The organism is Nocardioides sp. T2.26MG-1, assembly GCF_950101795.1.
Classification (GTDB): domain Bacteria; phylum Actinomycetota; class Actinomycetes; order Propionibacteriales; family Nocardioidaceae; genus Nocardioides.
On the sequence record NZ_CATNLZ010000001.1, the window covers coordinates 405973 to 461271 of the forward strand.

Consider the following 55299-nt stretch of genomic DNA (forward strand, 5'->3'; position numbering starts at 1 on the left):
CACAGCCAGGGACCCTTGAATATGCGCTTCACAGGCTTCTCTCGACACGGCATTGCCGTCCCCCGGACGGCTTGCCGGGGAGACGCTCATCTGAACTGCCGACGGTACAGGCCACCGGCAATCGCCATTCTCTCAGGAACTCGCGGCTGTGGCGCAGTCGGCGTCCACGGCCGGGGCCTCCCGTCGCGTCGGGACTTGTGCACGTCGAGTCGTGACTTCTGCCAGTTGAGTCGGGACTTGTGCGCGGCATGGTCGCCGGAACCCCCGACTCAAGCGTCGAAACTCCCGACCCGACCGTCAGAAGTCCCGAATCAACGTCAGGAGTAGACGTGGGGGGCGAGCGTGCCGATGTCGCGCAGGTTGCGGTAGCGCTCCTTGTAGTCCAGGCCGTAGCCGACCACGAACTCGTTGGGGATGTCCCAGCCGACGTACTTCACCTCGACCGGCATCGTCAGGGCCTCGGGCTTGCGCAGCAGCGTGCAGATCTCGACGCTCGCAGGGCTGCGCGAGGAGAGGTTGGACGTCAGCCACGACAGCGTCAGACCGGTGTCGATGATCTCGTCGACCACGATCACGTGGCGTCCGGAGATGTCGGTGTCCAGGTCCTTGAGGATGCGCACGACGCCGCTGGACTTGGTGCCGGAGCCGTACGACGACACCGCCATCCAGTCCATCTCGAGGTGCCGGGTGAAGCTGCGGGCCAGGTCGGCCATCACCATCACCGCGCCGCGCAGGACGCCGACGATGAGGATGTCCTTGCCGGCATAGTCGGCCTCGATCTCCTGGGCCAGCTCGTAGAGCCGGTTCTGGATCTGCTCCTCGGTGAAGAGGACGTTGACGAGGTCGTTCTCCACGTGGGAAGCGTCCATGGCGGAGACTCTAAGTCAGCGACGCGGCTTGGTGACCGTCAGGGTGATGGTCGCGGACGACGAGCCCGTCACGGCCGTTGAGCCGAGGTAGACGGCCTTGAGGTGGTGCGTGCCCTTCGCGAGGCGGTGGAGGCCGATGGTGATCTCGCCCTTGTGACTGGCCTTGAGCCGGCCCCCGCCCACGACCGCGCGGCCCTCGCGGATCTCGACACTGCCGGTCGGCTTCGCGTCCTTCGGGCTCACGGTGACCTTGACGACGCCGTTCTGCTTGGTGGTGAGCTTCTTCTGCGCCAGGGTGGCGGTCGTCCTCGACTCGACCAGCTTCCTCTCCATCTCGGTCTCACCGAGGCTGAGCTTGTGCCGGGCCTTCGCGATCGTGAGGTCGCCGAGCACGAGCGGCTTGTAGCCGCGCCGCGTGAACGTGACGGTGTAGGTGCCGCGGCCGACCTCGAGGTAGAAGTAGCCGTGCTGCGGTCCGTTCTTGCGATCGCTGGCGTAGGTCAGCGCCGACGCGGCGGCCGTGCCGTCGGCCTTCGTGGCCTTGACCTCGACGTCGTCGACCGGCGTGCCGAACTGGTCGACGACCACGCCCTGGATGAGGGCCTGGCCCGCGCGAGCCGTGGCGGCGGGACCGGCGTGCGAGGCGGCGGACGCGGGGAGCGCCTGGGGCGCCACCAGCAGGGCGGCGATCCCCGCGGCGACGGCGGCGACGGTACGACGGGAGAGTGACATGGGGTTACCTCGAGCTCGGCGGGCACACGACCAGACGGCTGGTCACCGTGAGTGTGGACGGAAAATCGTCTGCCGGGGCCGGAACCTGAGGATTCTCAACCGTCCCGGTCGAGTCGGAGCCGGCCGTCGACGCGCCGGCAGCGCAGGTGGCCGGGGAGGTCCACCCACTTCTGTCCGTGCCAGTCGGTGAGCAACGCGTCCATGGCGAGCACGTGCTCGTGGAACAGCGCGGCGCCCGGGGCGCCGGCGGCGAGCGCGGCCAGCCGGAGCACGCGGCGCCGCAGCGGGGTCGGCTGGGCGAGCAGTCCGTCGACCGGGAGGTCGCGCAGCCCGGCGTACGCCGTCTCCGCGACGTCGTCGAGCAGATCCATGTCGTCGCGGAGCTGGTCGGCGGTGCGGGCGAGCGTCGCCGCGACCCCGGGGCCGAGCTGCTCCTCGAGGACGGGAAGCACGGTCCGGCGTACGCGCACCCGGGTGTAGCCGGGGTCGTCGTTGTGGGGGTCGTCCCAGAACGCGATGCCCTCGACCTGGCAGGCGGTCACGGTGTCGGCGCGGGAGACGTCGAGCAGTGGTCGCACGAACCGGTCGAACGCGCGCCGCATCCCGGCCAGGGAGCGGCCCCCGGAGCCGCGGGCCAGGCCGAGGAGCACGGTCTCGGCCTGGTCGTCGCGGGTGTGGCCGAGCAGCACCGCGGCGGCCCCGACGCGGCCGGCGATCTCGCCGAGCACGGCGTAGCGGGCCCGGCGGGCAGCGGCCTCCGGGCCCAGGCCGGCGGCCTCGACGTGCACGGTCGCGGCGAGCGTCTCGTCGGCGCCGAGAGCGGCCATCTGCTCGACGACGCGGGCGGCGTGGTCCGCGGAGCCGGGCTGCAGCCCGTGGTCGACGGTCGCACCCACCACCCGCCACCCGGCGCGCCGGGCCTCGAAGACCGTGGCGGCGAGCAGCGCGAGCGAGTCGGCGCCGCCGGAGCACGCGACGACCACGGTGCGGCCCGGGTCGACGTCGGCGAGCGCGCGGCGTACGGCGACCCGGACTGCCGCGACCGCGGGGTGCAGGGTCATCCGGGGCTCACAGGACGCGGGTGATCCAGGCCTGCGGGTCGGCGATCTCGGCCTTGGACGGGAGGTTGTCCGGGCGCTCCCAGACGGCGTTGAAGTCGGTCATGCCGGCCTTGTCGACCACCGCACGGACGAACTTCGCGCCGTCGCGGTACTGCGCCATCTTGGCGTCGAGGCCGAGCACCCGGCGCAGCACGCGGTCGAGCACGCCGACGCCCTGGCGGCGCCGGTTGAACTTCTTGCGGATGTGGGCGACCGACGGGATCACGCCGGGCCCGACACCGTCCATCACGACGTCGGCGTGGCCCTCGAGCAGCGACATCACGCCCGTGACCCGGTCGACGATCTCCTTCTGCTCCGGGGTGCTGATCATGTCGATCAGGCTGCCGCCGCCGTCGCGGGCGCTCTTGATCGCCCCGGTGATGCGGCTCAGGCCCTCGTCGAGCAGGCCGCTCGGCTCGAGGCTCTCGGCGAGCGAGTGCATCTCGCCGAGGAGGTGGTCCGCCAGCCACGGGGTGGCCGTGAACTGCACCCGGTGGGTCTCCTCGTGCAGGCACACCCAGAGCCGGAAGTCGTGGGGGTCGACGCCGAGCTCGCGCTCGACGTGCACGATGTTGGGCGCCACCAGCAGGAGCCGGCCGGTGGGCGCGTGGAACGGGTCGAACTGGCCGAGCACCTTGCCGGCGAGGAAGCCGAGCAGCGCACCGACCTCGGCGCCGGTGACGCGCGACCCGATCGCCAGCGTCAGGCCCGTCGGCGTGCCCTTGCGGGAGGAGAGCTTGTCGACGACCGGGGCGAGCACGGTGGCGAACCCGTCGGCGTTGGCGGCCACCCAGCCCGCACGTTCCACGACCAGGACCGGCGCGGTGCGCTCGGCGGCGACCATCCCGGTGTAGTCGCGGACCAGCCCGGTGGAGCGGTCGGCGTCCGCGCGCAGCTCGGCGACCACCGCGGCCGCGGTGTCACGGTCGACGGTCGGGCCGTCGCCGGCGATCCGGGACCCGAGGGAGACGGCCAGGTCCCAGTCGACCATCCCGCGGGGTGCCCCGCCATCGTGCGCGCTCATGCCGCGACGGTACCCGCGCCGACCACACGCTCAGCCGCACCGGCAGCCGGCGAGGGCGCTGGTGGCGGCGTCGAGGGCGGCGCGGGCGTCGAGGGTGTCGACCAGGTCGATGTCGTCGGCCAGCAGCGCGAAGACCATCGGCCGTCCCTCCCGGTCGGTCGCGATGCCGGCCAGGCTGCTGACCCCGGAGAGGGTGCCGGTCTTGGCCCGGACCAGACCGCGGCCCGCGTCGCCCTCCGCGAACCGCTCGACGAGCGAGCCCGAGAACCCGGCCACCGGGAGGCCCGTGAGCACCGCGCGCAGCTCGGGACGGTCCGGCGAGGCGGCGACCTCGAGGACCGCCGTGAGCGTGTCCGGGTCGAGCCGGTCCGCCCGCGAGAGCCCGCTGCCGTCGTACGTCGTGGCGCCCTGGGTCGGCACGCCGAGCCCGTCGAGCACCCGTAGGACGGCGCGCGCACCCCCGGCGAACGTCCCGGTGCCGCCGGTCGCGAGGTCGACCTGGCGGGCGAGCACCTCGGCCGCGTTGTTGTCGCTGGTCTGGAGGGTGTGCTCGACGATGCCGGCGAGCGGCTCGCTGTCCAGGGTCGCGAGCTCGGTGCCGTCCGCGGGGGCGCGCACCGGCGCGGGCTCGCCCACGACCCGGACGCCCGCGGCGTCGAGCGCGCGGGCGAGCACCGCGGCCGCCGCGGCGGCCGGGTCGGCGCCGTCCGCCTCCGTGCCCTCGTCCACCCAGAGCGCGGAGATCGGCGAGACCTCCTCGGGCACGTAGCCCGGCTCCCAGTGGCCGCTGACGGCCGGGCCGGAGAAGAGGTGGTCGTCGTAGCCGACCCGCACCGCGCCCTGGAGGCCGGCGGAGGTGGTGCGGGCGAGCGCCCTGACGTCCGCGGCCGACAGCAGCGGGTCGCCGCCGCCGACCAGGACCACGCGCCGCGGCCCGGCGGCGACGACCGAGGTCGGGAACGTGTGGTCGGGGCCGAGCGTCTCGAGCGCCGCGGTGGCGGTCAGCAGCTTGAGCGTCGAGGCGGGGACCGCCTCGCCGGTGCCGCTGGAGAACAGCAGGGTGCCGTCGAGGCCGGCCACCGTGGCGAGCACGTGCGGACCCAGGTCGGCGTCGCGGAGGGCCGGCGCGAGGGCCCGGCGTACCTTCGCGGCGTCGGGTACTCCGGTGGCCGCCGCGGCCACCGGCTCGGGCGTCGGGGGGGCCTCCAGGGCCAGCCCGGGAGGCGGCGGGATCGCCGCCGGCGGCTCGACCGGGTCGGGGCCGGCGGGGTCGAGGCGCCACGCGACGACGCCCGCGGCGAGCACCGCGAGCACGAGCGCGACCGGCAGCCAGGTGGCCAGGCGGGAGGCGCGCGCAGGGTGGGATCGATCACGTCCGCCCACGATCCACCTTCTCCCGGCTGCCCAAGTGGAGCCATTGTGCGCGAGACTGGCCCCCGGCCCGCCGTGCGGGCCCCTGATCTGACGATGAACCCTGACGATGGCGGAGGAAGACGTGCTCGAGTTCGACGTGCTGGTGGAGATCCCCAAGGGGCAGCGAAACAAGTACGAGGTCGACCACGAGTCCGGACGGATCCGTCTCGACCGGACCCTGTTCACCTCGACGCAGTACCCCGCCGACTACGGCTACATCGAGAACACCCTCGGCCTCGACGGCGACCCGCTCGACGCGATGGTGATCCTCCAGGAGCCGACATTCCCAGGCTGCCTGATCCGCTGCCGGGCGATCGGCATGTTCCGGATGACCGACGAGGCCGGCGGCGACGACAAGGTCCTCTGCGTCCCCGCGACCGACCCGCGCCTCGAGCACCTGCGCGACATCAGCCACGTCTCGAAGTTCGACCGCCTCGAGATCCAGCACTTCTTCGAGGTCTACAAGGACCTCGAGCCCGGCAAGTCCGTCGAGGGCGCCGAGTGGGTCGGCCGCACCGAGGCCGAGGCCGAGGTGCACGCGTCGTTCGCGCGGCTCAAGGAGTCCGGCGGGCACTGAGGCCGGGCGGCGCGCGAGTTTCGTCGGCCGGCCGACGAAACTCGTGCCTGGACGACGAAGCTTTGTCGTCCAGGGTCGAGATCTGTCGGCCGACCGACGAAACTCGGCGCTAGCCGACCAGGTCGGGTGAGCGCAGCATCTCGGGCGGGATCGCCCAGGCGTCGACGAGGTCGACGGCGAGCGGGCGGACCTTGCGGCACAGGCTGCCGATCTCGCGACTGATCGCCTTGGACCGCGGGACGGTGAGCCGGCCGTGCTCCATGAACCACGCCCGGTCGGCCTCGATGGTCGTGAGCGCGAACAGGTCGCACAGCAGGTTGAGCGCGACCTTGAGGTCGCCGTCGGGCTGGCTGCGGATCTTGTCCACGAACGCCTCGAGCACCAGCCGCTCCACGTGGGCGTTCGCGGCCGCGATCACGTGGTCCTGCACACGGGAGAACACCTCGCCCGGGTTCATCCCATTGTCCATGCCGCGCTTGAGCCGGCGGGCCACCCCGGCGAGCATGTGCTCCTCGCGGAACCGCAGCATCGCGAGCTGGTAGTCCGGGTCGAGCAGCCCCGCCTCCTGGTCCCACTGGTCCCCGCCGGGCAGCAGGTCGCGCACCCGCTCGAGCAGCTTGTGCACCGAGGTCTTCTCGATCACGGTCTCCACGGCCAGGCCGGTGACGAAGCGGACCATCCCGAGCTGGTCGAGGTCCTCGAACTCGCTGGCGTAGTCGGTGAGCAGCCCCTTGGCGACCAGCTGCAGCAGCACGTGGTTGTCGCCCTCGAACGTCGTGAAGATGTCGCTGTCGGCCTTGAGCGCGGCGAACCGGTTGACCGAGAGGTAGCCGGCGCCGCCGCACGCCTCGCGGCACTCCTGGATGGTGCGGGTCGCGTGCCAGGTGCCGAGCGCCTTGGTGCCGGCGGCCCGCGACTCGAGCTCGCGGCGGGCGTGCTCGTCGTCGGTCACCCCCGAGAAGACGTCGTGCAGCTGCGACGCCACGACCTCCTGCGCGAAGTGCAGCGCGTAGGTCCGCGCGATCAGCGGCAGCAGCCGGCGCTGGTGCATCCCGTAGTCGAGCAGCAGCTCCTCCTGCTCGTCCGAGGTCGCCTCGAACTGGCGGCGGCGTACGGCGTACTTGGTCGCGATCGCCAGCGCCACCTTGGCGGCGTTGATGCCCCCGCCGCCGACGCACACCCGGCCCTGGACGAGCGTGCCGAGCATCGTGAAGAAGCGCCGGTTGGGGTTGTCGATCGGGCTCTCGTAGACGCCCTCGGGCGTCACGTCGGCGAACCGGTTGAGCAAGGCGGTGCGCGGGACCCGCACGTGGTCGAACCAGAGGCGCCCGTTGTCGACGCCGTTGAGCCCCATCTTGCGGCCGTCGTCCTCGATCCGCACGCCGGGCGCCGGTGCGCCGTCGACCCGGATCGGCACCACGAACGCGTGCACACCCTGGGAGGCGCCGCCGACCTCGAGCTGGGCGAACACCACCGCGACGTCGGCGTGCTTGGCGGCGTTGCCGATGTAGTCCTTGCGGGCGTCCTCGGAGGTCGTGGTGATCACGAACTCCTGGGCGTCCGGGTCGTACGTCGCGACCGTGCCCAGCGCCTGCACGTTGGAGCCGTGGCCGGTCTCGGTCATCGCGAAGCAGCCCATCAGCCTGCCCGTGATCAGGTCCGCCAGGTAGGCGTCGTGGTGGGCCTCGGTGCCGAGCTGGAGGATCGCGCCCCCGAAGAGGCCGAACTGCACGCCGACCTTGACCAGCACCGAGAGGTCGCCGTACGCGAGGGTCTCGAACGCCGCGATCGAGGCGCCGATGTCGCCGCCCCCGCCGTACTCCTCGGGGAAGCCCATCCCGGTCTGCCCGGTCGCGGCCATCTCGACCACGACGTCCTTGACCCGCTCCCGGAAGTCGTCGACCGACATCTCCTCGGCGTCGGTGAGGATCGAGGCGTACTCGGCGAGGTTGGTGCGCACCAGGTCGCGGACCTCGGCGTACGTGCCGTCGAGGAGGGCGGTGAGGGCGGGTACGTCGATCTCGGGCTGCACGTAGCCGCTCGAGGCGGGCACGGCGGTGTCGGTGGCCATGGACGGACGCTACCCAGGCGGCACCGGGCTCAAGCGGTGATCTGGACCTCTGCCCCCGTCGATCCGGGGGATCAGGGCCGCGCGTAGAAGTTCGGCGGGATCCAGTAGTACATCGACTCCTGGGTGACGGGCCTGCCCGTGCGCGGCGCGTGCAGGATCGTGCCGCCGCCGACGTAGAGCGCCACGTGGTAGATCGAGCCCGGGTCGCTGGAGGACCCCCAGAACACCAGGTCGCCTGGTCGGAGCTGGCCGGGCGAGATCGGGGTGGACTGCTCGTACTGCGCGACCGAGTAGTGCGGGAGCGACCTGCCGCCGGCCGCCCAGGCCCCCATGGTCAGGCCGGAGCAGTCCCACGCGTTGGGACCGGCGGCACCCCACCGGTAGGGCTCGCCGATCTGGGCGCGGGCGAAGGCGATCGCGGCCGACGCTCCCGAGGCGGGCGCCGGCGGCGTGGGCTGCGTGGGCTGCGTGGGCTGCGGGGTCGGCTGGGGCGTGGGGTCCGGCGTCGGGTTTGGGTCGGGCGTCGGCTCGGGGTCCGGCGTCGGCTCGGGGTCCGGCGTCGGCTCGGGGTCCGCCGCGGGCGCGGGCGTCGGCTGCTGCTCCTCGGCCGCGGCCTGGGCGGCGGCGGCCGCGGCGGCTGCGGCCTGCTCCTCGAGCGCGGACTGGCGGCGCTGGGCGACCTGCACGCTGACGTGCTGGAGCTGGGCCAGCCGGGCGATCAGCGCGGTCTTCTCCGCGGCGATCGCCTGCGCCTGGGCGGCCGCGCCGTCGGCAGCGACCCGCGCGGCATCCTTCGCCGTCCGCGCGTCGGCGACCGCACGGGCGGCCGCGTCCTCGGCGTCCTGGGCCTGGCGGACCGAGACCTCGGCCAGCGTGGCGGCGGCGCGGAACCCGTCGTAGTTGGCGTCCAGCGCGCTCTCGGCGTTCTGCAGGGTCGTGGTCTGGTCGACGACCTCGCCGATCCCGTCGGACCCGGCGATCGCGGAGAGCGCCGTCAGCCCGGGGGACATCTCGTACGACGACACCAGCGCGTCGCCGTACGCCTGGCGCTGGCGCTCGACGTCGGCGGCGGCGACCTGCGCGCGCTGCCGGGCCGCAGCCGCCTCGTGGCGCGCCTGGGTGGCCCGCCACCGGGCGCCGTTGTAGGCCTCGGCCGCCTGGGCGGCCCGCACCCCGGCCTCCTGGAGGCGCTGGTTGGCGACCGCGAGCCGGGCCCGCACCGAGGCGACGTCGTCGGCACCGTCCCGTACGGCGGCCCGAGCCGCGCGCACGTCCTGGCGTGAGGGCGTGTTGTCGTCGGCGACCGCCACGCCGGTGAGCACGCCACCGGCGAGGAGGGTCGCGACGAGTGCCGCCATCAGGCTGCGAGCTCGCACGGTGCTGTCTCCCAGGTCGTGGATCGGAGTGCCGGCCCCTCGCGGCACTTGGAGCACGCTAGACAACTTTCGTCCCAAAAGGAACATTTTGTCCCACTTTTCTCAGACTCGTCGGCGTGTCGGCTTGACGAATTACATGAATGTCATTCTCGGATCGCCGGTCGGCAGGTCGGGCCGAAGGACCGTGGCGACGGCCCGCGACCGCTCCTAGCGTGGAGAGCGGCACGGGAGAGGAGGTGGGTCGTGGACACCGACCTGCTGCCGGAGGAGGTCGCCGGGGCCGAGCGCTGGGACGTGGCGCAGGTCGGCGCCCGCGACCGCGACGAGGCCTGGCGCTCGATCGTGTCCGGCACCCACCTGCCCTGGACGCTCGACCGGGTCCGCGAGAGCGGGCCGCCCACCGACGGCCGGATCCTGCGCCGCCGGCTCGGCGACATCCAGCTGCTCGACACCTGGTGTGGCCTGTGCGGTGGGCAGCGGCTGCGCTCGGACCTGCGCCGCACCGAGGGCGAGTACGTCGGGGTGCTGGTGGTCCGCGACGGCCGGGAGGTGCTGACGCAGGACGACGACCAGATCGCGGTCGGCGCCGGCGACGTGGTCGCCTGGCACTCCGCTCGGCCGATCCGCTTCGACGTGCTCGAGCCGCTGCGCAAGCAGACGCTGCTGGTGCCGGTGGCGCGGTTCCGCGACGTGGTGCCCAGCCCCGAGCTCACCACGGCCCGGCTGCTGCGCCCCAACTCGGCGCGACTGCTGCTGACGTCCTACCTCAGCTTCGTCACGACGCTGGAGCTCACGCCCGAGGCCGCGGCCGGCGCCGGCAACGCCGCGCTCGAGCTGCTCGGCGCCGCGCTCTCGACGCTGAGCACCCCGGCCAGCGGCACCGCCCGTCGCCACGAGCTGCGGCAGCGGGTGAAGGGCTACATCGAGGCCCGACTCGGCGACCCGACGCTCTCGCCGCGCGCCATCGCGCGCCACCACGCGGTCTCCGAGCGCCTGCTCTACGCGCTGTTCGAGGAGGAGGGCGACACCGTCCAGGCCTACGTGCGCCGACGCCGGCTCGCCCGCGCGCACGCCGACCTCACGCGTCCCGGCCGCGACCTCGCGATCCACCAGGTCGCCCGCCGCTGGGGCTTCACCGATCCCGCGCACTTCAGCCGCGCCTTCCGCGCCCACTACGGCTACCCGCCCAGCCAGGCCGCCTCGCCCCCCGTTCCGTCCGGCTGAACGTCGGGGTGGTGTGCAGGGAGCGGCCAGAGGCCTGCGGCCACAGCCATGGGCGACCCCCGCTCACCTTCCTAGCGTCGGAGGCAGAGGAAGGAGGCGCTCCCATGACCACACGCCTCACCGCCCCCGTCGTCGTGACGGGAGTCGGCTGCACACCGTTCGGCAACCTCCGCACCCGACCGGAGATCGCCGGACTCACGCTCCAGGAGCTCGCCGCCCGCGCCGCCCGCGAGGCACTCGAGGACTCCGGGATCCGCGGACCCGACGTGGACGCGGTCTACGTCGGCAACGTGATGACCCACTCCTCCCAGCTGCCGGCCACCTACAGCCAGCTGTCGAAGTGGATGGGCACCCAGCTCGCGATGGGCGTCCACATCGACGCCGCCTGCGCGACCACCGCCACCGGCCTCTGCCTGGCCGCCCAGGCCATCGCGTCCGGCGCGATCGACACCGCCCTCGTCGTCGGCGTCGAGGCCACCGGCAACCGCCCGCAGGGCACCAGCCCCTACGAGCGCGAGGACATCGACAACGAGACCATGTGGCTCTGGACCGACTACTGCGTCAACCAGGCGTACGGCGAGCCGCAGGGCTACGAGATCTTCTCGACGTACAACGGCATCATCGCGCAGGGCTACATGCGCAAGTACGGCGTCTCCTTCGAGGAGTACGACCGCGCGATGTTCGAGCTGTCGCGCACCCGCCGGATGCACGCGGCGCTGACCGACCGGGCGATGATCCGCGAGACGCTCGAGGACGAGGCGGCCCGGCTCGGGTACGCCGACGCCTGGAGCATGTGGACCTCCGAGGCCAACCCGTTCCTGTCCTGGCCGGCCCGGCTGCGCAGCCTCGTCAAGGCCGCCGACGGCGCCGCCGCGGTGGTGCTGATGCGCGCCGACCTCGCGAAAGGCCTGCCGTCCCAGCCGGTCGAGCTCAAGGGCTTCGGCCAGGCCGTGTCCGACCTGCCGTGGTACCACGAGGACCCCACCGACTGGGCCGTGGACCGGGCCGCGATCAAGAAGGCGTTCGAGATGTCGGGCGTCGGGCCGCACGACCTCGAATAGCTGCACACCCACGACTGCTCGCACATCATGTCGCTGGTGATGGCCGAGGAGATCGGCTACCTGGCGCACGGCGAGGGGCTGAAGGCGGCGTACGAGGGACGCACCCGCTTCGACGGCGACCGCCCGATGGCCACCCACGGCGGCCGGCACGCGTTCGGGCACGCGTGGGCCGCGTCGTCCGGCTCGGACATCCACGAGATCGTCACGCAGATGCGCGGTCTCGCCGGGTCCCGCCAGGTCCCGAAGCCACCCGAGACCGCCGCCCTGATGGTGCAGGGCTACGCGATCGTCTCCAACGTACTGATCTTCCAGGGGAGCTGAACGCCATGACCACATCGCTGGTGCGGGACTACTACGAGGCGCTCGCCGAGGGTCGCCTGGTGGCCCACCGCTGCAACGACTGCCGGGCGATCACGTTCCCGGCGACGACGTGCTGCCAGTCGTGCGGGTCGTACGCCGCGACCGACCTGGAGCTGTCCGGGCGGGGCACGCTGCTGTTCGCCTCGCACAACCTGGCCGCCTGCCACCCACGGTTCGTGCCGTACGCGCCGTACGCCTACGCGCACGTGATCCTCGAGGAGGGCGTGACCGTGCAGGGCATGCTGCAGGGCGTCGACGGGACGCCCGAGGCGATCGCCGAGCTCTACCCGCGGCTGCCGCTCCCCGTGGTCGCCGAGGTGCTGCCCACCGACGACCTGCCGGTGCTCACCTTCCGGCTGGCCTGAGCGGTAGTCCCTGACGGAAGAGCCCCGTGGGAACGTTCCCAAGGGGCCCGATCGTCAGGGACTACCCCCATCAGCGGTCGACCGGGACCGCCGAGGTGGTGGTCGTGGGGTGCGAGGCGAGGCCGTGCTTGTCGAACTTCTGGCCGCTGGCGATGCCGCCGACATAGAACGAGACGAGCGCGATCATCACGCCGGCCACGTCGTCGGCGATGTAGTGCCAGCCGAAGTAGAGGGTGGCGACGACGGTGACCCCGAAGTTGATCCAGAAGACCCATCGCAGCGCCTGGGAGCGGACGGTGTACTGGATCATCAGCGCCACCAGCAGGGTGATCGCCACGTGCAGGCTCGCGAAGCCGGCCACGGACTGCACCGCGTCCTGGACCACGCCCCAGTAGACCTTGTTGCGGCCGTAGGCCAGGGACTCCATCAGCTGGCTGGTCGGCGTGTTCGGCAGGCTGTCGTACAGCCAGGTGTACTCGAGGCCCGGTCCAAGGGTCGGCAGCGCGTAGTACGACGCGGTGCCCAGCGACCACGCGACGCACTGCGAGGTCACGAACCAGTAGCCGTAGGAGAGGTTGCGCGACCACACCAGCCACGCCGTGACCGCCAGCGGCACCAGCGGCAGGAACCACAGGTAGACGTAGGACAGCGGCCAGGCCATGAACCCCTCGCCGAGCAGCCCGTGCAGGACGTGCGCCGGGTCGTGGCCGAACAGCAGTGCGCGGTCGAGGTAGTGGAGCTCCCGGTCGTACATGCTGTCGCGCACGAACGGCAGGAAGGACTTCAGGTTGCGGTAGCTCACGTAGACGACGTAGAAGCAGATGACGCCGAGGGCGACCAGCGTGAGCCGCTCGCGGTTCCAGTGGGTGCGCCAGCGCTCGCGCACGATCGCGGGCATCAGCGTCGGGTTCATCTTCGAGAACCACAGCGTCCGCGGCACCATGTCGAGCGCCAGCGCGCCGAGCAGCAGCAGCGGCAGCCGCAGCCACGAGGGCCCGAGGAAGCTGCCCTCGGGGTCGATCAGCCGCTTGTCGTAGATGATCGCGACCACGATCGCCACCACGCCCATGACGACGGCGTTGCCCACCAGCAGGGCGTAGGCACGGCGATACACGGACGTCAGTGTAGAGACCTGGCGGGGTCAGTGCCCGGCAGGTGTCTCCGCCAGCCGGCCGGGGTCCACACCGAGCCGCACACCGTCGCCCGGGGCCGGGTGCGAGCCCAGCCGCGCGACCGCGTCGAGCTCGCCGATGCCCTCGACGTCGACCACCAGGCGGATCAGCTCGGGGGTCGCCCGCCCGGACACGACGCGCCCCCGCAACGGCCCGTCGGCGTCGACGACGAGCGCCGAGCGGCGTACGGCGACCGCCGGCGCCACGGGCAGCCCGGCCGCCCGGAGCAGGGTCGCCGCCGCGGCACCCTCGAGCACCCGGGCGTAGCCGAGGAACAGCGCGGTCTCGGGGTCGGCCGGGGCCCGCCACACCGCGCCGATCTCGCCCTGCTGGACGATCCGGCCGCCGCGCATCACCGCGAGCCGGTCGGCCACCGCGTAGGCCTCGTCCTGGTCGTGGGTGACCATCAGCGCGGTGGTGCCGGCCGACTGGAGGATCTCGCGCAGGTCGGTCGCGAGCCGCTCGCGCAGCCCGGCGTCCAGCGCCGACAGGGGTTCGTCGAGCAGCAGCAGCCGCGGTGAGACCGCGAGCGAGCGGGCCAGCGCCACCCGCTGCCGCTCGCCCCCGGAGAGCGTGGCGGGGAGGCGTTCGGCGTACCCCTCCAGCCCGACCAGCGCGAGCAGCTCCTCGACGCGCTCCGCGGCCCGGGGCGTACGCCGCAGCCGCAACGCGTAGCCGACGTTGCGGGCGACGGTGAGGTGGGCGAACAGCTGCCCGTCCTGGAACATCAGCGCGAAGCCGCGCTTGTGCGTCGGCACGCCGGCCAGGTCCTCGTCGTCCCAGCAGATCCGGCCGGACACCGGCGGCTCGAGACCCGCGACCGCCCGCAGCAGCGTCGACTTGCCCGACCCGCTCGGCCCGAGGACCGCGAGCACGTGCCCGTCCTCGAGCTCCAGGGAGGCGTCGACGACGGCCGGGGTGCCGTCGTACGCCACGGTGAGACGGTCGAGGGTCAGCATCAGAACGCCCCCACCGAGGACACCCGGAGCCGGTCGACGGCCAGCATCACGGCGGCGGTCGTAGCGGCGAGGACGACGGATGCGGCGAGGGCCATGCCGTAGTTCATCGCACCGGGGTGCCCGATGAGGCGGAAGATCACGATCGGCAGCGTGGGGTGGTCCTCGCGGGCCAGGAACGAGGTGGCGCCGAACTCCCCGAGCGACACCGCGAACGCGAACCCGGCCGCCGCGGTGAGCGGCCGCCACATGGCCGGCAGGTCGACGGTCGCGAACGTGCGCAGCGGGCCCGCACCCAGCGAGGCCGCGGCCTGACGCTGGCGGTCGTCGATGCCGCCGAGCACGGGCACCAGCGTGCGTACGACGAGCGGCAGCGCCACCAGCGCCTGGGCGATCGGCACCAGGAGCAGGGAGTCGCGCAGGTCCAGCGGCGGCCGGTCCAGGGTGATCAGGAAGCCGAAGCCGAGCGTGACCGCCGAGACCCCGAGCGGGAGCATGAACAGCCCGTCGAGCAGGCCGCGCACCCGCCGCTCGGTGCGTGAGCGCGACCGGCGGGTGACCACGACCGCGACCAGGACGCCCAGCGACAGCGACATCCAGGTGGCGTCGACCGCCGTGCGCAGCGAGGTGACCAACGCGTCGCCGACCGGCACCAGCAACGCCTGCTGGTCGCCCTCACCGCCCAGCGCCCGGTAGTTGGCGAGGCTCCACGTGTCGCCGACCCGCAGCGACCCGGTCACGAGGGCCGCCAGCGGTGTCCCGACCAGGAGCAGCACCAGCGCGGTCGTGACCACGCCCGGCCAGTCGCCGGGCGACGGCCGCGGCGGTCGGGCGGTCGACCGGCTCAGCGCCGGATCGGGTACGGCGCGCAGCCGGCCGGTCACGACCAGGAGGCCGGTGATCGCCAGCAGCTGGAGGATCGAGAGGGCCGCGGCGGCCTGCAGGTCGAGCAGGTTGGTGGTGAGCAGGTAGATCTCGGTCTCGACCGACGAGTAGCGCAGGCCCCCCAGCGTCAGCACCACCCCGAACGCCGTGGCGCAGAACAGGAACACCACGCTCGCGGCGCTGACGATCGCCGGCCGCAGCGCCGGGAGCGTCACCGTGCGCAGCACCTGGACCGGGCTCGCACCGAGCGCCGCCGCGGCCTCCGCCGGGCGCGGGTCCAGCGACTCCCACGCCGCGCCGACGGCGCGGATCACCACGGCCACGTTGAAGAACACCAGGCCGGCCACGATCGCGGCCGCCGACCCGTCCAGGCCCAGGAAGCCCAGCGGCCCCGCCTCGCCGATCAGCTCCCGGAACGCGACGCCGACCACCACCGTGGGCAGCACGAACGGCACCAGCAGCAGCGACCGCAGCACCCGCTGCCCGGGGAACCGCCGGCGGTGCAACAGGTGCGCGGCCGGCAGCCCGAGCAGGACGGCGACCAGGGTCGCGACCGTCGAGGACCACACGGTGAACCACAGCACCCGGTGCACGCGCGGGCGGCCGAGGACCTCGAGCACGCCGCCGGGGTCGAAGCGCCCGTCGACGACGAAGCCCTCCGACACCATGCCGCTGACCGGGAGCACGAAGAACACGCCCAGCACCGCCAGGGGTACGGCGGCCAGGCCGGCCAGCGTGAGCGCCCGACTCATCGGCGTGGTCATCGGCGTGGTCATGGGTGGGTCATCGGGAGGTGATGTCGCTCCACTCCCGCAGCCAGTCGTCGCGGTTCGCGCTGACCTCGGCCGGGTCGACCGCGTAGGGATCGGTCGGCTGCTCCGCGAACTTCGCCCACTCCTGCGGCAGCTCCACCGACGGGTCCACCGGGAACACGTACATGCTCTCCGGGAGCGCGGCCTGCACGTCGGGGCTCAGCAGGAAGTCGACCAGCTGCTCGGCGCCGTCGGGGTTCGCGGCGCCGGCCAGCACGCCGGCGTACTCCACCTGGCGGAAGCAGGTGTCCAGCAGCGCGCTGGTCGTGCTCCGGCCGCCGGACACCGTGAAGGCCGGCGAGGAGTCGTAGGACAGCACGATCGGGCGGTCGCCCTTGCCGCCGCCCTGGGTGAAGTCGACCTCGTAGGCGTCCGACCACCCGGCCGTGAGCTTGGCACCGTTGTCCATCAGCTTCGTCCAGTAGTCCTGCCACCCGTCCTCGCCGTACGCCGCGATCGTCGTCAGCAGGAACGCCATGCCCGGCGAGCTGGTCGCCGCGCCGGGCAGCACGAAGAGGTTCTTGTACGCCGGGTCGGCGAGGTCGTCGAGCGTCTCCGGCTCGGCCAGGTCGTGGTCGGCGAACCAGGTGTCGTCGACGTTGACGCACACGTTGCCGTTGTCGACCGGCGTCAGGGCGTGGTCGTCGTCGCCGGGGAGCCGGTAGTCCTCGGCGCCGGCGGGCAGGGGCGCGTCGTACGCCGCGAACACGCCCTCGTCGAGCGCCCGCGAGGCGAACGTGTTGTCGACCCCGAACGCCACGTCGCCGAGCGGGTCGTCCTTGGTCAGCACCAGCTTGTTGGTGAGGATCCCGGCGTCGCCGGTGGCACGGACCACGAGGTCGTAGCCCGACTCCTGCTCGAACTGCTTGATCAACGGCTTGGGCAGCACGAACGAGTCGTGGGTGACCAGCACGACCCGGCTCGGCTTGTCGGCCCCGGATGCGCCGTCGGTGGCGTCTCCGTCCGAGCCGCTGCCGATGGTCGAGCAGCCGCTGACCGCCAGGGCCACGACCGATGCTGCGATGACTGGTGCCAGGGCACGGGACATTCTCAACTCCGACTCCCTTCGCCGGTGCTAACCGGATCAGGTTCATAGGGTCTGCGGCGGATCCGCACTCTCAGCACGTCGTTGGCGTGCTCCCCTGCGTTGTGGTCGAACAGTACCGCTGCTGCCCGGATGGTGGTTTCGAGGCTCAGGCCTAGCGGCCTTCGCACCTCAACCACCGTCGTCGGTGGTTGAGGTGCGAGCGCGGTCGTCGGTGGTTGAGGTGCGAGCGCAGCGAGCCTCGAAACCACCCCCGCGCTCGGAGACCCACCGGTGGTTGAGGTGCGGGCGCGGTCGTCGGTGGTTGAGGTGCGAGCGCGGTCGCCGGTGGTTGAGGTGCGAGCGGAGCGAGCCTCGAAACCACCCCCGGGCTCGGAGACCCACCGGTGGTTGAGGTGCGAGCGCGGTCGCCGGTGGTTGAGGTGCGAGCGCAGCGAGCCTCGAAACCACCCCACGGCTCGACCACGGTCAGCGGGTGAGGGTCACCACCGCGTCGAGACGGGCCAGCTTGGCCGGGTTGCGCACGAGGTAGAGGCCGGTGACCAGGCCGTCCTCGACGACCATCGAGGCGACCGTGTCGAGCTCGCCGTCGACCACCAGGCGCAGCGCCGGCGCGCCGTTGACGACGACCACGTCGGCGACGGCGTCGACGCCCTCGGACACCGCCACGAGGAAGCGCAGCACCTTGTCGCGGCCCAGGATCGGCCGGAGCGCGGCCTTCTTGAAGCCGCCGCCGTCGGTCACCAGCACGACGTCGGGGGCGAGCACGTCCATCAGGCTCTGCACGTCGCCGGTCGCGGCCGCGGCCAGGAACATCTGCATCACCCGCTCGCGCTCCGAGGGCGTCGCGGCCACCCGGGGCTGGCGCTCGGCGACGTGACTGCGGGCCCGGTGCGCGATCTGGCGCACGGCCGCCGGGGTCTTGTCGACGGCGGCGGCGATCTCGTCGTAGCCGAAGTCGAAGACCTCGCGCAGCACGAAGACCGCGCGCTCGGTGGGGCCCAGGGTCTCCAGCAGGGTGAGCATCGCGAGCGAGACGCTGTCGGCGAGCTCGACGTCCTCGGCCACGTCGGGGGTGGTGAGCAGCGGCTCGGGCAGCCACGGCCCGACGTACGCCTCCCGCCGCCGCGCGTTGGCGCGCATCCGGTTGAGCGCCAGCCGGGTGGTGATGCGCACGAGATAGGCCCGGTCGTCGCGGACCTCGGCCCGATCCACGTCGACCCACCGCAGCCAGGTCTCCTGCAGGACGTCCTCGGCGTCGGCGGCCGAGCCGAGCATCTCGTAGGCGACCGTGAAGAGCAGGTTGCGGTGGGCGAGGAAGACGTCCGTCGAGTCGGGCGCGCTCATGACCCCATCACGTCAGCAGACGGTACGGCGAGCGGCAGCTCGCACACATCCGAATATCCCTGGCTCTGCAGCCCGGCGGCGGAGTTGAACCGCGAGCGCATGTTCTCCAGCGCGACCATCTGGGTGAGCTCGACGACCGCCTCGGTGCCGAGCTGGTCGATCAGCCGCGCGACCATCTCGTCGGTCACGGTCAGCGGCGTGGTGCTCATCGCCTCGGCGTACTCCAGGACCTCGCGCTCCAGCGGTGAGAACACGTCGGACTCGCGCCAGCGCGGCACCTCCCTGACCTTGGCGAGGTCCAGCCCCTCGTTGTGGGCGAGGAAGTAGCCGAAGTCGAGGCACCAGCTGCAGCCGATGACACCGGCGCTCGCCAGCTGTGCGTAGGACTTCAGCGTCGGGTCGAGGGCGCGCCACTTCGCTACCCGTTGCTCGAGCCTCAAGACCGCCTTCAGGACGTCGCGGTGGTGCCAGAGGACGTAGGCGTTGTCGGGGATCTGGCCGTAGGTGCGGCGGGCGTAGGCGGACATCACCTTCCCGTACAGACCGGTGACCTGGGCCTTCGGGATGCGGAACGTGCTCGGCATCGTCTTCTCCTTCGGTTCGTCGTCTCGAGGTGTCGCCCACCAGACACCGGCCGCGCCGGATCTGTGACAGCTCTCCTGTGGGAGGCTCGGAGCATGAGCCCGAGCCGCCGCCACGAGGCCCTCGCGTGGGCGGTCCCCCGGCTCCGGCGCTCGCGTGAGCTGGACAGCCCGGAGGCCGAGCGGGCGCGGATCGGGCAGTGGCACGCGACCCTGGGGCGCCGGCTGCCGACCCTGCTGGTGCCGCGTTTCGCGCAGCGGTTCTCGGTGGTCACCGAGGTGCTGACCGGGCCGGCCGGCGAGTTCGCGTCGTACGTCGTCACGCCGCGCGGCACCGACCCGCACCGCACCGTGCTCTACCTCCACGGCGGCGGGTACGTCGCGCCGATCGACCCGTTCCACGTCCGCTACGTGTGCCGCCTCGCCACCGACCTCGGCGCACGGATCGTGCTGCCCGACTACCCGCTCGCGCCGGAGCACACCTGGCGCGACTCGCACGACGCGATCGCGGCGCTCGCGGCCCGGTGGGCCGGGGACGCCGGCGGCGCAGGGGAGCTGGTGCTCGCCGGCGACTCGGCCGGCGGCGGCTACGCGCTCGCGATCGCGCTGACGCTGCGCGACCGGGGCGGCCCGCAGGCGTCCCGGCTGCTGCTGCACTCGCCGTGGGTCGACCTCACCGCGGGCACCCCCGAGACCGAGCGGTTCACGGTCCGCGACCCGTGGCTGTTCCTCGGCAAGCTGCAGGCGTACGCCGAGTGGTGGGCCGGGTCGCCCGAGGACCTGGGTCGTCCCGAGGTGAGCCCGGCGCTGGCCGACCTCGGCGGGCTGCCGCCGGCGCTGATGTTCTGCGGCACCCGCGACACCCTCGCCCCGGGGTGCCGGCTGCTCGCGCGCCGGGCCGCCGAGACCGACTGGGACCTCACCTACGTCGAGGCGCACGACCTCATCCACGTCTACCCGCTGCTCCCCCTCATCCCGGAGGCGCGGGCCGCCCACCGCCGCACCCTGGAGTTCCTCTCGTGAAGTGCATCGCCGTCCCGTTCGACCAGCTCGACCCGTTCGCCGTCTACGGCATCTGCAAGGCACGCCAGGACGTGTTCGTCGTCGAGCAGACCTGCCCCTACCCGGACCTGGACGGTCGTGACGTCGAGCCCGAGACGAGGCACGTGCTGCTGATGGACGACGACGCGCTGTTCGGCTATGCCCGGGTGCTCGACGACGGCGACTGCTGGCGGATCGGACGGGTGCTGCTGGCACCGGAGGCCCGCGGTCGTGGCCTGGCCGACGTCATCATGCATACGGCGCTCTCGGTCTCGAAGGGCCGCGACGTGGTGCTCGACGCCCAGTCGCCGCTGGCTCCGTGGTACGCGACGTTCGGGTTCGCGGTGTCGGGGCCGGAGTTCCTCGAGGACGGGATCCCGCACACCCCGATGCGGCTCACGCGCTAGTCGGCGCAGCCTGGAACAGCACGCCCGCCTCGGTCTCCTGGCGGGTCGCCTGACCCCGCGCGACCAGCAGCTCGAGGTGCGCCTTGGTCTCCATCGCGGCCAGGCCCTGGCTGAACAGGTCGAGCTCGTCGTACGCCTTCTCGTGCCGCGTCCACGCGAGCTGGTGGGCGACGTCGAACCCGGTCCCCGGCGCGTCGGCGATCGCGGCGAGGCTCAGCTCGAGCCGGCGGTCGTGGAACGCGAGCAGCTCGTCGACCCGGGCGTGCGACGACGGCGCGACCGGGCCGTGGGCCGGGAGCACCTGCAGGTCGGGCAGCGCGCGCACCTTGGTCAGCGAGCCCATGAAGTCGCCGAGCGGGTCGGGCGTCGGCGGCACGGTGAAGCCGATCGAGGGCGTGATCGTCGGCAGCACGTGGTCGCCGGCGAACAGCAGCCCAGCCTGCTTCTCGGCGAAGACGTAGTGGCCGGGCGTGTGGCCCGGGGTGTGCACGGCGTCGAGCACCCGGGTGCCGACCGGGATCTCGTGGTCGCCGTCGAGCCAGGTGTCCGGGAGGATCCACATCGACATGTCCGGGCGCTCGCCGCCGCCGGCGGCCCAGAGCTCCGCGATCTCGTGCGCGCCGGCGGTCCGCAGTACGTCGAGGAACGGGCTCTCGTCGAGCGTCGGGTCGTTCAGCAGCTCGAGGGCCGGCTTCTCGCCGAGGCCGAGCGCCACGTCCGCGCCGTACTCGTGCCCCAGGACGGTCGCCATCGTGAAGTGGTCGCGGTGCACGTGGGTGACCAGGAACCGGCGGATGTCCCCGAACCCGTAGCCCACCTGGCGCAGGCACCGCTCGAGCAGGTCGCGGGCGACCTCGATCGCCCAGCCGCCGTCGACCAGGGTGAGCCCGTCGGCGGTCTCGATCACGTAGACGTTGATCGCCTTGAGCCCGTCCATCGGCAGCGGCAGCGGGATCCGGTGGATGCCCTCGGCGACCCGCCAGGCCCCCTCCTTGCTCCAGTGCTCGCCGGAGTCGGGCGAGACGGCGTACGCCGTGGGGGTGGAGGTGGTCACGTCGCGGACCTTACGGGGCCACGTCGGGGAACCCGAGGTCGAGGGTGGGCTGCTGGATGCCGCCGTCGATCTCGAGCAGCTTGCCGGTGACGTACTGCCCGGCCTTCGAGGCGAGGTAGACGACGCCGGCCGCGATGTCCTCGGGCTCGCCGACCCGGCCGAGCGGGGTCTTGGTCTCGAGCTGGCTCATCAGGTCCGGCTGGCCTGCGACGTACTCCAGGGCGCTGGTCATGATCGAGCCGACGTAGATGCCGTTGACGCGGATCCGCGGGGCGAGGTCCTGGGCCGCCATCTTGGTCCAGTGCGCGAGCGCGGCCTTGGCGGTGCCGTAGGCGATGAACCCGCGGTCGGCGGTGCGGCCCATCATCGAGCTGATCGTGACGACGCTCTTCTGCTTGTCGGGGTCCTTGAGCATCAACGGCACCGCGGCGCGGGTGAGCGCGTGGGCGGTGGTGACGTTGAAGCTGAAGGCCTCGTTGAGGAACTCGTTGCTGGTCTTGAGGAACTCGGTCGGGAAGGTGCCGCCGACGTTGTTGACGACGGTGTCGAGCCGGCCGAGCTCGTCGTACGCCGCCTGCGCGAGGCCGGCGACCGCGTCGAGGTCGCTGAGGTCGGCGGCCACGACGACCGCACGGCGGCCGGTGGCCCGGATCTGCTCGGCGACCTTGGCCAGCTGGGCCTCGGTGCGCGCCGAGATCAGGACGTCGGCGCCGGCCTCCGCGAGTGCGACGGCGGTGGCGGCCCCGAGCCCCCGGCCGGCGCCGGTGACGATCGCGACCTGGCCGGCGACGGAGAAGCGGTCGAGGATGCTCATGACGTGCTCACCAGGCCCTTGCCCGTGACGAGCGGGAGGTCGAGGGCGGTGACGAGGCCGCCGGGCGCGGCCACGACCGCGGGGACGGCGTTCACGATCCGCTGGGCGGTGACGATCATCCCCGAGACGTTGTGGTCGCCGTGCTCGCCGTGGTGGACGAAGTCGAGCTGCATGAACGGCTCGCCGGTGATGACGACGCGGTAGCAGCCGTCGCCCTGCGACGGGGTCGGCCACTCGGGCACCTGGTCCGGCGCCGTACGGGTGACGTGGTCGAGGACCACACGCGGGACGCCGTCGACCTTGCCGATCACCTGGAAGCGGACCGCGCCCATCGTCCCGGCAGCGACGTCGCCGGAGACGCTGGGCGTGTCGACCTCGGCGGGCCGGCGGTCGACGTCCTCGGTGAGCGGCTCGTCGAGGACGATCCCGAGGCCGGCGGCGATCTGGCGGACCACGCTGCCCCACGCCATGGACAGGATGCCGGGCTCCCAGAGGAAGCCCCTCTCGTCCATCGGCTTGCCGAAGCCGAAGAGGTCGTTCATCACGACCGGCTGGTAGTAGGTGGAGTAGTCGCAGATCTCCATCACCCGCACCTCGTCGATGCGCTGGCTGAGGCTGGTCAGCACCAGCGGCAGCACGTCGTTGGCGAAGCCGGGGTCGATGCCGTTGACGTGCAGGCTGGCACCGGTGCGCTCGCCGGCCTTGGTGATCCGCTCCATGGTCTCCGGGGGCAGGATGTGCTCGGGCCACTGCAGCAGCACCGGGCCGCTGGAGGTCACGTTGATGCCGGCCTCGAGGAAGTCGACGAGGTCCTCGATCGCCTCGAAGACCCGGTCGTCGGTCATCGCCGTGTGCACGATCGCGTCCGGCTGCAGCGCCAGCAGCGCCTGCTTGTCCGCGGTCGCCCGGACACCGAGCTCGCGGCCCACCCCGGCCAGCTCGCCGGCGTCCTTGCCGTCCTTGTCGGGGTTGGACACCCACACGCCGACCAGCTCGAGGTCGGGGTGGGCGTCGATGCCCTTGATCGCGTGCCGCCCGATGGTCCCCGTGGACCAGACGACGACCTTCAGAGGTTCTGCCATGCCCGGCAATCTAGAACATGTTCTAGTTGGTGGGAAGTCCGAGGTTTCGGCTGCTGGCAGCCGAAACCCGCACGACACGCCGACGGGCTACGGCGTGTCGTGCGGGGATGGGCTGCCAGCAGCCGAACCCCGCAAGCCTCAGACCCGCGCCGGCGAAACAATCGGACACCGAGTGCCCGAATAAATGGTGGGCATGCAGCGGTTGCAGTGGATGCACACACCGGCGGCGGCGCGGCCGGACTGGAGGCGGTCGACGAGGTCGGGCTCGCGGAGAAGCGCGCGGCCCATCGCGACGAAGTCGAAGCCGTCGGCCATCGCCTGCTCCATCGTGGCGAGCTGGTTAATGCCGCCGAGCAGCATCAGCGGCATCGAGACCGCCGAGCGGAAGCGCAGCGCCTTGTCGCGGAAGTACGCCTCCTCGAACGGGTAGGCCTTGAGGAAGCCGCGTCCCATGGGCGTCTTCATGCCGAGGCGTACGACGAGGGGCATCGTGGCCGCGAACTCCTCGACCGGCGCCTCGCCGCGGAACAGGTACATGGGGTTCATCAGCGACGAGCCGCCGCTGAGCTGCAGCGCGTCGAGGGTGCCGTCGGCCTCGAGCAACTGCGCGTACTCGACCCCCTCGTCGGTCGTCACCCCGCCGCGGAACCCGTCGCCGACGCTGACCTTGGCGGTGATCGCGGCGTCCGAGCCGACCTCGTCGCGCACCGCCCGGGCGACCTGCCGGCCGAGCCGTGCGCGGTTCTCCAGCGACCCACCCCAGCCGTCCTTGCGGCGGTTGAGCCCGGGCGCGAGGAACGAGGAGATCAGGTAGCTGTGCGCCATGTGCAGCTCGAGTACGTCGAAGCCCGCCCGCACCAGCGTCCGCGCCGCCGAGACGTAGTCGCGGGTGATCCGGGTCAGGTCGGCCTCGGTGGCCGCCTTGATCATCTGCATCGACAGCGGGCTGGGCATCCGGCTGGCACTGAGCGCCTTGACCCCGTTGGAGCGGCCGTTGGCGACCGGTCCGGCGTGCCCGACCTGGCCGGCGATCGCCGCGCCGGTCTCGTGGACCGCCTCCGTGAGACGGGTCAGGCCGGACACCGTCCGCTCGCCCACCACGATCTGCTCGCGGTGGGTGCGCCCCTCGGGCGCGACCGCGAGGTAGGCGACGGTGGTGAGGCCGACCCCGCCACGGGTCACCGCGAGGTGGTAGTCGATCAGCTCGTCGGTGACCTGCCCGTGCGGTGCGCGACCCTCGAACGTGGCGGCCTTCACCGTCCGGTTCCGGAGCCGCACGGGGCCGAGCGTGGTCGGGGCGAAGACGTCGGCGGTCATGCAGGGCAATCTAGAACAGGTTTCAGTTCCTGGCGAGGTGCGTGCTCTTCTGGCGGCGCAGCCAGAGCAATCCCGCGATCGGCAGCACGGCGGGCACGAACCCGTAGCCGATGCCGTAGTCCGACCACACCGAGGCGTCCGGGAACCAGTCGCGCACCACGAGGCTCAGCGTCCCGACCGTGACCACGCCGGCGAGCTCGACCCAGAGCATCACGCTCGCGAATCGGGTGTCGCCGGCCGCGGCCGAGCGGATCGCGTACCACCCGAGCGCGTACGTCACCGCCGCCGCGAGGGACAGCCAGTAGGCGACCGGCGCGTCGTCGTACTGCGTGGTCAGCTGCACGATGGCGCGAGCGCCGGCGGCCAGCGTGAACAGCGCGTAGAACGCCAGCAGCACCTGGTGGGGGCCGCTGCGGCGCTCCGTCGCGACCGGGCTCACGCGGTCATCTCCAGGCGTACGGCGATCACACCGACCGCGACCGCGGCCACGGCGAGGACGGCCGAGGACCAGGTCGCCCGGTCGCCGTCCACGGACCTGATCGCGATCGGCAGCACGCACACCGCGGCGAACAGGTAGCCGACGTAGGTCGAGGTTGAGTCGGGGTGGTCGTCGCCGAGCAGCGGACCCAGGCCCGCCAGCGCGCGGACGACCAGCAGCAGCTGGAGCATCCACGCCATCTGGTCCAGCCAGCTCGGGCGCTCGAGGCCGCGGGCGGCGACCACGATCGCGAGCACGGCCACCAGGGCGGCGTACCCGACCACGATCCAGGTGATCTGGGTGCTGACGCTCGGCATGGCAGCATCATCGACCATGTCACCTGAGGCGCTGGTCGCCACCCTGCGCGCGGCCGGGTGCGTGTACGCCGAGGACGAGGCGCGGCTGCTGCTCGAGGCGGCGACCGACGAGGCCGAGCTGGCCCAGATGGTCGCCGACCGGGTCGGTGGCCGGCCGCTGGAGCAGGTGGTCGGGTTCGCCGAGTTCGACGGACTGCGACTGGCGGTCGCGCCCGGGGTCTTCGTGCCGCGGCTGCGCTCCACGGTGCTGGTGCGGGCGGCCGCCACGGGGCTGCGGCACGGCGACGTCGTCGTCGACCTGTGCTGCGGCACCGGGGCCCTGGGCGCTGCCCTGCGGGCGGCCGTCCCCGGCCTGGAGGTGTACGCCGCCGACCTCGACCCGGGCGCGGTCGCGTGCGCGCGCCGCAACCTGCCGGCGGACCGCGTCTTCGAGGGCGACCTCTACGACGCGCTGCCCGACGACCTGCGCGGTCGCATCGCGGCGCTGGTCGTGAACGCGCCGTACGTCCCGACCGACGCCATCGCCACGATGCCGCCCGAGGCCCGCGACCACGAGCACCGGGTGGCGCTCGACGGCGGCGCCGACGGGCTCGACGTGCAGCGCGGCGTGGTCGCCGGCGCACCGGGCTGGCTGGCGCCGGGCGGCCGCCTGCTCATCGAGACCAGCCGCCGTCAGGCGCCGGCGACCGTGGAGCTGATGGCGGCCGCCGGCCTGCGGGTCGAGGTGGTCACCGACGACGACGTCGACGGCACCGCCGTGGTCGGGTCGCGCTGACCTGGCCCGGGGTCACAGCCAGGTGCGGACCGTGTCGGCGAGCGGCACCGTCGGACGGCCGAGCAGCTTCGCCAGGTCGCCGGTCGTGGCGCCGACCAGTCCGGCGCCGATGTTCTGGTCGAGGGCGACCACGAACCCGGCCGTCCCCTCGTCGAGACCGAGCGAGAGCAGGAGCTCGCGGTGCGCCTCGGGGGTCAGTCGCTGGTAGGTCACCTCGCGCCCGAGGACCTCGCCGAACGTGCGGGCCAGCTCGTCGAAGTCCCACGCGGTGTCGCCGGAGAGCTCGTAGACCGCGCCCTCGTGGCCGTCCGCGGACAGCACGATCGCAGCCGCCTCGGCGAAGTCCGAGCGGGGTGCGCTCGCCACCCGGCCGTCACCGACACTGGCGGCGACCACGCCGCTCTCGCGCGCCTGCTCGAACGTGGGCAGGTAGTTCTCGGTGTACCAGCCGTTGCGCAGGAACGTGAACGGCAGCCCGCTGTCGCGGATCAGCCGCTCGGTCGCGGCGTGCTCGGGCGCCAGCACCAGGTCGGTGTCGTCCGCGGCCGGGGCGCTCGTGTAGGCGATGCGGCGTACGCCGGAGCGCACGGCCAGGTCGATGACCGCCTGGTGCTGGGGCACGCGGATGCCGGGCTCACTGCCCGAGACCAGCAGCAGCACGTCGCCGGCGCCGAGCCAGCCCACGGACTCCGGGACGTCGTCGAAGTCGAGACGCTCGACCCGGACGCCGCGCTCGGCGAGGTCGGCCAGCCGCTCGACCGCCCGACCGGTGGCGACGACGTCGGTCACCCCTCGCTCCAGCAGGGACTCGACGACGAGGCGGCCGAGGTGGCCGGTGGCTCCGGTGATGACGATCGACATGGTGATGCTTCCTCCACTGTGGTGCGGACTGGTGACGACGGCAGAACCACCCGGGGGCGGGGTACCTTCCCGATGGGGAGTACCGACTTTGAAGTGGGGTACCCACCTGCGGGTAAGGTTCTGGTGTGGTCACCGTCCGCGAGCTCCAGCTCGATACCGTCTGCCCCGACACCCGGCTGCTCGTCGAGCACGTCACCAGCAAGTGGGGGGTGCTGGTGCTGCTCACCCTCGACGACCGCACCCTGCGCTGGAGCGAGCTCAAACGCGAGATCGCGGGCGTGAGCGAGAAGATGCTGATCCAGACCCTGCAGACCCTCGAGGCCGACGGCCTGGTCCGGCGCGAGGCGCTCCCGGTGGTGCCGCCGCACGTGGAGTACTCCCTCACCGCCCACGGGCGCGTGGCCACCGGGCTGCTGGCCCCGCTCGTGCACTGGGCCCAGCGTCACGTCCAGGACGGGGCTGGGCTCAGCTCAGCACAAGGCGGGTGACCAGCGCGTCGTGGTCGCCGGTGAGCCCGTCCACGACCCACCGGCCCGCGAAGCGCACCCGCCCGGCCCGGTAGTCCGTGCGGTCGACGTACACGACGTCGACCCGTCGCCCGTGGGACCGGAACGTCGGCATCGCGGCGCTGCCGAGCACCTGGTACGCCGACGCCGCGGCGCCGGCCGGCACACGCCGCGGCCCGTCCGCGCGCGCGGCGAGGTCGTAGTCGGCGGTGCCGGCGACCCAGCGGTCGGGGCGGGCGAGGTCGCCGATCGGCTGGGGCACGTGAGCGTCGACCACGGTGAGCACCCGCCCGGTGTCGCGGTGGCGCAGGGTGACGACGGCGACCAGCCGGTTGCCGTAGGGGTAGCGGCCGTCACGCCAGGCCTCGTCGAGCGGCACCTGCCGGTGGCGCGCGGCGACCAGGTCGAACTCCGCCCGGCGCCACGACACCGCCAGCTGGGAGCTGCGCCGGCCGAAGGGGAAGGTGCGGGTCTCCCAGCCCGGCAGGGCCTCCAGCTCGGGGCCGAACCGGTCCGCCTCCTGCCAGCCGACGATGTCGACGGCCGCGCGCCGGGTGAGCGCCCGGGCGTCCTCGGCCGCCTGGGCGGGGGTCAGGCTGCGGTCCAGGTTGAGGCTCGCGAGACCGACGCGGACCGGACCGGTCGCCGCCGTCGGCCGGTCCTGCACCGGTGAGCGGGTCGGGTTCGGCGTCCGGGTGGGTGTCGGGGTGGACGCCGGGGTGGACGCCGGGGTCGAGGCCGGGGAGGGTGTCGCGGTGGGGCTGGTGTGCGCGACGGTGGCGGCCGTCGGTGCGGGCGCGGCCGGCTCGTCGACCATCGGCGCGACGACGAAGCCGGCCAGGGTCACCAGCAGCAGGAGCGGGGGTGGACCGGCCCACCTGCGGGCGCGCCGAGGAGCGCCCGGGCGAGCGAGCCGAATCCGTCGGACCACGCGGCTTCCCCTCCGTGGGTCGATGACTGGCTGTTCACGCTAGTCCCGCGAGCCCCATGGGTCCCGGAGGTCCCGGCCGTGTCGTCGGCGGATTCAGCCGCCGCTCCGGCTCGCGGCCACGGCGAGCCGGTCGACCAGGTCGTTCATCGGGTGGCCGGAGTGACCCTTGACCCAGGCGAACGCCACGTCGCCGCGGGTCTGCACGAGGTCGACCAGCGGCTCCCACAGGTCCCGGTTGGCGACCGGCGTACGCGCCGAGCTGACCCAGCCGCGGTCGAGCCAGCCGCGCCACCAGGTGTCGCGGAAGCAGTGCACGACGTACGTCGAGTCGCTCACCACCAGCAGCGGCCCGTCGAGCGCGCGGACCGCCTCGAGGGCCGCCCGGATCTCCATCCGCTGGTTGGTCGAGGGGGCCTCGTGGCCGGAGGAGTACACCGAGGTGTCGAGGGCCCAGGCCCAGCCGCCGGGGCCGGGGTTGCCGGAGCAGGCGCCGTCGGTGAAGACCTCGCGGGCGCCCACGGGGACGGGCATCGGCGGGCGGGGCGGGCGCTTGGTCTTCTGGCGGGGCGGCACCGGAGCACCCTCGCACAGCGCCGGTTGGCTACCGTCATCGGACATGGGCCCCGACCTGCTCCCCACCGATCTGTTGGGCACCTGGTCGCTGAGCCGGGTCGTCGACGACCGGCTCGCCGGGGAGCGGCGCGACGTGGTCGGCACCGCGACGCTCGAGCTGGAGTCGCCCGACCGGGTGCGGTGGAGCGAGGCGGGGACGATGACCTGGGCGGGCCGGTCGGCCCCGGTGAGCCGGACGCTGTACGTCGACCGGGTCGGCGAGGACTGGTGGGTGCGGTTCTCCGACGGGCGGGACTTCCACCCGTGGTCGGTCGGCACGCGGGTCGAGCACCCGTGCGGGCGGGACCACTACACGGGGCTGATCGAGGGCGGGCCGGAGGGCTGGACCGTGGAGTGGCGGGCGACAGGGCCGGAGAAGGACTACGTGATGACCACGACCCACTCCGACCGGCGCGACGCCCGCCACCCGTCCGGCTGACGTCCGCTCCGCAGGGCAGTCAGGCGGCGCGGCGGTAGGACGCCTGCCGGCCTCCGTCGACGGGGGTGACCGGAGCGCAGGCGGCGCGATGCTCGGCGGCGACCCGGACCAGCGCGGCGACCGCGGACGCGGAGGCGACGCCGGCGAGGGCGAAGAAGGCGATGAACGCGGCGGTGAAGTCGTACATGGCGGTGCTCCTGGTGATCGGTGTCCCGAGGCGGTCTGCCTCGGTGACCTCACCGTCCCGCGCACCTCTTGGGGGCCACTGGGACCCGACTCGGGGCCGACTTGGGGGGCTTGCGGGGTTCGGCTGCTGGCAGCCGAAACCCGCACGACACGCCGAGCCGGCACCCGCCCGGGTCAGCCCTGCCGCGCGGCCTTGGCGATCGTCTCCTCGACGATCGAGTTGAGGCGCGCGCCGTTGGGCCAGCCGGCGTAGTGGCACACGAAGATCACGATCTCGCGCAGCGCGGCGTCGTCCAGCTCGCCGTTCGCGTACGCCGCGGGCACCTGGATGCCGAGCACGTCGGCGGCGCCCTGGCCGGCGAGCATGCCGATCAGGATCAGCCGCCGGTCGCGGTCGGAGAGCCCGGGCCTGTTCCAGATGTCGGCGAACAGGTGGTCGGCGGTGTAGCGGAAGAAGTCGCCGGCGCCGTCGGTCATGTCGAAGCCGTAGACCTGCTCCATCTTCTCCAGGCCGCGTCGCCGCGTCTCCGGGAGTCCCTCGAAGTCACCCAAGGCCGAGCCCCTCTCTCAGTCGGTCCAGCGACAGCCGTGCGAGCGGTACCTCGACGTGCTGCTCGTCGGCGAGCGCGATCGCGAACGCCAGGTCCTTCTCCCCCAGCGCCGCGACGTGGCCGAAGACGCCGTGCCAGAAGTCGTCGGGCGCGATCGGCGCGGTGGTGTCGCGGTACATGATCGCCCCCGGACCGCCGGTGATCGCGTCCGTGTGCCGCACCACCTCGCCGAGCTGCACGAGGTCGAGGCCCGAGGCCTCGGCGAGGCGCTGCGCCTCGGTGACGGCGGTGAACGCGACGAAGTGGATCAGGTTGCGGGCGAGCTTCATCCGGGTGCCCGCGCCCAGCGGGCCCGCGTGCACGACCTTCGAGCCCATCGCCCGCAGCGCCGGCCGCGCCACGTCGAACGCGTCGCCGCAGCCGCCGACCATGATCGCGAGCGAGCCGTCGGCCGCGCCCATCGGGCCGCCCGACACCGGCGCGTCGAGCACCGTCAGCCCCTGCGCGGCCAGCTCACCCGGGGTGCCCGGCGCGACGGTGGAGTGGACGACGAGCACGGGGCCGGGCCCGACGTCGGCCGCCACGGCCCGCACCTGGTCGTCGTCACGCACCATCACGCACACCACGTCCGCCTCGATCGCGGCGACGTTGTCCGCGGCCCGGGCCCCGGCCTCGACCAGCTCGGCGACCGGGCCGGGCACGACGTCGTACACCGTGAGCTCGATGCCGTCGGCCGCAGCGAGCCGCAGCGCCATCGGCTTGCCGATGTTGCCGAGGCCGACGAAGCCGACCCGCAGGCCCCCGTCCAGGCTAGGCACGGAACGTCTGCCCGCCGTCGACCGCGATGATCTGCCCGGTCACCCAGGCGGACTCGCCCGAGAGCAGGAACAGGCAGGCACCCACCATGTCCTCGGGCTGGCCCATCCGCTTGAGCGCGAGGCCCTTGACGAGGTCCTGTGCGGCGTCGCCGGCCTGGGTGCGGGTCGCGGCGGTGTCGGTCGGACCGGGCGCGATCGCGTTGACCCGGATGCCCATCCCGCCGAGCTCGTGCGCCAGCTGCTGGGTCAGGCCGTTCACGCCGACCTTGGCCAGGCCGTAGAACCCGGAGTAGAGGTACGCCGCGGTGCTCGACTGGTTGACGATCGAGCCGCCGCCCCGCTTCTGCATCTCGCGGTAGACCGCGCGGGTCATCACCAGCGCGCCGTCCATGTTCACCGACATGAACTTGCGGTAGTAGTCCCAGTCGACGCTGATCAGCAGGTCGAACTGCATGTCGCCGTAGATCGCGGCGTTGTTGACCAGACCGTCGATGCCGCCGTACGCCGCGACCGTCGCCTCGACCAGCGCCGCCGCGGACTCGTGCGACGACACGTCCGTGCGCACGAACAGCCCGCCGATGTCGGCGGCGACCTTCTCGCCCGCGTCGGCGTTGAGGTCGGCCACGACGACCGATGCCCCCTCGGCCGCGAGCGCCCGCGCATACGCCTCGCCGATGCCCTGCGCCGCGCCCGTGACGACGACGACCTTGTCCTGGAATCTCATCTCGGCTCCCTGTGGAGAGTTTGGGGTAGTCCCTGACGATCGGGCCCCATGGGAACGTTCCCATGGGGCCCGATCGTCAGGGACTACCGCTGACGGCGGGCTCCGCGACGACCTTGGTCTCGAGGTACTCCTCGAAGCCGGCGACGCCCATCTCCCGGCCGATGCCGGACTGCTTGTAGCCGCCGAACGGCGCGTCGGGGCTGAACCACACCCCACCGTTGACGGCGATCGTGCCGGTGCGGATCCGCGCCGCGACCGCCTTGGCCCGCTCGAGCGAGCCGGACTCCACCGAGCCCGAGAGGCCGTACGCCGAGTCGTTGGCGATCCGCACCGCGTCGTCGTCCCCGTCGTGCGGGATCACCACGAGCACCGGCCCGAAGATCTCCTCCTGCGCCAGGCGGCTGGCGTTGTCCAGGCCTGCGACCACCGTCGGCTCGACCCAGTAGCCCGGCTGGTCGATCACGTGGCCACCGGTGGCGAACGTGCCGCCCTCCTCGACCGCGAGCCGCAGGTAGGACTCGACCCGGTCGCGCTGGGCCCGGGAGATCACCGGGCCGCAGATCGCGCCGGGGTCCGCGGGGTCCTTGGCCCCGATCGACTCCATCGTCGCGGCCGCGACCTGCACGGCCTCGTCGTACCGCTCGCGCGGCACGACGAGCCGGGTGGTGATCGCGCAGCCCTGCCCGGCGTGGATGCAGGCGGTGAACGCCGTAGCACCGGCCGCGGCGGCGACGTCGGCGTCGTCGAGCACGATCGCGGCGGACTTGCCGCCGAGCTCGAGGAAGACCTTCTTCAGCGTCGGCGCGGCCGCCGCCATGATCGCCCGCCCGGTCGCGGTCGACCCAGTGAACGACACCATGTCGACCCGCGGGTCGGTGGTCAGCATCGCGGCGACCTCGTTGGACGACGGCGTCACCACGTTGAACACCCCCGGCGGGATGTCGGTGTGCTCGGCGACCAGGCGGCCCAGCTCGCACGCCACCCAGGGGGTGTCCGGCGCCGGCTTGAGCACCACCGTGCAGCCGGCGGCGAGCGCCGGCCCGACCTTCGCGAGGTTGATCTGGGTCGGCACGTTCCACGGCGAGATCGCCGCGACCACGCCGACCGGCTCGCGGCGGACCGTCCGCCGCGACGGGATGCCCATCGGCGAGGCCACTCCGAGGTCGGTCTCGAACTCGTAGGACTCGAGCAGGTCGGTGACCCACCTCAGCCCCTCGACGGGGACGTCGAACCCGGCGGCACCCATCATGAACCCGGGCATCCCGACCTCGGCCGTGGTGAGCGCCGTGAACGGCTCGGCGTCCGCGAGCAGGGCGGCGTGCAGCTGGCGCAGGCAGCGCACCCGCAGCCCGACGTCCGTCGACCACCCGGTGTCGTCGAAGGCGCGGCGGGCGGCGGCGATCGCGGCGTCGAGGTCGGCCGCCGTCGAGTCGGGGGCGTGCCCGATCTCGGCGCCCGTGGCGGGGTTGAGGATCGGGTACGTCGACCCGTCACTCGCCCCGACGAGCTTGCCGTCGACCAGCGCCTGGGCCGGTGGGGGCATCAGCGTCACGAGAGGGACTCCTGGGTGACGTAGTCGCCGCGCTCGACGGGCGGCGGCCACACCGGCGAGGGCAGGTCCTGCAGCGTGTAGTGGCCGGGCTGGGTCTTGCCGTCGACCGACATCCGGTCGAGCAGCCCCTGCGGCGCCTTGCCGGACGCGGCGATGGCCAGGAACGTGTGCGCGGTCGACCCGAGGTCGAACCAGTCGCGCTGCCACGCGAACTTGAGCTCGCCACCAGCCTGGCGCTCGACACCGAACCAGGAGCCGCCGATGCCGAGGATCTCGTACTCCTCACCGGTCGCGTCGTCCGTGATGCCGGACTTCTGCTTCCAGAACCCCACCACCATCTGGTTCTTCTCGTCGATCAGCGTCGCCTGGTAGTCGTAGTGCCACCCGTCGAGGCCGGCCATCTCCTGCCCGATCGCGAGCTCGCGGATCTCCTCCCGCCCGACCGCCATGAAGTGCTCGTCGGGGGTGTACATCCAGCCGTACGTCGCGTCCTCGGCGTACCAGTCGGCCATGATCCTCCAGTCGCCGATGCGCTCGGCCTCCCGGTTGACCTCGAGCCAGGAGTCCCAGAACTCCTCGATCTCCGCGCGGGTGAGACTCACTGTTCCTCCTCGACTGGGCCCGACTCGATGGCGAGCGCCATCGCTGGGCAGTACCGGACCGCGGCCTCCACCTGGGGCCGCAGGGAATCGTCGGGGTGCTCGGCGAGCACCGTGACCTGGTCGGCGTCCTCGTCGAACCCGAACACGTCGGGCGCCTCGCCCTGGCACATCTGGTGCCCCTGGCACAGGTCGGTGTCGGCCACCACGCGCCAGCTCATCGCGCTGCTCCCGTGGGGGTGGTTTCGAGACGGTTGCTGCGCAACCTCCTCAACCACCGTGCTCCGGTGGTTGAGGAAGGCGCGCTAGCGCCTGTCTCAAGACCACCGCCCTGTGCGATCACTTCTGCCGCCGGCGGTAGCGCACCCGACAGGGCTGCTGGAGCTGGATGACCATCTTGGAGACGTCGTCTCGGTAGGTCTCGGACGGCTGCGCCATCTCGAACTCGTAGTCGCGCAGGATCACCGAGAAGATCGCCTTCATCTGCATCATCGCGAACGCGTTGCCGACGCAGCGGTGCTTACCGGCGCCGAAGGGGATCCAGGTCCAGCGGTTCTGGAGGTCCTCCTGCCGCGGGTCGACGTACCGCCCCGGGTCGAAGGAGTCCGGGTCCGGGAAGTCCGACGCGATGCGGTTGGAGACCCGCGGCGACGCGGCGACCACGGTGCCCGGCGGGATCGCGTGCCCGGCGAGCTCGATCTGCTCCTGCACGACGCGCATCAGGATGATCAGCGGCGGATGCAGTCGCAGCGTCTCCTTGAGCGCGGCCTCCAGGCGCGGGATCGACCGCAGCGCCTGGAAGGACACGTCCGCCCCGTCGGCGTACAGGTCGTCGAGCTCGGCGACCACGTCCTTCATCTGCTCCGGGTGCCGCATCAGCTCGATCAGCGCCCACGACGCCGTGCCGGAGGAGGTGTGGTGGCCCGCGAACATCATCGAGATGAAGATGCCGGTGATGTAGTCGGCGCTCATCTCGATCGAGATCAGTACGTCGAGCAGGTCGCGCTCCTCCTTGGGCACGGTCCCCCGGGCGACGCGGCGGTCGATGATCCCCTGCACCAGCTCGACGAGCCGCTCGCGCGCGGCGTCGCGACGCCGGAACGACTCGATGTCCATGTAGGGGTCGACGTACGCGAGCGCGTCGGTGCCGCGCTCGAGCTCGTGGTACTCGTGGGCGAACCGCGCGTCGAGCTCCTCGCGGAACGGCTTGCCGATCAGGCACGCCGACGTCGTGTAGATCGTCAGCTCGGCGAACCAGTCGAGCAGGTCGATCTCGCCCTCGTCGCCCCACTCGGCGACCATCCGGTTGATCTCGGCCTCGATGGTCGCGGCGTGGCCGCGCATCATGTCGCCGCGCAGCGCCTGGTTCTTCAGCATCTGCTGGCGCTCCTCAGGCGAGGCGTCGAAGACCACGCCCTTGCCGAAGATCGGCGTCATGAAGGGGTACGCCGCTGCCTGGTCGAGGGTGGAGTCCGGGGCGCGGAAGAACTGCTCCTGCGCCTCGGCGCCGAACACCAGCACGACGTCCTTGTCGGCGAGCCGGAACCGGCCGATGTCGCCGCACTCGGCGCGCACCCTCTCGAACAGGCCGATCGGGTCGACCCGCATCTCGGCGAGGTGGCCGTAGCCGTCGTCGGGGACTGCGTACGAGACCTCCGGCACGCTGGTTTCGAGGCTCGTCGCTGGCGCTCCTCGCACCTCAACCACCGTGTCGGTGGTTGAGGTGCGAGCGGAGCGAGCCTCGAAACCACCGCTGCTGACGTTGCTCATCGGTCCTCCACAGGCGCCTCGGGGTTGACCTCGATGAGGCTGAGGTGGACGCCACGCGGCGCGCTGACGACGGTGGTGATCGCGTCGGCGATCGCCGACGGCTTGAGGAAGTGCGGGTGCCGGGCCTGCCCGAACCGCACCCACTGGTTGAGCACGAAGGCCGCCTCATCGGCGTCCCAGTCGGTGCCCATCTCGCTCCAGGTCGGGCCGGGCCGCACGATCGAGGCGCGCACGCCGGTGCCCTCCAGCTCCATCTGCAGCGCGTGCGCCATGCCCTCCAGCCCCCACTTGCCGGCGGCGTACGACGACATGAACGGCCGGGCCCGCACCGCCACGTCGGAGGAGACGAACACGACGTCGCCGCGCCGGCGCTCGACCATGCCCGGCACGAAGGCCCGCACCAGCCGGTGGGCGCCGACGATGTTGAGGTCGAGCTCCTGGCCGAACCGGTCGGTGTCGACCTCGTGGATGGTGCCGGGCGCGACCGCGCCGGCGTTGGAGACCACGACCTCGACGTCGCCGAGCTCGGCGGTGACCTTGCCGGCGAACGCCGCGACCGAGTCGTCGTCGGTGAGGTCGAGCGGGTGCACGACGGCCTCGCCGCCGCCCTCGCGGACCTGGGCGGCGACCTCCTCGCACCTGTCGGTACGCCGGGCGCCGAGCGCGACCGGGAACCCGGCCGCGGCCAGGGCGAGCGCGGTGGCCGCGCCGATGCCCGACGAGGCGCCGGTCACCACAGCCGGGCGTCGCGACGGCTGCGCGTACTTGCTCATCGGGGTCCCCGCGGAGTTGTTCGGGGGAGCGCAGCGGAGGAGACGAACTTCGTGGGGTGAGTTCGTCCCTCCATCCGCACCGGGACGGACGCGAAGCCGCGGACGTTGACCGAGTGCACCCGCACGCACGCGTCGTGGTCGACCTCGACGTGGCGGACCCGGCGCACGAGCTCGCGAAGCGCGATCCGGGCCTCGAGCCGGGCCAGGTTGGCACCGAGGCAGAAGTGCCGGCCGCCGCCGAAGCTGAGCAGCTGGGCGACCTCGTCCTTGTCCCGGAAGACGTCGTAGCGGTCGGGGTCGCTGAAGACCCGGTCGTCGCGGTTGGCCGAGCCGAGCACCAGCACGGCCTTGGACCCGGCGGGCGCGACCTTGCCGTGCAGCTCGACGTCCTGGAGCAGGTGCCGGGCGACCATCTGGCTGGAGGTGTCGTAGCGCAGCGTCTCCTCGACCCACGGCACCACGAGGTCGTCGGCGACCGCGGGGTCGGCGAACACCAACTCGCACTGCTCGGGGTGGTGGGTCAGGTGGAACAGCGCGTGCCCGAGCAGCTTGGTGGTGGTCTCGTTGCCCGCGACCACCATGAGGAACAGGAACGCGATGATCTCCTCGTCGGTGAGCTTGTCCCCGTCCAGCTCCGCCGCGAGCAGCGCGCTGGTGAGGTCCTCGGTGGGCTGCCGCTTGCGCTGCTCGATCATCTCCGCGTAGTAGCCGACCAGCGTCAGCGAGGCCTCCATGCCCTCCCGCGGGACGTCGCGCACGCCCGGCTCGCGGTGCACGACGAGGTCGGCGAGCCGGCGCACCTCGGCGCGGTCGGCCTCGGGGACGCCCATCATCTCGGAGATCACGTCCATCGGGAGCTTGCCGGCGAAGTCACTGATCCAGTCGACGCTCCCCTCCTCCAGGCACTGGGTGAGGTAGTGGTCGGTGAGCCGCTCGATCTGCGGCGCCAGCGAGGTCACCCGCCGCGGGGTGAAGCCCTTGGACACCAGCGAGCGCAGCCGCTGCTGGCGCGGCGGGTCCATGCCCAGGAACGACATCACCTTGTGGGCGTCGGGACCCCAGGCGCTCTTGTCGATCGAGACGCCCATCGCGTTCGAGAACACGCCCTCGGTGCGGATCGCGTGCTGCACGTCGGCGTGCCGCGTCAGCACCCACAGGTCGAGGTCCTCGTTGTGGTGCAGGGGGTCCTCGTCGCGGCAGCGTCGGTACGTCGGGTAGGGGTCCTCCTGGAACGCGTAGTCGTAGGGGTCGAACACGATGGCGTCGCTCATGCAGCGGCTCCCCTCATCACGACGGCCACGACGGCATCGAGCCGGTCCGCCATCTCGGCGTAGGTCATCAGGCCCATGCCGGCCTGCAGCAGCGCGCCCGAGAACGCGAGCGCCAGGGTCTCGAGCACGTCGGGCTCGGCGTCGTCGCCGAGCGCGACCCGGAACCGGCGGAGCAGCTCGGCGCCGATCCGCAGCCGCAGCTCGTCGACCTCGGGGTCGGCGCCGAGCAGCGCCGGCGTGACCGCGGCGGCCAGCTCGGGCGCCCCGGCGAGGCGTTCGCCCAGCCGCCGGGTCACCGACTGCACCCGCGACACGGCGTCCGCGTCGGCCGGCTCGGCGTCGGCGTCCTCGAGCAGGAACCGCCAGAACAGCTCGGCGTAGAGGCGGTTCTTCGACGCCAGGTAGGTGTACGCCGTCGCCGGCGAGAGCCCGGCCCGCTGGGCGACCGTGCGGATCGTCAGGGTCTGGGCACCCACCGCGCGAAGCTCCTCGCGGCCGGCCTCGAGGAGCCGCTCGGCGGTCGGACTGGACACCTGTCCAAACTAGAACGTGTTCCCCTTTCAGCGCAAGGGGTGCACCCGATCCGGGCGCCCTGACAACCTCGACGACGACCCCGGAGTTCTTCCCGGTGTGACCGAACGGAGCAGATCGTGATCCCCGCAGGCGACCGGCGCGCGTTCGACGAGTTCGTCTCGGCGTCCTCGGACCGCCTGGTGCGCACGGCGTACCTGCTGTGCGGCGACCGTGGCCACGCCGAGGACCTCGTGCAGACCGCGCTGCTGCGCACCGCGCGCCGTTGGGGCCGCGCGCGGCACCAACCCGAGGCCTACGCCCGCCGGGTCGTCGTCAACCTCGCCAAGGACCGCTGGCGCGACCTGGCCCGCAGGCCGCGCGAGACGGCCATGGAGGGGACGGAGGTCCCGATCGCCGTCGCCGACGGCGTCGCGGACCGCGACCAGCTGCTCCGGGCCGCCCGCGGGCTGCCCGAGGGTCAGCGAGCGGTGCTGGTGCTGCGGTACTTCGACGACCTGTCGGTCGAGGAGACCGCGCGGGCGCTGGGGTGCACGACCGGCTCGGTGAAGTCACAGACCGCGCGCGCCCTGAGCCGACTCCGGGCCGCACTCACACCCGAGATGGAGAACGCCGATGCTGACCGACGATGACCTGACCCGACAGCTGGGCGCCGCGTTCCGCGGGGCCACCGACGACCTCGAGTACGCCGGCCGGGTGCCCACGCCGCGGCGCCCGGCGTACGTGCTGGCGCTGCCGGCGGCCGCGACCGTGGCCACCGCGGCCGCCCTGGTGGTCGCCGGCGCCGGCACGCCCCACGACACCCCGCACCCCCCGGCGGCCGTCACCAGCCCGAGCACCTCACCGAGCACGCGCGTCGTCACCGACCGCGTCGAGGTCGCGGGGTTCACGTTCAGCTACCGCCACGTCGCGGGCGACGCGCGGGTCGACGACCTCTACGGCGTCATGCACCCAGGCGCGGTGCCCGAGGACGCCCGGCCGATCGAGGCTCCCGAGGGCGTCCACGCGTGGGTGGGGACGTACGCCGCGACCGGGGACAACGCTCTCTTCGTCGAGGCGCCGACGCGCAACGGCGGCGACCTGTTCGCGATCGCGTCGCCCACCTGGACGCCGGACGAGCTGGTGGACCTGTTCCACAACGGCTCACCGTCCTGACGTGGCGAGGGCCGGGACTGGAACACGTTCCAGTCCCGGCCCTATCGTCTCGCCATGACCATCTGGCCACGCGCCGAGCTCGAGACCGCCTTCCGCCACTACCAGGACGAGGTCGATCGGATCGCCGGCTCCGGCGACTGGGCGAGCTTCGCGGACCTGTTCACCGAGGACGCGACGTACCGCGAGCACGCGTACGGCGACTTCAGCGGCCGCGAGGCGATCCGGGAGTGGATCGTGTCGACGATGACGACGTTCCCCGGCAGCGCGATGCCGCACTTCCCGATCGACTGGCACGTGCTCGACGAGGAGCGCGGCCGCGTGGTGTGCGAGGTGTGGAACGACCTGCCCGACCCGGGTGACGGCGAGCGGCACGGCGCCAGCAACATCACGATCCTCACCTACGCCGGTGACGGCCTGTGGTCGCGCGAGGAGGACGTCTACAACCCCGCGACGTTCCTGCGCGCGACCAAGCGGTGGTACCGCGTCGCCCAGCAGCACGGCCGCACCTATCCCGAGGCCGACGCCTGGATGTCCGCGTTCGGTGGCTGAGGATCCGGCGACCCGGCCCCGGCCGGGTCCGGCACCTGGGGCACGGCCGTCGCCGGAGGCACCGGGTACTGCGCGAGCATCCGCTCGGTGATCTCACGCCCGAGGATCCGATAGGCCTCGAGGTCGAACTCGCCGTAGAGCTGGTCGCCGGTCGACGTCCTGGGGAACTGCGGGTTGCCCGCGGCATAGGTCTCGACGTCCCACGGCAGGTCGTCGAGCATGATCACCTTCGCCACCCACAGGTTGGCGGAGGTACGGGTCCGGCCGGCCCCTGGCGGGTAGTGGACGACGCCCCGGCCCCAGGCCGCGGTGGCCCGCTTCGCGTCCAGCCGCCGCATGCCGCGGGGGTCGAAGTCGATCTCGCATCCGAGGTCGATCCGAGCGGTGGCGATCGCCCTGCCGAGCGTGTTGAACTCGTCCTCCTGGTCGTTGCTGGCGTCCAGGACGATGACGTTCTGGGGGCGTCGACGCAGCGCCTCGACCAGGCCGAGGTTGTCGTAGTGGCCGCCGTCGGTCACGTAGAGGCTCCGGTCGAGGACGGACGTCCGTCCGAACGCCTCGCGGAGCACGAGGAAGGCTCCGGGCTTGGTGAGCACCGACACCAGCCGCGCACGCACGCGGTACCAGGACCGCCGAGCCGCGCGCCGGCGAACGCTCCACGCCGTGCCGCCCTCCGTCTCCTCGGGATGGGCGGAGTCCCGAGGAAGAGCCTCGCCCGACTCGAGTGCCTCATCCAGCCACGTCTTGTCGTCGTCGGAGAGGCGGTCGCACACGAACGCCCGGTCGCTCTCCTCCAGGCTCGCCCACACGGAGGCCGCGTCCGGCTCCCGCATCCGGACCAGACGCTGGACGACATCGGCCTCGTCGATCCACAGCGGGTTCGGCAACCACACGCCCAGCCGGGCGTTGGCGAGCGCGAGCACCAGGCGATAGGGGCCCACGCGACGGTTCTCCCGGCCGGCCAGTGGCGAGAAGGCTGCGCCGCTCATCGCCATCGCCCCGGGGATGGTCGCGTCTCGGCAGCGGTCGTCGGCCGCGCGCTCGTACAGGGCGCTCGGCGACATGGCGCCCTCCGGCAGACTCCGGTCGGTGAGCCCGATGCGTCGATGGCCGAAGACGAAGGGCGTGCACTCCCGGTCCGTCGGGACCAGGAACGGGTCCGTCACGTTGGCCACGGCGCCGGCAACGAGCCCCGGGCCGTCCGCCGTCGTACGCGGCCCCGACGTGGAGAAGCGCAGGGGCAGCGAGTAGTCGACGGGCTCCGGGGCGCCGTCCTTCGACCGCCGGACCAGGTAGGCGAAGGAGAGCCGCTCCCGGTAGAAGTGATGCAACGAGGTCCTGTTCGCATCGGTGAGCAGCACCACGGCGACCAGCAGGCCGCCGTACCAGTAGGCGAGGTGCCACGACGCGAGGAGCTCGGGGTCGTAGGCCATGGCGGCGACCCAGCGCAGCAGCAGGAGGACGAGCACGAGCACCACGACCGCGGCGGCCACCCAGGGAAGGACGACCTTCTTGACCCGCCCCCCGAGTCGCTTGACCAGGGAGGAGGCGCCGGTCTTGGAGCTCGTGTCTCCGAAGAGCTGCGACCGTACGTCGCGCGCAACGGCCAGCAGGGCCGCCAGGATCGCAGCTGCCGAGCCGGTCGTCACCGCGCGCGCCGAGCCCGCGGACTTGCTCGTGCTGGCACAGGCCGCGCGGGCGTCCCCGCAGTCGGCGGCCGGCCCGAGGCCCACCGAGTGGATGAGGTGGGCGAGCGAGGACTGGCTGGACGCCGCGTAGTCGTTGAGCCAGGCAAGCGCCACGGGCACGACCAGCACGAGCACCACGAGCGCGGCCCCGGCGCCGAAGCAACGAACCGAGACCTCCCGCAGGACCGAGCGCGTCGACTTCCCGATCGTCCGGAACCTGTCGACGACCTTCTCGTAGAGGAAGAGGAGGGCGCCCAGCGCGAGGGGTGCGAACGCGACCCACGGCACGGCCGCCCAGGCGTCGTTCTCCCGATAGGCGGCACCATCCGCGTCGGCGGTCCCCCATCCGGTCAGACCGCCGGAGGCAAGCAGGAACCACGCGAGCAACCAGGCCGTGGCACCCAGGATGGCGGCCAGGAGGATGACGTTGACCGCGATGCCGAACAACAGTGACAAGGTGGCGTGCAGCGCGACCGGCGCGGAGTCGAACAGATAGCGGGTGTTCTGGCGGAGTCGTGCGTGCTCCGGACTCTCCGGCGCGTACGGGAGCGGATCGAGATCGCCGGGCCAGGTCTCCGCCGCCGAGACCGATCCCGCCTTCGGCTCCGACCGCCACCTGAGCACGTGGTAGGCGGCCGCGACATAGCCGCCGCCGCTCACGCCGACCACCGCGTCAGCGCGTTGGTACACCTCCTTCTCGGCGAGCACCTGGAGCCCGCCCAGGCTGAACGACGCCGCTCGGATGCCTCCGCCGGAGCAGCAGATCACCAGCTCAGGAGGAGCACCCTCGGCCCGCGCCCCCGGTGTCGGCGCCGCATCCTCGGCCTCGGGGTGCAACCGCGCCTTGGCGCCTGCGACGAGGAAGAGCACCAGGCCGAGAAGCAACAGACCGAGCTTGGCAGCCGTCAGCCCACCGACACTCAGTGTCGAGTGGTCGTCCCACGTGCCTGCCCGGTCCCAGACGACCAGGTTCTCGACGACGTCCAGCGACGCGCCGGCCACCACCACCCAGAAGGCCCACGCCCCGACCCTGCGGGCACCGGTGGCGCGAGGACGCACCGAGCGGATCATCTCCAGCGCGCGATGGGCCAGGACGACGTACGCCACGACCAGGCCGACGTCCAGCAACAGCGCGAGCCGGACCGGCACCTCGCCTCCGAGCGCAGGAGAGTCGTTCGCCGGGTCCCATCGGCCGGTCGCCACCGCCAGGAACGGCAGTTGCACGAGCAGCAGGCACGCGGCCACGAACGACGTGCGCCAGAACGACCGACGCCGGCCCTGGCGCTCGAGGTCCCTCCGGCTCAGCCGGTATCGCTCGGTCCCACCCTCGGCTTCGATGCCATACATGACGACCCCTTCCGGCCGACTCAGCCACTGCGGCGACCGCGAGCGGCCGCTCGATCCGTCTCGCGCGGGTCGACGTGGAGACGCACCAGGGAACGCGCGCTCGCACTCGTCAGCCGCTGGAGAGCGACCGGGACGTGCGCCGTGACCGTCGTCGGACCGACCGTCTCCGGGACGTCGCCGGCAGCACGCGCCGTCGTGGCCACGGGCGTCCGCACGAGAGTCGTGCTCGCCAACGGTCCGAGCAAGAAGGCGACGATGTGTCTCACCGTGGGACTCCTCCGAGATGTGGCTCCAGCATGCGCCACTTCGCGGCCGCGGGAGGGTCGTTTGGCCAAGTCTCGTCCGCTTCCGTCGGAGCCCTGGCTCGATCAGGTGTGCCGCTCGCCCCCCGCCCGCCAGCGGGAACGCCGAGCGGCTTCGGCAGAGGGCTGCACCGGAGGGCGCAGCAGTGGTCAGCCCCGACCCGCCCCGGTAGCGGCGCACGCGTCCGCGCCCAGGTGCTCGCGCCGTACCGCCAGCAGCCGCGCAGCCCTCTGGCAGGATCGTGCAAGAGCCTGGTCTGATTTGTCTGTCTTCCTGCAGGTCAGGCGGTCTTCACTGGTGTCCACCAGACATCAGTTGTGAGATCGGAGTCGGATCATGCAGGTTGCGCTCATCACCGGAGGCAGTGCCGGGATCGGCCGGGCCGCGGCCCTCGAGATCGCCCGGAGTGGCGTGGGGGTCGTCCTCACCTACCGCCGCCACGCCGCGGAGGCCATGGCGACCGTCGCCGAGATCGAGGCGGCCGGCGGCACCGCCGCCGCCCTCCCGCTCGACATCGGGGACCTCGCCTCGTTCGATGGCTTCGCCGAGCGGGTCGCCAAGACGCTGCGGGACGGGTTCGGCGTCGACCGCCTCCGCCACCTGGTCAACAACGCCGGCGTCGGGGGCGGTGCACCCTTCGGCGAGGTGAGCGAAGAGCTGTTCGACGACCTCCACCGGACGCTGTTCAGGGGGCCGTACTTCCTCACCCAACGGCTGCTCCCGCTCCTCGAGGACGGCGGCACGATCGTCAACACCGGCAGCACCTCGGCGCTCGACACCGGCATCGAGGCCGGCTACTCGGCGTACGCCGCCCAGAAGGCCGCGGTGCACGTGCTCACCCGGGTCTGGGCCAAGGAGCTCGCGCCCCGCCGGATCCGGGTCAACGCGGTCGCCCCCGGCACCACGCGCACCCGCATCGGCGACGACGTGTTCGAGCGGATGCCCGAGCTCGTCGCGCAGTGGGGCGAGCAGGCGGCGTTCGGGCGGATCGGCGAGCCGGAGGACGTGGGCCGGGTGATCGCGTTCCTCGTCGGCGACGCCAGCGCCTGGGTCACCGGCCAGGTCGTCGAGGTCTCCGGGGGGCAGGGGCTGTGAACGCTCCGGTCCTCAACGCCGCGGACACCCGGGTCTCGCCGCTCGAGCTCTTCTTCGACCTGGTGTTCGTCTTCGCGCTGACGCAGGTCACCGTGCTGATGGCCGACGACCTCGGGGCGGAGTCCGTGCTCCGCGGTGTGCTCGTGCTCGGGATGCTGTGGGCGAGCTGGGCCGGGTACGCGTGGCTGTGCAACGTGGTGAGCGCCGACGGCGTCCGCACGGTGCTGCTCACCTCGATGGCGGCGATGCTCGGGCTGGCGCTCGCGATCCCCGAGGCGTTCGACGACCGGCCGGGCGGCCTGCACGGCCCGCTGCTGGTGGCGGTCTGCTACCTGGTGTTCCGCGTGGTCCACCTCGCGATGTACGCGCTCGCCTCCCGCGACGACCCCGCGGAGCGGCGTCAGCTGCTGGCCTACGCGCCGTTCGTCCTGGCCGGCACCGCGCTCCTGATCGTGGCGGCCGCGACCGACGGCCGCCTCCAGACGCTGCTGTGGCTGGTCGCCCTGGGCACCGACTACGTCGGCACGCTGGTCGGCGGGGCCGAGGGCTGGCAGCTGCGCTCGCCCGGTCACTTCGCCGAGCGGCACGGGCTGATCGTGATCGTCGCGCTGGGCGAGTCGATCGTCGCGATCGGCTTGGCGGTCCGGCACCACCCGCTCACGGGCCAGGTCCTGCTCGGCTCGCTCCTCGGACTGGTCGTCACCACGTGCCTGTGGTGGGTCTACTTCGGCGGGGACGGCTCCGACGGTGAGCAGGCGCTCCACACCGAGCCCGCCGACACGCGCACCCGGCTGGCCCGCGACGCGTTCTCGCTGCTGCACCTGCCGCTGCTGGTCGGCGTGGTCCTGACCGCGCTGGGTCTCAAGACCGTGCTGCAGGAGGTCGACGAGCCCCTGCCCGGGGTCGCCCTCGCGGCCCTGCACGGCGGTGTGCTGCTGTTCCTGCTCGGCCACGCGGCGTTCCGGTGGCGGATCGCCCGCGACGTCGTACCGGCCCGACTGATCGCGGCGGCCGGCGTGGCCGCGGCGTGGGTGGCGGGCGCGCACCTGCCGGCCCTGTGGTCGCTGGCGACGCTCGCCGCTGTCCTCGCGGCGCTGGTGACCCGTGAGACCGTGGGACGCAGGAGGTGAGTGGGGGCGTGGACGGGCACGGGGCACTGGACGAGCTGCAGACGCTGCTCGAACGCCACCTGCCGGCGGCCGGGGTCCGTCTCGACCTCCCCGTCGCCGGCCTCGCGCTCGGCCGCGTCGACGCGCTCACCGAGCCGAGCTCGTCGGTCGCCGACCCCGTGCTGGTCGTCGTGGCCCAGGGCGAGAAGCGGCTCCTGGTCGGCGACGGCGTCTACGACTACGGCGCCGGCGACTACCTCGTGGTCTCCGTCGACCTGCCGGTGTCGGGCTACTACACGCGGGCCTCCCGGGACGAGCCGTTCCTCGGGGCGGCGGTGCGGCTCGACCCGGCGACGATCGCCGCGCTGCTCCTCGACGCACCGGCGTTGCCCGCTCCGCGCGCGCCGGGTGGGCCGGCGATCGGCGTGCACCCCGCGAGCAGTGAGCTGCTGGACGCCGTCGTCCGCCTGGTCCGGCTGGTCGACCACCCCGACGACGCGGCGGTCCTCGGCCCGCTCGTCGAGCGCGAGATCCTCTGGCGACTGCTGCGCGGCCCGCACGGCGACCTGGTCCGCCAGGTCGGGCTCGGCGACGGCACCCTGACCCGGGTCGGCCAGGCGGTGCGCTGGATCCGGGACCACTACGCCGAGCCGTTCCGCGTCGAGGACCTCGCCGACCGTGCCGCGATGAGCGTCACCAGCTTCCACCGGCACTTCCGTGGGGCCACCGCGCTGAGCCCGGTGCAGTACCAGAAGAAGATCCGGCTCCAGCAGGCCCGGCTGCTGCTCGCCGCCGCCCAGGACGACGTGACCCGGATCGCGCACGAGGTGGGCTACCAGAGCCCCTCGCAGTTCAGCCGCGAGTACCGCCGCGAGTTCGGGCGGCCACCGGGCCACGACGCCGGCCAGCGCCGGCCGGCGCCCGGTCCGGCCACCCTGTGAGGGCTCAGCCTCGGTAGGTGCGGCAGGGCTGGCTGCGCAGCGACGCGCAGGCCGGTGCCTTCCGCGGCACCTTGACCCCGGGAACGACCGACAGCACCACGCGGGAGCGGCGTACGGCGTCGGCGGCGACGAACACCCGCTCCCCGTGCGCGATCGTGTCGAAGGCCCACAGCGGCCGGGCGCCGCCCGGCGCGTCGACGGTGAGCCGCAGGCGCGAGCCCGCGCGGAACGCCTGGGCGAACGGGAACAGCTCGACCCGCACCTTCGTGTACCGCTCTGCCCGCAGTGGGCGGGCATCCTGCTCGAGGTCGGTGTGCACCGGCGAGACGACCGTCGACCGGGCGGCGTCGAGGGCGCGGTGGCTCGCGCGCAGCCACCCGGACTGCACGTAGACCTCGGTGCCGTTGGGCCGGACCTCGCTCAACGTGACCTCGAGGTCGGTGTCGAGCGCGGCGGTGCGCACCCACAGGTCGACCGAGCCGGTGCCGATCGCGACGACGTTCCTGCGCAGCGGCGGGGTCGTCCAGCCGAGTCCGGTGCCGGCCGGGATCTGCCGCCAGTGGTAGTCGGGGTGCGCGGCCCAGATGCCCGAGCTCGAGCCGGTGTACGTCGTCTCCGGCAGCGCGGTCGGGTCCGCGCGGTAGCTGCGCTCGCGAGCGGGGCCGGGCCGGTCGGCCGAGGGCTTCCGGCGCAGCCGGCCGTCGTCGGTGAGGTACCACGAGGTCGGCCGGACCGAGGGGATCGGCCAGGAGGGGAAGGTCCGCACGAAGCGCGGCAGCGGCGCGCCGGAGGGCTGGCCGGCGGCCGCGCCCTCCTCGAACAGCACCCTGATCGGGTCGGCCGACTCGTACTGGGCCTTGGCCTGCTCGTAGGTCAGGCCCGCGTAGTCGGGCCCGGGCGGCAGCTTCAGGCCTGCGACGCCGGTGATCGACTGCGCGAGGATCGGCGCGACGAAGCCCTTCGCCTGGCCGGGCACCCGGTGCCCGACGTACAGGTCGAGGAAGTCGGCGTAGCGGCCGAACACGCCGAGGCTCAGCGACTCGGTGTGCGACCCGTTGGTCAGCGACGCGAACAGGTGCGGCGCGGAGCTGAAGTCGTCGAGCAGCGCCGGGAAGTGGCCGCCGGTCTGCTCGTCCTGCCAGGCGCCGGCGAGGAAGACCGGCACGTCGATGTCGCCGGCGAACAGGCTCGGGGAGAGCGGGTCGCCCACGGCCGCGGTGTAGAAGGGGTTGTCCCGGATCATCTGCAGCGGGTCCGGGTTCTGCCGGCGCAGTGCCTGGTTGGCCTCGCACACCGTGTCGCCCGCGTCGACGCGCGGCCGCTCCCAGCCCTGCCCGTACGGCGCCGCCTGGGTCGCCCGCTCGGTCGCCCACGGGACCGCGAAGCCGGTGTTGAGGATGCCGCCCGGGTAGAGCGTGGCGCGGTAGGTGTCGTCGATGACCGACAGCGGAGAGATCGCCGAGAGGTGCGGCGGCCGGGTGCGGGCGACGTACAGCTGGGTGATGCCGGGGTAGGAGATGCCGACCATCCCGGCCTCGTGTAACGCCGCCCAGGACTGCGCCGCGACGGTCTCGATCACGTCGTACCCGTCGAGGCTCTGGATCGGCTCGAAGTTGGAGAACGAGCCGCCCGAGCAGCCGGTGCCGCGGATGTTCACGCCCACGTAGGCGAAGCCGAGCGTGTTGTAGAGCGTCGCCATCGTCTTGTTCGCGGGGTTGCTCGGGTCGTAGCCGGAGTACTCCACCACCGTCGGGAACGGGCCGGACCCCGAGGGCAGCGCGACGTTCGCCGACAGGGTGGTGCCGTCGCGGGTGGCGATGTAGCCGAACCCGGCCTTCAGCGTCTGGCCGTCGTAGAAGGACTGCGCGGGCGCCGGGTCCGCGAAGTCGGTCACGCTGACCGGGCCGGACTGGCCGGCCGGATCGGCCGCGGGGCGTACGGCGTAGGTGCCGGAGGCGAGCTCGCGCCACGCGAGGCTGCCCGCAGCATCGACCGTGCCGGTCGCCACGACCGCGCCGCCGGAGTCAAGGAGCTCGAGCCGCTCACCCGGCGTGGCCGCGAGCACGTAGAGCTGGTTGACGCTCGGACGGAGCGTGAAGCCTCCGGGGTCCGCGGCCCCGGCCCCGGACGTGCCGACCTGGAGTCCCGCCAGGGTGGCGATCAGGACGACGGCCGCGGCCGCGAATCTCCTCGGGGTGCGCATGGCGTGATGGTGCCACCTCCGTCGCCGTCGCGGCCGCGAACGCCCTCGCCGACATGCACAGCCGGGGCACAGCAAGCACACACCGGCCGCTCACGCCGCCGCTCCACGATGGGTCCACTGAACGAGGAGGACCCATGACCGAGCAGACGCCGAGCGGCAACCGCTGGGAGCCCACCGACCCGCAGGACCAGCCGGTCCCGCCTGTCTCCCCCGCCGCCCCGGACCCGGTGGAGCCGCCCACCGCCGAGACTCCGCCACCGGCTCCCGCCGACCCGGAGCGTCGGGACCGGTGGCGGACCCTGCTGCGCCGTCCCGGGCCCGCAGCCTGGCTCGCGTCCGGGCTCTCGGCACTCGTCGTGTTCGTCGGGCTCGGCGGCTTCCTCCTCGGCCGGGCCTCGGTCGACGACCCGGCCCCGAGCGAGGTCGGTCAGCAGTGGCGCCAGGGCCCTCCCCAGCAGGGCGAGCTGCCGGGTCGTCCCTTCGACGACCCTGACGGGGACGACGGGGACGGTCCGGGCCTCGCCCCCGGCACCGAGTCGTGACCGCCACGATCGCGCGCCCGGAGAGCACCGCCCACCCGGCGGACGCGACCGACCACCGGCCCCGCCTCGACGAGGCGGTGCGCGTCGGCGCCACCGCCGTCCTCTGGCTGGCCCTGCTCCTGGTCACCTACTGGTGGGTGGCCGGGGGCGGGCTCCAGGACCTCGGCGGCTGGGAGAGCGGGCTGACCTCGCTCGGCCGGGTCACCGGCCTGGTGGCGTCGGTGCTGCTGCTCGCGCAGGTCGTGCTGATGGCCCGGGTGCCCCCGCTCGAGGCGGCGTTCGGGCAGGACCGGCTCGCCCGCACCCACCGGCTGGTCGGCTTCACGTCGTTCAACCTCATGCTCACCCACATCGTGCTGATCACCTGGGGGTACGCCGCCGGGGAGCTCACCCGCACGCCCGGGACGCTGTGGGACCTGACCGTCGACTACCCCGGCATGCTGCTCGCGGTCGCCGGCACCCTGTGCCTGTGCCTCGTCGTGGCGACGAGCATCCGCGCCGCACGCCGCCGGGTCCGCTACGAGTCCTGGCACCTCCTGCACCTCTACGCCTACCTCGGCGTCGGCCTGGCACTCCCCCACCAGCTCTGGACCGGCCAGGAGCTCCTGTCCTCGACCGGACGCACGGTGTTCTGGTGGACCGCGTGGGCCGTGACCGCGGCCGCGGTGCTGACCTGGCGGGTCGCACTGCCGGTCTGGCGCAGCACGCGGCACGCCCTCCGGGTCACCTCCGTGGTGCCCGAGGCACCCGGCGTCGTCTCGGTCTACCTCTCCGGACGGCGCCTGGACCGGCTGCCGCTCGAGGCCGGCCAGTTCTGCAACTGGCGCTTCCTCTCCGGCCCCGGCTGGACCCGGTCGCACCCCTACTCCCTGTCCGCCGCCCCCGACGGCCGCAGCCTGCGGATCACCGTGCAGGTCGTCGGCGACGGCAGCGCCGCGGTCACCTCGCTCCGGCCCGGCACCCGGGTGCTGGTCGAGGGCCCGTACGGCCGGCTCTCCGCCCGGGCCCGCACCCGGCGGCGCGTGGTCCTGATCGGCGCCGGCGTCGGCACCGCGCCGCTGCGGGCGCTGGCCGAGGGGCTCACCTACGCACCCGGCGAGGCGGTGTACGTCGAGCGCTACACCGACGCGCCGCTCTTCGTCCGGGAGATCGACACCCTGGCCCGCGAGCGCGGGCTGCGGGTGCTCCGGCTCTCCGGCCGCCGGCGCTCCGCCGACTCCTGGCTCGGCAGCGACCTGGGCAGTGGCCCGGGCAGCGGCCCGGGCAGTGGCTCCGAGCCCGTCGCGGACCTGGACGCCCTGCGGTCGTGGATCCCGGACATCGCCGAGTGCGACGTCTACGTCTGCGGCCCCGACGGCTGGACCGACCTGGTCCGCCGCGACCTCGCCGGCGCGGGACTCCCCGACGACCGGCTCCACCTCGAGACCTTCAGCTGGTGAGATGACATGAAGCGCATCGCCCTCTGGCTGCTCAGCACCGTCTCGGTGCTGGTGCTGCTGTTCGGCTACCACACCTCGACCGAGAGCACCCTGGCCACCAGCGCTCCGACGTCGATCGTGTCCGACGACGACGGCTCCGGTACGACGGGCACGGGCAGCACCGGCTCCGATGCCACCACGACCACCGGCGGCTCCGACGACTCCAGTGACGCGAGCACCACCACGGTCACCGGCGACGCCGTCGACACCCGGTGGGGTCCGGTCCAGGTGCAGCTCACCGTCGCGGACGGCGTGATCACCGCGGTCGACGTCGTCCAGTACCCCCAGTCCAACCACGAGGACCTGGAGATCAACTCCTACGCGATCCCCGCCCTCGTGCAGGAGACCCTCGACGAGCAGAGCGCCGACATCGACATGGTCAGCGGCGCGACCGTGACCAGCGTCGGCTACCTCCAGTCGCTGCAGAGCGCGCTCGACCAGGCCGGGCTGTGACCTACCGCCGGGTCGAGCAGGTGATGGGCCTGCCGATCAGCCTGGCGCTCCGCGGCCGGCACGCGGGCGGCCGACGGGCCGACGACGCCTGGGCGTCCGCGGTGATGTTCCTCCGGGGCGTCGACCGGGTGTTCAGCACCTACCGCGACGACTCCTACGTCTCCCGGCTCGGGCGTGGCGAGGTCGGCGTCGGCGACGGCCCGCCGGAGGTCGCCGAGGTCCTGGCCCTGGCCGACGCCGCACGCCTCGCGAGCGGTGGGGCTTTCGACGTACGACGTACCGCCGCCGACGGCACGCCGGTGCTCGACACCGACGGCGTGGTGAAGGGCTGGGCCATCGAGCGCGCCGCACAGGCCTTCGACGACCTCCCGGACACCGACCTCTGCCTCTCCGGCGGCGGCGACCTGGTCTGCCGGGTCGCCGACCCGGACGGCGAGCCCTGGCGGATCGGGATCGAGGACCCGCGCCACCCCCAGCGCGTGCTGGCCGTGCTGCCGCTGGGCAACGGCGCGGTCGCGACGTCGGGCACGGCGCACCGCGGCCAGCACATCGTCGACGCGCGCACGGGCGCACCGCCTCGCGGCGTGGCCTCGGTGACCGTGGTCGCGAGCAACCTCACCTGGGCCGACATCGACGCGACGTCGGCGTTCGCGATGGGTCGCGACGCGCTCACCTGGCTGCGGTCGCGGCCGGGCCGGGCGGGGGTCGTGGTCTGGGCCGACGGCTCGACCGACACCTTCGCCACGCCGATGACGCGGGCCCGCGACGCTAGCGTGTGACGGTGTGGAGACACCGCCCCTCGCACCGCGCGTGCTCGTGATCGGCCTGGACCCCTACCGGGTGCCGGGGCCGTGGGACCCGGCGCCGGTCGCCGCGGGGATCGAGGAGGGCCGGGCGCGGTTCGCCGAGCACGGCGTGGGTGCCGAGTTCTGCCTGGTCGGCCTCGACGGCAGCGACGACGTCCCGGCCGTCGTCACCGCGGCCCTGTCCTCGCGGCTGTGGGAGTGCGTGGTCGTCGGCGGCGGGGTGCGTGGCGACCTCGCATTGTTCGAGCAGGTGGTCAACCTCGTGCGTCGGCACGCCCCCGACGCTGCGATCGCGTTCAACTCCACCCCGGCGGACACCTTCGACGCAGCCGCGCGCTGGCTCGCCTGACGGCTACCGTCCGGGCCGCTCCTCGGCGGCCTCCCGGGCGCTCGTCGCCGACAGCGTCCCGAGGAGCGCGAGCGCCTCGGCGCTGCGCGACCCCGGCTCGGCGTGGTAGACGATCAGCTCCTGGCCGGGCGCCGACCGTACGTCGAACGCGCTGATCCGCAGCGTCAGGTCGCCCACCTCCGGGTGGTGGAACCGCTTGCTGGCCAGCCGCTGCCCCCGCGCCTCGTGCCGGCCCCACATCTCGACGAACGCCGGGCTGCGGCTGCTCAGCTGGGCGACGACCTCGCGGATCCTGAGGTCGTCCGGCGTGCGGCCCTCGAGCAGCCGCAGGCCGGCGACGGTGTACCTGGCGACCTGCTCCCAGTCGGGGTAGAACGTCCGCGCGCCCGGGTCGAGGAAGATCTTCAGCAGCAGGTTGGGGCCCTGCTCGAAGCCCTCGAACAGGGCGTAGGCCAACGGGTTGCCGGCGAGCACGTCGTAGGCCCGTCCCAGCACGATCGCCGGGGTGTCGGGCCACAGACCCATCAGCCGGAGCAGCTCGGGGTCGACCCGCTCGGGAGCCGCCGGCCTCGCCGGGCCCGGCGCCTGGCCGGCCAGCGCGTACAGGTGCTGCCGGGCGTCGTCGTCGAGCCGCAGCACCTGGCTCAGGGCCGCCAGGACCTGGGCCGACGGGTTCCGCTCGCGTCCCTGCTCGAGACGGACGTAGTAGTCGACGCTCATCCCGGCCAGCGTCGCGACCTCCTCACGGCGCAGGCCGGGGACCCGGCGGACGCCGTACGTCGGGACACCCGCGGACTCGGGGCTGACCTGCGCGCGGCGGGCCCGCAGGTACTCACCCAGGGGACCGGTCGGCATGCGTTCGAGTCTAGGAGCGGCACCGGGGTCGAGGGAGGGTGTGGCACTCCCAGGGACGGCGCACCCTTCAGCGCCCGGGCCGAGCCGGTCAGGCTGGTGCCATGTCCACGACAGGCACGTCCATGCAGGTGGCGCTGGTGATCGGCGCCGGTCCCGGTGTCGGCGCCTCGGTCGCCGACCGGTTCGCACGGGAGGGGTACGCCGTGGGCCTGGTCGCCCGCGACGAGGCCCGGCTCGGCCGGGCGGCGGACGACCTGGCCACGCGCACCGGAGCCCGCACGGCGACCTCCACGGCCGACGCCACGGACCCCGACCAGGTCCGCCGCGCGGTGGACTCGGTCGCCGCCGAGCTGGGACCGCCCTCGGTGCTGTGCTTCAGCCCGATCCCCGACGTCGGGCTGATCAAGCCGGTCCTCGAGACCCGCGCCGAGGAGCTGATCGCGTCGCTCCGGCTCAACGTCGCCGGTGCCGCGGCTGCGGTCGAGAGCGCGCTCCCCGCCATGCTCGCGGCCGGCCACGGGTCGCTGCTCTTCACCACCGGCAGCGCTGCGCTCACCCCCGATCCCGCCCGCGCGGCCAGCGCTGTCACCACGACCGCCGCGACGACGTACGTCGCCCTGCTGCGCCAGGCCCTGGACGGCACCGGGGTGCGGGTCGGGCACACGGTGATCGTGGGCCCGATCGACCGCGACCGGGACGACGCCCACCACCCCGACGACGTGGCGGCGGATCTCTGGGCGCACCACCGCGGCGACGCCGGGAGGTTCGCCAGCGTGCTGCGGCTGCCCCCACCCGGCTGACCCGGCCACCACGACCCCACCACAGCGACGCGAGCGTGCGCCGCGTCCTGGAAGGAGCACCACGATGCCGACCCTCACTCCCCACGCCTACGACCTGACCGGCAAGACCGCCGTCGTGACCGGCGCCGCGCGCGGCATCGGCCTCGCCACCGCGTCCCTGCTGCGGGAGCGCGGGGCGCGGGTCGTCGTCAGTGACCTGTCCGAGTCGGTCCGCGACCTGGCGGGCGGCGCCGGCGACGTCGCGGCGATCGTCGGCGACGCCGCGGACGAGTCCACCGCCACCGCCACCATCGAGCTCGCGGTCGAGCGGTTCGGCGGCCTCGACATCCTGGTCAACAACGCGGGCCGCACCCTCAACAAGCTCGTCACCGAGACGAGCGTCGAGGAGTTCGACGACATCCTCGCCACCAACGCGCGCGGGAGCTTCCTGCACGCCCGCGAGGCCTTCCGGGTGATGCAGGCCCGTGGGGGCGGGTCGATCGTCTCGGTCGCGTCGGTGTCGTCGGTCGTGGCGTTCGAGACCCAGACGGCGTACGCCGCCTCCAAGGGCGCCCTCGCTCAGATGACCAGGGTGCTCGCGATGGAGGGCGGCCCGCACGGCATCCGCAGCAACGCGGTGCTGCCCGGGGTGATCGACACCGACATCATGGACGGCGTCGTCGAGAACGGCCGGGAGATGCTCGCGAGCTTCGGCCCCGCGCACCCCATCGGTCGGATCGGCCGTCCCGAGGAGGTCGCCGAGGCGATCGCGTTCCTGGCCGCTCCGGCTTCGTCCTTCGTCACAGGAGCGCTGCTGGCCGTGGACGGGGGCTGGACCGCCCGCTGAGGGCTGGGAGCCTCAGGACTCCTGGGCCGCCCACCCCGCCGCCTCGACCCGGAGCGGGGAGTCGCCGACGACCGCCGCGAGGTCGCGCTCCAGCCGGGCCAGGCCGTCGGCGCCGAGCGTGCGCGCCCACTCATCGCGCAGCTCGTCGAAGATGGCCTCACCCTCGCGCATCAGGGCGTGGCCCCGATCGGTGACCCGCACCCGCTTGCGGCGCCGGTCGCTCGGGTCGACCTCGGTGTCGACGTACCCGCGCTCGACCAGGGTGGCGATGGTCTTCGCCGCCGCCTGCTTGGACACCGACAGGCGCCGTCCCAGCTCGGAGGCACTGTCGGCGCCGGCGTCGATCGCGCGCATCGCGAACTCGAGGACCGGCCGGGCGTCGGGGTAACCGCGCACCTCGAGCTCGGCGACGACCGCCTCG

General features: G+C 72.9%; 61 protein-coding genes and 1 riboswitch (2 of these 62 cut by a window edge). Of the genes, 23 read left to right on the forward strand and 38 right to left on the reverse strand.

What is annotated here, in order from left to right:
* The 6 genes from ftsH to dacB form a co-directional block, all read right to left on the reverse strand.
* Positions 1-32 carry the beginning of an ATP-dependent zinc metalloprotease FtsH gene (ftsH, locus tag QQZ14_RS01985; RefSeq protein WP_446740465.1) on the reverse strand. 2020 nt of this gene lie to the left of the window's left edge, so the window shows 32 of its 2052 coding nt (coding positions 1-32); the start codon lies at positions 30-32; its stop codon lies beyond the left edge, outside the window.
* A 285-nt stretch (positions 33-317) separates the two neighbouring features.
* Positions 318-869 carry a hypoxanthine phosphoribosyltransferase gene (hpt, locus tag QQZ14_RS01990; protein WP_284532487.1) on the reverse strand — a complete coding sequence of 184 codons (552 nt, stop codon included), beginning with the start codon at positions 867-869 and terminating at the stop codon, positions 318-320.
* A gap of 15 nt (positions 870-884) precedes the next feature.
* Positions 885-1601, reverse strand: a complete 717-nt coding sequence (locus QQZ14_RS01995) for an Ig-like domain repeat protein (protein WP_284532488.1) — start codon at positions 1599-1601, stop codon at positions 885-887.
* 95 nt (positions 1602-1696) lie between these two features.
* Positions 1697-2662, reverse strand: a complete 966-nt coding sequence (tilS, locus tag QQZ14_RS02000; RefSeq protein ID WP_284532489.1) for a tRNA lysidine(34) synthetase TilS — start codon at positions 2660-2662, stop codon at positions 1697-1699.
* A 7-nt stretch (positions 2663-2669) separates the two neighbouring features.
* On the reverse strand, positions 2670-3725 hold the full coding sequence (locus tag QQZ14_RS02005; RefSeq protein ID WP_284532490.1) for a zinc-dependent metalloprotease: 1056 nt from the start codon (positions 3723-3725) through the stop codon (positions 2670-2672).
* 30 nt (positions 3726-3755) lie between these two features.
* The gene (dacB, locus tag QQZ14_RS02010) at positions 3756-5108 is read right to left on the reverse strand and encodes a D-alanyl-D-alanine carboxypeptidase/D-alanyl-D-alanine endopeptidase (protein ID WP_284532491.1); all 1353 of its coding nucleotides are present in this window, start codon (positions 5106-5108) and stop codon (positions 3756-3758) included.
* Positions 5109-5205: 97 nt separating this feature from the next.
* Here dacB and QQZ14_RS02015 point away from each other — a divergent pair, with 97 nt between their 5' ends.
* Positions 5206-5715 (forward strand): inorganic diphosphatase, encoded by a 510-nt coding sequence (locus tag QQZ14_RS02015; RefSeq protein WP_284532492.1) that lies wholly within the window; start codon positions 5206-5208, stop codon positions 5713-5715.
* 109 nt (positions 5716-5824) lie between these two features.
* On the opposite strand, the gene QQZ14_RS02020 is transcribed toward QQZ14_RS02015, so the two are convergent.
* Entirely contained in the window at positions 5825-7786 is a 1962-nt protein-coding gene (locus QQZ14_RS02020; protein WP_284532493.1) for an acyl-CoA dehydrogenase family protein, read from the reverse strand.
* Between the two features lie 71 nt (positions 7787-7857).
* Entirely contained in the window at positions 7858-9162 is a 1305-nt protein-coding gene (locus tag QQZ14_RS02025) for a C40 family peptidase (protein ID WP_284532494.1), read from the reverse strand.
* Positions 9163-9405: 243 nt separating this feature from the next.
* Here QQZ14_RS02025 and QQZ14_RS02030 point away from each other — a divergent pair, with 243 nt between their 5' ends.
* The 4 genes from QQZ14_RS02030 (at position 9406) to QQZ14_RS02045 (ending at position 12172) form a co-directional block, all read left to right on the forward strand.
* The gene (locus QQZ14_RS02030; protein ID WP_284532495.1) at positions 9406-10386 is read left to right on the forward strand and encodes a helix-turn-helix domain-containing protein; all 981 of its coding nucleotides are present in this window, start codon (positions 9406-9408) and stop codon (positions 10384-10386) included.
* A 104-nt stretch (positions 10387-10490) separates the two neighbouring features.
* Positions 10491-11447: a thiolase family protein gene (locus tag QQZ14_RS02035; protein WP_284532496.1), complete on the forward strand. Its 957-nt coding sequence runs from the start codon at positions 10491-10493 to the stop codon at positions 11445-11447.
* Entirely contained in the window at positions 11448-11768 is a 321-nt protein-coding gene (locus QQZ14_RS02040) for a thiolase C-terminal domain-containing protein (protein ID WP_446740471.1), read from the forward strand.
* 5 nt (positions 11769-11773) lie between these two features.
* On the forward strand, positions 11774-12172 hold the full coding sequence (locus QQZ14_RS02045) for a Zn-ribbon domain-containing OB-fold protein (protein ID WP_284532498.1): 399 nt from the start codon (positions 11774-11776) through the stop codon (positions 12170-12172).
* Between the two features lie 70 nt (positions 12173-12242).
* Here the strand turns inward: QQZ14_RS02045 and QQZ14_RS02050 are convergent, their stop codons facing one another.
* The 6 genes from QQZ14_RS02050 to QQZ14_RS02075 all read right to left on the reverse strand — a co-directional run bounded on the left by QQZ14_RS02050 (position 12243) and on the right by QQZ14_RS02075 (position 18973).
* Complete coding sequence (locus QQZ14_RS02050; RefSeq protein ID WP_284532499.1) at positions 12243-13286, reverse strand: phosphatase PAP2 family protein; 1044 nt, start codon at positions 13284-13286, stop codon at positions 12243-12245.
* Positions 13287-13313: 27 nt separating this feature from the next.
* Positions 13314-14303, reverse strand: a complete 990-nt coding sequence (locus tag QQZ14_RS02055; protein WP_284532500.1) for an ABC transporter ATP-binding protein — start codon at positions 14301-14303, stop codon at positions 13314-13316.
* Positions 14303-15961 (reverse strand): ABC transporter permease, encoded by a 1659-nt coding sequence (locus QQZ14_RS02060; protein WP_284532501.1) that lies wholly within the window; start codon positions 15959-15961, stop codon positions 14303-14305. Before QQZ14_RS02060 ends, QQZ14_RS02055 begins: the two co-directional genes overlap by 1 nt.
* A gap of 7 nt (positions 15962-15968) precedes the next feature.
* Entirely contained in the window at positions 15969-17045 is a 1077-nt protein-coding gene (locus tag QQZ14_RS02065; protein ID WP_284532502.1) for a thiamine ABC transporter substrate-binding protein, read from the reverse strand.
* Positions 17041-17151, reverse strand: a riboswitch (TPP riboswitch). Its footprint overlaps the gene before it by 5 nt.
* A gap of 359 nt (positions 17152-17510) precedes the next feature.
* Positions 17511-18389: an RNA polymerase sigma-70 factor gene (locus QQZ14_RS02070; RefSeq protein WP_284532503.1), complete on the reverse strand. Its 879-nt coding sequence runs from the start codon at positions 18387-18389 to the stop codon at positions 17511-17513.
* Positions 18386-18973, reverse strand: coding sequence for a carboxymuconolactone decarboxylase family protein (locus tag QQZ14_RS02075; protein WP_284532504.1), 588 nt, complete (start codon positions 18971-18973; stop codon positions 18386-18388). The genes QQZ14_RS02070 and QQZ14_RS02075 overlap by 4 nt, the downstream gene beginning before the upstream one ends.
* A 93-nt stretch (positions 18974-19066) precedes the next feature.
* On the opposite strand from QQZ14_RS02075, the gene QQZ14_RS02080 reads away from it, so the two are divergent.
* Both QQZ14_RS02080 and QQZ14_RS02085 read left to right on the forward strand, forming a co-directional pair.
* Positions 19067-19993: an alpha/beta hydrolase gene (locus QQZ14_RS02080; RefSeq protein WP_284532505.1), complete on the forward strand. Its 927-nt coding sequence runs from the start codon at positions 19067-19069 to the stop codon at positions 19991-19993.
* Complete coding sequence (locus tag QQZ14_RS02085; protein ID WP_284532506.1) at positions 19990-20418, forward strand: GNAT family N-acetyltransferase; 429 nt, start codon at positions 19990-19992, stop codon at positions 20416-20418. Before QQZ14_RS02080 ends, QQZ14_RS02085 begins: the two co-directional genes overlap by 4 nt.
* Here the strand turns inward: QQZ14_RS02085 and QQZ14_RS02090 are convergent.
* From QQZ14_RS02090 to QQZ14_RS02115, 6 genes are all read right to left on the reverse strand, one after another.
* Positions 20408-21472 (reverse strand): MBL fold metallo-hydrolase, encoded by a 1065-nt coding sequence (locus tag QQZ14_RS02090; RefSeq protein ID WP_284532507.1) that lies wholly within the window; start codon positions 21470-21472, stop codon positions 20408-20410. The genes QQZ14_RS02085 and QQZ14_RS02090 overlap by 11 nt on opposite strands.
* Positions 21473-21482: 10 nt before the next feature.
* Positions 21483-22286, reverse strand: a complete 804-nt coding sequence (locus QQZ14_RS02095) for an SDR family oxidoreductase (RefSeq protein ID WP_284532508.1) — start codon at positions 22284-22286, stop codon at positions 21483-21485.
* On the reverse strand, positions 22283-23368 hold the full coding sequence (locus QQZ14_RS02100) for an NAD(P)H-dependent amine dehydrogenase family protein (protein WP_284532509.1): 1086 nt from the start codon (positions 23366-23368) through the stop codon (positions 22283-22285). Before QQZ14_RS02100 ends, QQZ14_RS02095 begins: the two co-directional genes overlap by 4 nt.
* A 138-nt stretch (positions 23369-23506) precedes the next feature.
* Positions 23507-24685: an NADH:flavin oxidoreductase gene (locus tag QQZ14_RS02105; protein ID WP_284532510.1), complete on the reverse strand. Its 1179-nt coding sequence runs from the start codon at positions 24683-24685 to the stop codon at positions 23507-23509.
* A 22-nt stretch (positions 24686-24707) separates the two neighbouring features.
* Positions 24708-25124, reverse strand: coding sequence for a hypothetical protein (locus QQZ14_RS02110; protein ID WP_284532511.1), 417 nt, complete (start codon positions 25122-25124; stop codon positions 24708-24710).
* Positions 25121-25480 (reverse strand): hypothetical protein, encoded by a 360-nt coding sequence (locus QQZ14_RS02115; protein ID WP_284532512.1) that lies wholly within the window; start codon positions 25478-25480, stop codon positions 25121-25123. Before QQZ14_RS02115 ends, QQZ14_RS02110 begins: the two co-directional genes overlap by 4 nt.
* Positions 25481-25496: 16 nt before the next feature.
* On the opposite strand from QQZ14_RS02115, the gene QQZ14_RS02120 reads away from it, so the two are divergent.
* Positions 25497-26255 (forward strand): putative protein N(5)-glutamine methyltransferase, encoded by a 759-nt coding sequence (locus tag QQZ14_RS02120; RefSeq protein WP_284532513.1) that lies wholly within the window; start codon positions 25497-25499, stop codon positions 26253-26255.
* 12 nt (positions 26256-26267) lie between these two features.
* On the opposite strand, the gene QQZ14_RS02125 is transcribed toward QQZ14_RS02120, so the two are convergent.
* Positions 26268-27116 (reverse strand): SDR family oxidoreductase, encoded by an 849-nt coding sequence (locus tag QQZ14_RS02125; protein ID WP_284532514.1) that lies wholly within the window; start codon positions 27114-27116, stop codon positions 26268-26270.
* Between the two features lie 125 nt (positions 27117-27241).
* Here QQZ14_RS02125 and QQZ14_RS02130 point away from each other — a divergent pair, with 125 nt between their 5' ends.
* A complete protein-coding gene (locus QQZ14_RS02130) occupies positions 27242-27604 on the forward strand; it encodes a winged helix-turn-helix transcriptional regulator (RefSeq protein WP_284532515.1) in 363 nt (120 codons plus the stop codon).
* On the opposite strand, the gene QQZ14_RS02135 is transcribed toward QQZ14_RS02130, so the two are convergent.
* Both QQZ14_RS02135 and QQZ14_RS02140 read right to left on the reverse strand, forming a co-directional pair.
* Positions 27582-28553 (reverse strand): hypothetical protein, encoded by a 972-nt coding sequence (locus QQZ14_RS02135; protein ID WP_284532516.1) that lies wholly within the window; start codon positions 28551-28553, stop codon positions 27582-27584. The genes QQZ14_RS02130 and QQZ14_RS02135 overlap by 23 nt on opposite strands.
* A 93-nt stretch (positions 28554-28646) precedes the next feature.
* Positions 28647-29126, reverse strand: coding sequence for a ribonuclease H family protein (locus tag QQZ14_RS02140; protein WP_284532517.1), 480 nt, complete (start codon positions 29124-29126; stop codon positions 28647-28649).
* Positions 29127-29169: 43 nt separating this feature from the next.
* Here QQZ14_RS02140 and QQZ14_RS02145 point away from each other — a divergent pair, with 43 nt between their 5' ends.
* Positions 29170-29604, forward strand: a complete 435-nt coding sequence (locus tag QQZ14_RS02145; RefSeq protein ID WP_284532518.1) for a DUF6314 family protein — start codon at positions 29170-29172, stop codon at positions 29602-29604.
* Positions 29605-29623: 19 nt separating this feature from the next.
* Here QQZ14_RS02145 and QQZ14_RS02150 read toward each other — a convergent pair whose 3' ends face one another.
* The 11 genes from QQZ14_RS02150 to QQZ14_RS02200 form a co-directional block, all read right to left on the reverse strand.
* Positions 29624-29791, reverse strand: a complete 168-nt coding sequence (locus QQZ14_RS02150) for a hypothetical protein (RefSeq protein ID WP_284532519.1) — start codon at positions 29789-29791, stop codon at positions 29624-29626.
* Positions 29792-29964: 173 nt separating this feature from the next.
* Positions 29965-30342: a carboxymuconolactone decarboxylase family protein gene (locus tag QQZ14_RS02155; protein ID WP_284532520.1), complete on the reverse strand. Its 378-nt coding sequence runs from the start codon at positions 30340-30342 to the stop codon at positions 29965-29967.
* Complete coding sequence (locus QQZ14_RS02160; RefSeq protein ID WP_284532521.1) at positions 30335-31159, reverse strand: NAD(P)-dependent oxidoreductase; 825 nt, start codon at positions 31157-31159, stop codon at positions 30335-30337. Before QQZ14_RS02160 ends, QQZ14_RS02155 begins: the two co-directional genes overlap by 8 nt.
* Complete coding sequence (locus QQZ14_RS02165; protein ID WP_284532522.1) at positions 31152-31883, reverse strand: SDR family oxidoreductase; 732 nt, start codon at positions 31881-31883, stop codon at positions 31152-31154. The genes QQZ14_RS02160 and QQZ14_RS02165 overlap by 8 nt, the downstream gene beginning before the upstream one ends.
* Positions 31884-31959: 76 nt before the next feature.
* Positions 31960-33426 carry an aldehyde dehydrogenase gene (locus tag QQZ14_RS02170; RefSeq protein WP_284533067.1) on the reverse strand — a complete coding sequence of 489 codons (1467 nt, stop codon included), beginning with the start codon at positions 33424-33426 and terminating at the stop codon, positions 31960-31962.
* 5 nt (positions 33427-33431) lie between these two features.
* Positions 33432-34037 (reverse strand): hypothetical protein, encoded by a 606-nt coding sequence (locus tag QQZ14_RS02175; protein ID WP_284532523.1) that lies wholly within the window; start codon positions 34035-34037, stop codon positions 33432-33434.
* Positions 34034-34255, reverse strand: coding sequence for a ferredoxin (locus QQZ14_RS02180; RefSeq protein ID WP_284532525.1), 222 nt, complete (start codon positions 34253-34255; stop codon positions 34034-34036). The genes QQZ14_RS02175 and QQZ14_RS02180 overlap by 4 nt, the downstream gene beginning before the upstream one ends.
* Before the next feature lie 118 nt (positions 34256-34373).
* Complete coding sequence (locus tag QQZ14_RS02185; protein WP_284532526.1) at positions 34374-35696, reverse strand: cytochrome P450; 1323 nt, start codon at positions 35694-35696, stop codon at positions 34374-34376.
* A gap of 104 nt (positions 35697-35800) precedes the next feature.
* A complete protein-coding gene (locus QQZ14_RS02190; protein ID WP_284532527.1) occupies positions 35801-36577 on the reverse strand; it encodes an SDR family oxidoreductase in 777 nt (258 codons plus the stop codon).
* Positions 36574-37848 carry a cytochrome P450 gene (locus tag QQZ14_RS02195; protein ID WP_284532528.1) on the reverse strand — a complete coding sequence of 425 codons (1275 nt, stop codon included), beginning with the start codon at positions 37846-37848 and terminating at the stop codon, positions 36574-36576. Before QQZ14_RS02195 ends, QQZ14_RS02190 begins: the two co-directional genes overlap by 4 nt.
* Positions 37845-38381, reverse strand: coding sequence for a TetR/AcrR family transcriptional regulator (locus QQZ14_RS02200; protein WP_284532529.1), 537 nt, complete (start codon positions 38379-38381; stop codon positions 37845-37847). The genes QQZ14_RS02195 and QQZ14_RS02200 overlap by 4 nt, the downstream gene beginning before the upstream one ends.
* 117 nt (positions 38382-38498) lie before the next feature.
* Between QQZ14_RS02200 and QQZ14_RS02205 the strand changes: the two genes are divergently transcribed.
* From QQZ14_RS02205 to QQZ14_RS02215, 3 genes are read left to right on the forward strand one after another with little or no spacing between them, the layout of a single operon-like run.
* Positions 38499-39011 carry a SigE family RNA polymerase sigma factor gene (locus QQZ14_RS02205; protein ID WP_342395213.1) on the forward strand — a complete coding sequence of 171 codons (513 nt, stop codon included), beginning with the start codon at positions 38499-38501 and terminating at the stop codon, positions 39009-39011.
* On the forward strand, positions 38995-39534 hold the full coding sequence (locus QQZ14_RS02210) for a hypothetical protein (protein ID WP_284532530.1): 540 nt from the start codon (positions 38995-38997) through the stop codon (positions 39532-39534). Before QQZ14_RS02205 ends, QQZ14_RS02210 begins: the two co-directional genes overlap by 17 nt.
* A gap of 54 nt (positions 39535-39588) precedes the next feature.
* Positions 39589-40083, forward strand: coding sequence for a nuclear transport factor 2 family protein (locus tag QQZ14_RS02215; RefSeq protein WP_284532531.1), 495 nt, complete (start codon positions 39589-39591; stop codon positions 40081-40083).
* On the opposite strand, the gene QQZ14_RS02220 is transcribed toward QQZ14_RS02215, so the two are convergent.
* The gene (locus tag QQZ14_RS02220) at positions 40041-43118 is read right to left on the reverse strand and encodes a patatin-like phospholipase family protein (RefSeq protein WP_284532532.1); all 3078 of its coding nucleotides are present in this window, start codon (positions 43116-43118) and stop codon (positions 40041-40043) included. The two genes, QQZ14_RS02215 and QQZ14_RS02220, sit on opposite strands and share 43 nt — an antisense overlap.
* 639 nt (positions 43119-43757) lie before the next feature.
* On the opposite strand from QQZ14_RS02220, the gene QQZ14_RS02225 reads away from it, so the two are divergent.
* Genes QQZ14_RS02225 through QQZ14_RS02235 form a run of 3 tightly spaced genes read left to right on the forward strand, consistent with a single transcriptional unit; the run spans position 43758 to position 46566 of the window.
* Positions 43758-44516 carry an SDR family NAD(P)-dependent oxidoreductase gene (locus QQZ14_RS02225; protein WP_284532533.1) on the forward strand — a complete coding sequence of 253 codons (759 nt, stop codon included), beginning with the start codon at positions 43758-43760 and terminating at the stop codon, positions 44514-44516.
* The gene (locus tag QQZ14_RS02230) at positions 44513-45646 is read left to right on the forward strand and encodes a low temperature requirement protein A (RefSeq protein ID WP_284532534.1); all 1134 of its coding nucleotides are present in this window, start codon (positions 44513-44515) and stop codon (positions 45644-45646) included. The genes QQZ14_RS02225 and QQZ14_RS02230 overlap by 4 nt, the downstream gene beginning before the upstream one ends.
* An 8-nt stretch (positions 45647-45654) precedes the next feature.
* Positions 45655-46566: an AraC family transcriptional regulator gene (locus QQZ14_RS02235; RefSeq protein WP_284532535.1), complete on the forward strand. Its 912-nt coding sequence runs from the start codon at positions 45655-45657 to the stop codon at positions 46564-46566.
* Positions 46567-46570: 4 nt separating this feature from the next.
* Here QQZ14_RS02235 and QQZ14_RS02240 read toward each other — a convergent pair whose 3' ends face one another.
* Positions 46571-48769, reverse strand: coding sequence for a CocE/NonD family hydrolase (locus QQZ14_RS02240; protein WP_284532537.1), 2199 nt, complete (start codon positions 48767-48769; stop codon positions 46571-46573).
* 134 nt (positions 48770-48903) lie between these two features.
* Here QQZ14_RS02240 and QQZ14_RS02245 point away from each other — a divergent pair, with 134 nt between their 5' ends.
* From QQZ14_RS02245 to QQZ14_RS02265, 5 genes are read left to right on the forward strand one after another with little or no spacing between them, the layout of a single operon-like run.
* The gene (locus QQZ14_RS02245; RefSeq protein WP_284532538.1) at positions 48904-49311 is read left to right on the forward strand and encodes a hypothetical protein; all 408 of its coding nucleotides are present in this window, start codon (positions 48904-48906) and stop codon (positions 49309-49311) included.
* Positions 49308-50750 carry a ferredoxin reductase family protein gene (locus QQZ14_RS02250; RefSeq protein ID WP_284532539.1) on the forward strand — a complete coding sequence of 481 codons (1443 nt, stop codon included), beginning with the start codon at positions 49308-49310 and terminating at the stop codon, positions 50748-50750. The genes QQZ14_RS02245 and QQZ14_RS02250 overlap by 4 nt, the downstream gene beginning before the upstream one ends.
* 6 nt (positions 50751-50756) lie before the next feature.
* A complete protein-coding gene (locus QQZ14_RS02255) occupies positions 50757-51242 on the forward strand; it encodes an FMN-binding protein (protein ID WP_284532540.1) in 486 nt (161 codons plus the stop codon).
* Entirely contained in the window at positions 51239-52021 is a 783-nt protein-coding gene (locus QQZ14_RS02260; protein WP_284532541.1) for an FAD:protein FMN transferase, read from the forward strand. The genes QQZ14_RS02255 and QQZ14_RS02260 overlap by 4 nt, the downstream gene beginning before the upstream one ends.
* 4 nt (positions 52022-52025) lie before the next feature.
* Positions 52026-52397, forward strand: a complete 372-nt coding sequence (locus QQZ14_RS02265; RefSeq protein WP_284532542.1) for a hypothetical protein — start codon at positions 52026-52028, stop codon at positions 52395-52397.
* 3 nt (positions 52398-52400) lie between these two features.
* Here the strand turns inward: QQZ14_RS02265 and QQZ14_RS02270 are convergent, their stop codons facing one another.
* Complete coding sequence (locus QQZ14_RS02270) at positions 52401-53252, reverse strand: helix-turn-helix transcriptional regulator (RefSeq protein WP_284532543.1); 852 nt, start codon at positions 53250-53252, stop codon at positions 52401-52403.
* Between the two features lie 101 nt (positions 53253-53353).
* On the opposite strand from QQZ14_RS02270, the gene QQZ14_RS02275 reads away from it, so the two are divergent.
* Positions 53354-54052, forward strand: a complete 699-nt coding sequence (locus tag QQZ14_RS02275; RefSeq protein ID WP_284532544.1) for an SDR family NAD(P)-dependent oxidoreductase — start codon at positions 53354-53356, stop codon at positions 54050-54052.
* Between the two features lie 64 nt (positions 54053-54116).
* Positions 54117-54878 (forward strand): SDR family NAD(P)-dependent oxidoreductase, encoded by a 762-nt coding sequence (locus QQZ14_RS02280; RefSeq protein ID WP_284532545.1) that lies wholly within the window; start codon positions 54117-54119, stop codon positions 54876-54878.
* Between the two features lie 12 nt (positions 54879-54890).
* On the opposite strand, the gene QQZ14_RS02285 is transcribed toward QQZ14_RS02280, so the two are convergent.
* Positions 54891-55299: the 3' portion of a MarR family winged helix-turn-helix transcriptional regulator gene (locus tag QQZ14_RS02285; RefSeq protein ID WP_284532546.1), read on the reverse strand. It continues 59 nt past the right edge of the window; 409 of the gene's 468 nt are visible here — the last part of the coding sequence; its start codon lies off the right edge, out of view; the stop codon is at positions 54891-54893.

Coding starts and splice junctions, on each gene's coding strand:
- hpt (WP_284532487.1), bottom strand. CDS start 869: ATGGACGCTTCCCACGTGGAGAACGACCTCGTCAACGTCCTCTTCACC.
- QQZ14_RS01995 (WP_284532488.1), bottom strand. CDS start 1,601: ATGTCACTCTCCCGTCGTACCGTCGCCGCCGTCGCCGCGGGGATCGCC.
- tilS (WP_284532489.1), bottom strand. CDS start 2,662: ATGACCCTGCACCCCGCGGTCGCGGCAGTCCGGGTCGCCGTACGCCGC.
- QQZ14_RS02005 (WP_284532490.1), bottom strand. CDS start 3,725: ATGAGCGCGCACGATGGCGGGGCACCCCGCGGGATGGTCGACTGGGAC.
- QQZ14_RS02015 (WP_284532492.1), top strand. CDS start 5,206: ATGGCGGAGGAAGACGTGCTCGAGTTCGACGTGCTGGTGGAGATCCCC.
- QQZ14_RS02020 (WP_284532493.1), bottom strand. CDS start 7,786: ATGGCCACCGACACCGCCGTGCCCGCCTCGAGCGGCTACGTGCAGCCC.
- QQZ14_RS02035 (WP_284532496.1), top strand. CDS start 10,491: ATGACCACACGCCTCACCGCCCCCGTCGTCGTGACGGGAGTCGGCTGC.
- QQZ14_RS02045 (WP_284532498.1), top strand. CDS start 11,774: ATGACCACATCGCTGGTGCGGGACTACTACGAGGCGCTCGCCGAGGGT.
- QQZ14_RS02055 (WP_284532500.1), bottom strand. CDS start 14,303: ATGCTGACCCTCGACCGTCTCACCGTGGCGTACGACGGCACCCCGGCC.
- QQZ14_RS02060 (WP_284532501.1), bottom strand. CDS start 15,961: ATGACCACGCCGATGACCACGCCGATGAGTCGGGCGCTCACGCTGGCC.
- QQZ14_RS02065 (WP_284532502.1), bottom strand. CDS start 17,045: ATGTCCCGTGCCCTGGCACCAGTCATCGCAGCATCGGTCGTGGCCCTG.
- QQZ14_RS02070 (WP_284532503.1), bottom strand. CDS start 18,389: ATGAGCGCGCCCGACTCGACGGACGTCTTCCTCGCCCACCGCAACCTG.
- QQZ14_RS02075 (WP_284532504.1), bottom strand. CDS start 18,973: ATGCCGAGCACGTTCCGCATCCCGAAGGCCCAGGTCACCGGTCTGTAC.
- QQZ14_RS02080 (WP_284532505.1), top strand. CDS start 19,067: ATGAGCCCGAGCCGCCGCCACGAGGCCCTCGCGTGGGCGGTCCCCCGG.
- QQZ14_RS02095 (WP_284532508.1), bottom strand. CDS start 22,286: ATGAGCATCCTCGACCGCTTCTCCGTCGCCGGCCAGGTCGCGATCGTC.
- QQZ14_RS02100 (WP_284532509.1), bottom strand. CDS start 23,368: ATGGCAGAACCTCTGAAGGTCGTCGTCTGGTCCACGGGGACCATCGGG.
- QQZ14_RS02105 (WP_284532510.1), bottom strand. CDS start 24,685: ATGACCGCCGACGTCTTCGCCCCGACCACGCTCGGCCCCGTGCGGCTC.
- QQZ14_RS02115 (WP_284532512.1), bottom strand. CDS start 25,480: ATGCCGAGCGTCAGCACCCAGATCACCTGGATCGTGGTCGGGTACGCC.
- QQZ14_RS02120 (WP_284532513.1), top strand. CDS start 25,497: ATGTCACCTGAGGCGCTGGTCGCCACCCTGCGCGCGGCCGGGTGCGTG.
- QQZ14_RS02125 (WP_284532514.1), bottom strand. CDS start 27,116: ATGTCGATCGTCATCACCGGAGCCACCGGCCACCTCGGCCGCCTCGTC.
- QQZ14_RS02145 (WP_284532518.1), top strand. CDS start 29,170: ATGGGCCCCGACCTGCTCCCCACCGATCTGTTGGGCACCTGGTCGCTG.
- QQZ14_RS02150 (WP_284532519.1), bottom strand. CDS start 29,791: ATGTACGACTTCACCGCCGCGTTCATCGCCTTCTTCGCCCTCGCCGGC.
- QQZ14_RS02165 (WP_284532522.1), bottom strand. CDS start 31,883: ATGAGATTCCAGGACAAGGTCGTCGTCGTCACGGGCGCGGCGCAGGGC.
- QQZ14_RS02170 (WP_284533067.1), bottom strand. CDS start 33,426: ATGCCCCCACCGGCCCAGGCGCTGGTCGACGGCAAGCTCGTCGGGGCG.
- QQZ14_RS02180 (WP_284532525.1), bottom strand. CDS start 34,255: ATGAGCTGGCGCGTGGTGGCCGACACCGACCTGTGCCAGGGGCACCAG.
- QQZ14_RS02190 (WP_284532527.1), bottom strand. CDS start 36,577: ATGAGCAAGTACGCGCAGCCGTCGCGACGCCCGGCTGTGGTGACCGGC.
- QQZ14_RS02195 (WP_284532528.1), bottom strand. CDS start 37,848: ATGAGCGACGCCATCGTGTTCGACCCCTACGACTACGCGTTCCAGGAG.
- QQZ14_RS02210 (WP_284532530.1), top strand. CDS start 38,995: ATGCTGACCGACGATGACCTGACCCGACAGCTGGGCGCCGCGTTCCGC.
- QQZ14_RS02215 (WP_284532531.1), top strand. CDS start 39,589: ATGACCATCTGGCCACGCGCCGAGCTCGAGACCGCCTTCCGCCACTAC.
- QQZ14_RS02220 (WP_284532532.1), bottom strand. CDS start 43,118: ATGTATGGCATCGAAGCCGAGGGTGGGACCGAGCGATACCGGCTGAGC.
- QQZ14_RS02225 (WP_284532533.1), top strand. CDS start 43,758: ATGCAGGTTGCGCTCATCACCGGAGGCAGTGCCGGGATCGGCCGGGCC.
- QQZ14_RS02240 (WP_284532537.1), bottom strand. CDS start 48,769: ATGCGCACCCCGAGGAGATTCGCGGCCGCGGCCGTCGTCCTGATCGCC.
- QQZ14_RS02245 (WP_284532538.1), top strand. CDS start 48,904: ATGACCGAGCAGACGCCGAGCGGCAACCGCTGGGAGCCCACCGACCCG.
- QQZ14_RS02255 (WP_284532540.1), top strand. CDS start 50,757: ATGAAGCGCATCGCCCTCTGGCTGCTCAGCACCGTCTCGGTGCTGGTG.
- QQZ14_RS02270 (WP_284532543.1), bottom strand. CDS start 53,252: ATGCCGACCGGTCCCCTGGGTGAGTACCTGCGGGCCCGCCGCGCGCAG.
- QQZ14_RS02275 (WP_284532544.1), top strand. CDS start 53,354: ATGTCCACGACAGGCACGTCCATGCAGGTGGCGCTGGTGATCGGCGCC.
- QQZ14_RS02280 (WP_284532545.1), top strand. CDS start 54,117: ATGCCGACCCTCACTCCCCACGCCTACGACCTGACCGGCAAGACCGCC.